This is a genomic window from Streptomyces sp. NPDC006691, from assembly GCF_042869955.1.
Lineage (GTDB): Bacteria > Actinomycetota > Actinomycetes > Streptomycetales > Streptomycetaceae > Streptomyces.
The window spans coordinates 113561-166089 of sequence record NZ_JBIAGW010000012.1 but is presented as its reverse complement, the minus strand read 5'-3'; the positions used below and the strand labels follow the sequence as shown (position 1 = coordinate 166089).

The following is a 52529-nucleotide window of genomic DNA, read 5'->3' as shown; positions in this document are numbered from 1 at the left end:
CGCGGCCGTCCTCCCGCTCGTCCTGAGTGCCTGCGGGGGCAGCGACAGCAAGAAGGACAGCTCCTCCCCGTCCTCCGAGGCCGCCGCGCCCCCCGCCGCGCAGTCGTCCGCCGGCGGCGACGCGGCCATGACGGACAAGCCGTTCGGCACCGCGTGCGCCTCCGTGCCGAAGGACGGTGCGGGTTCGTTCGACGGCATGGCGAAGGACCCGGTCGCCACCGCCGCCTCGCACAACCCGGCGCTGTCCACCCTGGTCGCGGCCGTCAAGAAGGCCGGTCTGGTCGACACCCTCAACAACGCCCAGAACATCACCGTGTTCGCCCCGACCAACGACGCCTTCGCGAAGATCCCGAAGGCCGACCTGGACAAGGTCCTCAACGACAAGGCCACCCTGACCAAGATCCTCACCTACCACGTGGTCGGCCAGAAGGTCACTCCCCAGCAGTTGGGGAACGGCTCGTTCGACACCCTGGAGAAGGGCAAGGTCACCACCGCCGGGTCGGGCACCGCGTACAAGGTGAACGACAGCGCCGACGTGGTCTGCGGCAATGTGCCGACCGCCAACGCGACCGTCTACATCATCGACACGGTCCTGATGCCCAAGTAGGCCCGAGGCCCAGGCGAGCAGAGTTCGGCCGGTCCTGTCCGTGCCCCCCAGGAACAGCGGGGAACTTTCATCCAAGACAGGACCGCCGAAGTCGGCGACCGTAGGGGCATGCACAGCTACGCAATGGGTCCGGCGGCTCCGGACCACGACGCCGGGACGGGCTGGGAGGTCGCCCGCCCTCTCGGCCCCCTGTCTCTCGGCGGCGTCCGGATGGCGGGGTTCCGCGACCGCGTCGCCGCAGGCATGGACAAGAGGGTGTTCGCGCAGCCTTCCGTGGTCGTCGTCATCGGGCTCGGGGACGAGCCGTTCCTGATCGAGGACGAGCGCGGGGCACAACCCCTGAGCGGTTTCGTCTCTCCGCTGTCGCCGGGCCGGGCACGTGTGCGCGGCGAGCGGGTCGAGTGCGTCGAAATGCGCCTGACGCCGCCCGCCGCGTACGCGCTGCTGGGCGTCGCCCCGGGCGAACTCGACCGGCCGGCCATCAGCCTCGAAGACGTGTGGGGACGGTCCGGGCAGCTCCTGCGGGAGCAGGTGTCGCAGTGCGCGGCCTGGCAACAGCGCCTGGTCCTGGTGGACGAGTTCCTGGGGCGGCGCGCCGCGGTGGCGCCTTCCCTCACGCCCGAGGTCGCGGCCGTGTGGGACCACATCGTGGCCAGCCGGGGCCGGGTCCGGGTCGACGAGCTCGCCGCGTTCTGCGGTTGGAGCCGCAAACGACTGTGGTCCAGGTTCCGCGCCCAGATCGGCCTGACGCCCAAGCGCGCGGCCATGCTGGTCCGTTTCGACCGGGCCGCCCGCGCGCTCCGCGCGGGCCAGAACGCCGCCGATGTCGCCCTGGCCTGCGGATATGTGGACCAGCCCCATCTCCACCGCGATGTCCTGGCGTTCGCCGGGTGTACGCCGAGCGCCCTGGTGGCACCGGGGTCGGCTCCCCTCTGACCCGACTCGTACGAGGGCCCGGTCCCGCCAGGCACGGCTTCGCGGGACGGCCCGGTTCCGCGAGGCCCGGCCCAGTTCGTGCGATGGCCAGGCCCCTTCATGACCACCTCACCGGACACGACCGAAGGAAGCATCTGTGACCACGACCACGACCACCGATGACCGAGCAGCTTCCGCCGACCGCGGGCTGATCGTCCGGATCGCCTTCGGCAGCATGGCGGCGCAGACCCTGCGCGCGGCCGTGCGGCTGCGGGTGATCGAGCTGATGGGCGACACCCCGTGTCGCTCCGACGTAGTCGCCGCGGCCGCCGGGGCGGATCCCCGCGCCATGGCCCGGCTGTTACGCGCACTGTCCGGCCTGGGCCTGCTGACGGAACTGGCGCCCGGCATCTTCTCCGTCACCCCGTTGGGAGCGCTTCTCGACCCCGCCGCTCCCGGCTCCCTCGCGTCCTTCGTCCGGGTGTTCACGGACCCGCTGGCCATACGGGCCTGGGAGCACCTGGACACCAGCGTCCGCACCGGTGACGTCGCGTTCGACGACGTCTTCGGCTCCGACTTCTTCACCCACCTCGCACAACACCCCGAATTCTCCGCGGCGTTCAACACCGCGATGAGTCAGGCGACCGGGGTGGCGGCCGCCGCCCTGCCGCACGCCTACGACTTCGGCCGGTTCGCCTCGGTCACGGACGTCGGCGGCGGGGACGCCACTCTCCTTGCCGCCGTTCTCGCGGCGCATCCGGCACTCGTGGGTGTCGTCCACGACTCGGCGGAGGGCCTGGCGCAGGCACCCGGCACACTGCGGCGGTTCGGACTCACGGAACGCTGCTCGCTGGTCGCAGGCGACTTCTTCCACAGCGTCCCCCGGGGCTCGGACCTCTACCTGGTGAAGAGCGTCCTGCACGACTGGGCGGACGAACAGGCGGTCACGATCCTCCGGCACTGCCGTGAGGCGCTGCCGCCGGGAGGGCGGGTCCTCATCGTGGAGCCCGTGCTCCCCGAAGTCGTCGACGCCGCCCCCGACCCCCGCGACGGTCATGAGGTCACCTATCTGAGCGACCTCAACATGCTGGTGAACATGGGCGGCCGAGAGCGCACCCGCGAGGACTTCGAGGAGCTCTGCCGTCGCGCCGGGCTGGCCCTCGCCTCGGTGGCCCCGCTCGAAGGAGCGGCGCCGTACTTCCTCATGGAGGTCGTCGCCGACTGAGCGCGAGCGCGGAGCGGTGTGCCGGGCTGGAGACGCCTTCGCCGCCCGGGCACTTGAGGCTCCACGGAGCCGGAGCCTCAAGTGCGGTCTTCTGTAAGGGAGTTCAGCTCGTCGACAGGGCTCCCTTGAGGAGGGGGAGCAGCCTGTCCCAATGGTGTCGCAGGGCGTTGGCGTCGAAGGAGCTGGTGTCGGACATGGTGAAGCCGTGGACGGTGCCGGGATAGACCTCGCAGGTGTGGTCGACGCCGGCGGCGTTCAGGGCCTGCTCCAGTTCATCGATCGCCATGTTCGGCACGTCGGCTTCGGCGAAGCCCAGGTGGAGTTGGGCGGCCAGCCGGGGGGCGAGCAGATGCGGGCTGTCCGGGGTGTCGTCGACGAGGGGCCCGGGATGGAATCCGGCGACGGCGGCGACCAGGTCGGGGTGGGCCGCCGCGGTACGGATCGCCAAAGCGGCCCCCATGCAGTAACCGATCGCGGCGACCGGGCCCGCGGCGACCTCGGGGCGGGCGGTGAGGAACGAGAGGTACGCCCCCGCGTCACGCAGCGCCCGCTCCGGGGTGTGCGCCTCGATCAGCGGCATGAGGTGGCGGAAGACGGCGTGCCGGTTGTCCGCTCCGATGTGCTCGGGAAGATCGGTCACCGGGGCCGGGCCGTGCCGGTAGAAGACGTTGGGGACGAGTACGTAGTAGCCCTGCTCGGCCAGCTCGCGGGCCAGCTCCTCCAGCACGGGCCGCACGCCGAAGGCGTCCATGTAGAGCAGCACGCCCGGATGCGGTTCGCCACCGTCCGGGAAGGCGGCGAAGGCGTCGGCCCGGCCGTCCTCGGTGTGGATCCGGAACGTGGTGGTAGATCTGGAACCTGGTGGTATCGGTATGGCGGATCTTCCTTCCTTGGGCTGACACCGGCGCGCGGTCGCTGTCGGTCTCTGCTGGGCCGTGGCCCGGCGAATCGTCGTTGTGCCGGGGGGCGATCACCCGGACGAAGCCCAACGATCGCGGGAGTGGGCCGCGCCGTCAAGCGCGACAGCGGATCCCTCGGCCTCAAGTCGCCCTGCTGACAGGCGCGTTGCGGCTTCGGGCGCATGGGACTGTCCCGGCCTAACGGCCCGTCAGGCGCTGCTCCAGGCCGTCCAGGATGAGGGCGAGCCCCGCCTCGAACGCCGACTCGTGGTCGATCGGGGGGATACCGGCGGGCCGCTGCGGCGGGCTGCCGAGAGCGAGTTCGGCCTGCTCCTCCAGGACGCTGCCGACCGTGTAGCGCCCGGCGGCCAGCATCGCCATCCGGGCGTCGTGCTCCGGCAGGCCGCAGGAGGTCAAGAAGGCCATTTTGTGGGCGATGCGGTCGAGGTCGGCCCCGCCGGGGCTGCTTCCGGCGTGCAGTCGCGCGCCGTCCCTACGGCTGAGCAGGGTTCGCCGGAAGCTCCGCGTGTTGTCCAGGAACCAGGAGCGCCAGTCCTGGGCGGGCGTCGGCAGGGGAGCCGTCGCATGGGGGACCATCGCCGCCTCCGCCATGGCGGCGAGGAGCTCCTTCTTGTTGCTGAAGTGCCAGTAGAGCGAGGGCTGTTCCACGCCCAGCCGCTTCGCCAATTGCCGCGTGCTGACCGCGTCGAGCCCCACCTCGTCGAGCAGGTCGAGTGCCTCGACCAGGACGGTCTCGCGGTTCATTTTCCTCACCTTGACAACCTATCGCCGATAGACGACTCTGCCAAGGAACCTATCGGTGATAGAGACGGAGCGCGGCATGACGCCCAAGTCCGGAACAACCTCTCTGAAGGTCCTCATCTGCGGAGGTGGAGTCGCGGGGGAGGCCCTGGCCCACTGGCTGGCACGCGGCGGCCACCGGGTGACCGTCGTCGAACGCTTCCCGGCGCTGCGGGCCACCGGCGCTCAGGTCGATCTCCGGGGCCAGGGGATCGAGGCGATCAGGCACATGGGGCTGCTCGACGCCGTCAAGAGCAAGCTCGTGGACGAGCGGGGGGTCGCCTTCGTGAACGCCCGGGGCAAGGTGCGGGCGACGATCATGGCCAACACCTCTGGGCGGGGCCGGCAGAGCCTGACGTCCGAGTACGAGATCATGCGCGGCGATCTGGTGCGCATCCTCCACGATGCGGCGAAGGACGGCGTGGATCACATCTTCGGGGTGGGCGTGGAGGGCTTCGAGCAGAGCGAGGAGAAGGTCACCGCGCGGTTCTCCGACGGATCGTCGGGCGAGTTCGACGTCCTGGTCGGCGCGGACGGGCAGGGCTCACGCGTCCGCCGCGCCATCCTGCCGCCGGGCGCGCCGGAACCGTACTGGCGGATGGGCATCCACATGGCGTACTGGTTCGTTCCACGCATCGCCTCCGACGGCGACATCCGTGACACCTACCTCGCCCCGGGCGGCCGGATGATCATGCGCAGGAGTCACCACCCGACCGAGACCCAGGCCTATTTCGTGCTGCGGGAGGATTCGGCGCAGGCCTCGGCCGTCCATCGCGAACCGGTGGACCGGCAGAAGGAGTTCTGGGCGGGCAGGTTCCACGACGCGGGATGGCAGACCGGACGGTTCCTCGACGGCATGAGGGCGACGGAGACGTTCTACTCCCAGGAGGTCGTCCAAGTGCGCACCGACACCTGGTCCCGGGGCCGGGTGGTGCTGGTCGGCGACGCGGCGCACTGCGCATCGCCGTACAGCGGCATGGGCATATCCGGGGGCCTGGTCGGCGCGTACGTTCTGGCCGGCGAGATCAACCGCCGTCCCGGGGACCTGCGCACCGCCTTCGCCCGCTACGAAGCCGGGCTGCGACCTTTCGTCGACGAGATCCAGGCCGGGGTGAAGCCACGCCTGCTGCGCCTGGGCATGCCCGACAGCCGATGGGCGATCGACGCCTTCCACTCCCTCGCGGCCCTGGCCTGCCGGCTGCACGTCCCCGACCTCGTAGCCCGTTCGGCGAAGGAGGACCGGGGCGGGGCGTGGCGGCTCCCGGAAAGCCCGGTGGGTGAGGCTGCCTGAAGAGAGCCCGGTGGGTGAGGCTGCCTGGGGAGAGCCCCGTGGGTGACGCTGTCCGGGGAGAGCCCCGTGGGCGACGCTGCCTGGAGGGCGCCACCACTGCGAGCTTCCGCGAGCCACTAGGCGAAGGGGCCCTCGACCGTGAATCGGCGCAGTTGGCGGGCGAAGGCCTCGGCCTCGCCGGGGGGCCACGAGGACAGGCCGGCCGTGATGTGGGCGGCGAGCCGGGTGCGCAGCTCCGCGATCGTGCGCCGGCCCTCTTCCGTGAGGACGAGCAGGTTCGCCCGCCGGTCGTGGGGGTCCGCCTCGCGCCGGATGAGGCCGGCGGCCTCCAGGCGTGAGGCACGCCGGGTGACACCGGAGCGGTCGATCCCGACATCGGGGGCGAGATCCGCGGCGCTGCGCGGCCCGGTGCGGGCCAGCGCGCTGAGCACCGGGTACGTCACCTCGTCGAGCCCGTCGCCCATGCCCTCGGTGAGCTTCTTGTGCAGCTGCGCGCGTGTGGTCCGCCGCAGCAGAATGCCCAGCGCCTCCGCGATCTCATGCCCCAGTTCGTTCTCCACCCCCACGACGATAGCGTGCGCTCCGCACGCGTTTCGAGGGGGAGTGACTGCCCGGCGGCCTGTCGTCGGCCGCGCGGCGCGATCCGGGCGTCGAGGCGGTGCGGGAAGACGCAGACCAGGGCCACCGACTGGCCGTGGCCGGTCGGCCGTCGGCCGGGGCCACCGGCGTCGACACGGCGTCCGAAAAGATGTCACCGCTGGTCAGAGCGCATGGTCAAGATGACGGCGGGGCTGTGGATTAACTGCCTCCGCCGCAGGAGATTGGACAGGGCTGACACACTCGGGGGCATGGATATCGTCCGCAGGAACAACGTCACTGTCACCGGGAACCCTCAGGGGCCCACGGTGATCCTGGCGCACGGCTTCGGCTGCGACCAGAACATGTGGCGTCTGACGGTGCCGGCGCTGGCCGAGGACTACCGGGTCGTGCTGTTCGACTACGTGGGTTCCGGCCGCTCCGACGCGTCCTCCTTCACGGAGCGGCGCTACGCCTCCCTGCACGGCTACGCCCAGGACGTGGTGGACGTGTGCGAGGCGCTCGACCTGCGCGACGCCGCGTTCGTGGGCCATTCGGTCAGCTCGATGATCGGAGTGCTCGCCGCCGACCTGGTTCCCGAGCGCATCGGCTCCCTGGTGATGGTCGCCCCCTCGCCCCGCTACATCGACGAGGACGGCTACCGGGGCGGGTTCAGTGCCGAGGACATCGACGAACTGCTGGAATCCCTCGCGGCCAATTACCTCGGCTGGTCGGCGGCGATGGCGCCGGTGATCATGGGGAACGCGGACCGGCCCGAACTCGGCGACGAACTGAAGAACAGCTTCTGCGCCACCGACCCCGAGATGGCACGCGTCTTCGCCCGCGCCACGTTCCTGTCGGACTCCCGGGACGAGCTGAAGGGCGTACGGGTCCCCACCCTCGTCCTGGAGTGCACCCAGGACGCCATCGCACCCCGGGAAGTCGGTGCCTATGTGCACCGGGCCGTCCCCGGCTCGACGCTGGTCACCCTCGAAGCGACCGGGCACTGCCCCCACCTGTCGGCCCCCGAAGCCACCAACGAGGCGATCCTCGACTTCCTCGCGGGGCGCCGATGACGGGCCGTACCGAGCAGCAGCCGGACCCCAACGATCCGCACCACTGCCACGACGGGCGGGCGTCGGACGCCGCGTTCGCCGCATTGCTGGAGGACAGTGCCGAGGACCTCTACGAGACCGCGCCCTGCGGCTATCTCTCCACGCTGATGGACGGCACCATCGCCAAGGTCAACGGGACGCTCCTGACCTGGCTGGGCCTGGAACGCGAAGCGGTGGTGGGCCGCATGCGCTTCTCCGACCTCCTTTCGGTGGGCGGCAGGCTCTACCACGAGACGCACTTCGCGCCGCTGCTGCGGATGCAGGGCGAGATCAACGGGATCGCCCTGGAGCTGAAGCAGGCCGAGGGCGGCCGGATGCCGGTCCTCGTCTCCTCGGTCGTCACGTACGGCAGCACCGGCGGCCCCCTGCTGATCCGGACCACGTTCTTCGACGCCCGCGACCGCAGGGCCTACGAGGAGGAACTCCTGCGCGGCCGGCGGGCCGCCGAGGAAGCACGCCGACAGGCGGAGGCGGACCGCGCCCGGCTCCAGGACGCACTCGCCGTCCTCCAGCAGTCGCTGCTCCCGCACACCCTGCCGTCCGTACCCGGCGTGGAGACCGCCGCCTACTACCACACGGCTTCCCCCGACCGGCTCGGCGGCGACTTCTACGACGTCTTCCCGCTCGACGGCAAACGCTTCGCGTTCTTCCTCGGCGATGTCTGCGGAAAGGGGCCCCAGGCCGCCGCCGTCACCTCACTGACCCGCTACACCCTGCGCGCGGCGGCCCTCCACGACCCCGATCCCGTCGCCGCCCTCACCACCCTCAACCACGTGCTCCACGAGCGTTACGCGGCCGGCGGCGACCCCCGCTACTGCACCGCCGTCTTCGGCACCTTCGAACCCGACCCCGCCACCGGCGAGATCGCCGTCCACCTCGCCTCGGGCGGACACCCTCCGGCCCTCGTCCTGCGCGCCGACGGCACGGCCGGCTTCCTGCCCACCCCCGGCGGCCTGCTCATCGGCATCCTGCCCTCGGCGCCCTTCACCGCCACCACCACCGTCCTGGCCCCCGGGGACACTCTCCTGCTCTACACCGACGGCCTCACCGAGGCCCGCACCGGCAAGGACCGCACCAGCCTGTTCGGGGACGAGGCCCTGCTGGACTTCGCCGTCGGGCAGGCCGGGGAATCGCCGCACGCCGTGATTCAGGCGCTCACCGGGCTGCTCGACAGCTTCGGCGAGGGCCTGGACGACGACACCGCCCTGCTCGCCCTCGGCGCACCGGGCGCAAGCGCCGACCCGAAGGTGAGAAACGCGGAACGAGCCCGCTGAGGATCACCACCCGGGACGCCGCGACCGGTCCCGTTCTGGAAATCTTCGGCGCGCTCGACTACGTCCACGCGCCCGAACCGCGCCAACTGATCGACGCCACGCCCCTGTTGCCCGGCCGGCGCCTGCTCCTCGATCTGGCCGGCCTGGACTTCTGCGACTCCAGCGGCATCAGCGCTCTGATCGCGGCACGCCACCATGCCCAGGCCGCGGGCGCCGACGTCGCCCTCGCCGCCGTACCGGCCAACACGCTGCGCGTGCTGCGCATCGTCGGCCTCGACCGGGTCTTCACCCTGTATCGCGACAGCGACAGCACGGTGTAACTCCGGAGCGACAGCACGTCGGAGCCCCGGAGCGACAGCACGTCGGGCCCCGGGCCGGACGACGTGATCCCGTCATGATCGCGGAGTGCTGCGGGCCCGCGGCCGGGCGCGGGGGACGGCACGCATCAGCGTGTGCAGGACGGCGTCGATGGTGTCGCGGGGCGGCTCGTCGGCGACATGGGTCAGGAGCCGGGCCAGCGCCCGCAGCAGGGGCGGCGACGCCATGACCCGAGGGTGCAGCACGGGCCGGTAGCCGTAGCGGCCCAGGACGAGGTCGCCGGCCAGGTTGCCCAGCCGGTAATGGCGGCCCCAACGCCGGTTGATCTCCGTCGGGTACTGCCGCAACGCGTGTTCCCGCCCGGGCCCGGCGGGCCGGGCCAGCGCCAGGGCGATGGTCTCGGCGGCGACCTCGGCTGCTTCCATGGCCTGCCCGATGCCCTCTCCGCTCCAGGGGCTGACCATCCCGGCACTGTCTCCGACCAGCAACAGCCCCCGGTGGTACTGCGGATGCCGGTTGAAGCCCATCGGGAGGGCGGCACTGCGCAGTGGCGCGTCGGCGTTCTCCTCCGTCACGCCCCAGGACTCGGGGAGCCGGGGCAGCCATTGGTCCAGGGTGGCACGAAGATCGACCGCACCGTGGTCGCGGTGCGGCAAGGCGCCGAGCCCCACGTTGATCCGGCCGTCACCGAGCGGGAACACCCAGCCGTAGCCGGGGAGATCGCGGCCGGTCCTGCTGCACAGGAGGTCGGCCCACAGCTCCAGATACGGGTCGTGGGAGCGGGCCTCGCTGCGGTAGTAGCGACGGGCGGCGGTCGCGATGGTGCGTCTGGGGTCGCGTTCGAGCCCCATCTGCAGGGCGGTCCTGGCCGAGGCGCCGTCAGCGGCGACCACGAGCGGCGCCCGGAAGCGGACGGGCTCCTTGTCGGGCCCGGCGACGGCGGTCACCCCGACGATCCGGCCCGCCCGGTCGGTCACCGGCGCGGTGACCCTGACCCCGGTGCGCAGCCGTGCTCCGGCCGCGACCGCATGGGCGGCGAGGAGGTCGTCGAAGTCCCGCCGGGTGCGGGTGAGCCCGAAGTCGGGGCCGCTGCCGAGGCGGGGCCAGTCGATCTCGACCTGGCGGCCCTCGCACACCCACCGCATGCCCCGATTGCGCATCCAGCCGGGGGCGTTGATGTCGATGCCCATCCGCACCAGTTGGTGCACCCCCCGGGGCGTCAGTCCGTCCCCGCACACCTTGTCGCGGGGGAAGCCGCTCTTTTCCAGGAGTACGACATCGACCCCCGCCCGGGCCAGATGGAGCGCCGCCGCCGAACCCGCGGGGCCCGCGCCCACCACCAGGACCTGGGCCTCCTCACCGCTCGACGCGCCCTCGCGCGAAGGCCCTTCGGCTCCGTCGGTCCCCGCACCCTCGTCTCGTGTGATCACCCGTCCACTATGGAGGATCATCGGCGACGGCAGGGTGAACTGCCGGGGACCGGTGCGAGCAAGGCACCCCGATCGCCCGGCCGTTACGCGGACGAGGCTCGACCGGTGCCGGGGCGCTGCTCGCTCTGCTCCTCCAGGCGCAGGGCCTTGACGTGGAGGCGCCGGCGCAGCTCGGGGTCCAGTGCGCGCGCCGCGGCGGCACGCAGCGCGTTCACATGGACGCGCATCTGCCTGGCGGATCGCTCGCGTACTTCGTCTGCCATGTTCATGAGGAGACCTCCGGGAGTTCGGGGGAGGGGCGGGGTGCCCCCCAGAGAAGCAGCGCGTAGGCCGCCGTGCACGTCGAACGGCCTCGCGCTACGGCGTTCGTGCGGCAAGGCCGACACCCACTCCGCCCGGCGCCGCCGTCCGTACGGCCCCGGCCGGGCGACCGCGCACGTGCTGACGTCGTCCGCGCGCTCCGACCGCGGGGCGACCCGGCCGGACCACGCCCGCGGTCCGCCGAATGCGGGGCCCCGGGTCAAGCGGCGTCGAGCTGTTCGGCGAGGGTCTGCTGGCGTACGCGGTTGCAGGCGCGGGTGATCAGTCGTGAGATGTGCATCTGGGAGAGCCCCAGCTCCGCGGCGATCTGGTTCTGGGTCATCTCCTTGAAGAAGCGCATGTAGAGGATCTGCGACTCGCGCTCCGGCAGCGCCCGCAGCGCGGGCTTGACCGCCTCGCGGTCGATGACGTGGTCGAAGCCGGGCTCCGTGGTGCCGAGACTGTCGGCCAGGGACGCCCCGGCCCCCTCACCCTGGGCGCCGCCGGACTCCGCTTCGAGGGAGAGGCTCCTGAACGACTCGATCGCTTCCATGCCGGCCCGGACCTCGTCCTCGTCGAGCCCGCACTGGGCGGCCAGTTCGGCGATGCTGGGTTCACCGGGCCGGCCGGCCTGGAGCTCGCTGCGGGCGGCGCGGACCTTGTTGCGGAACTCCTGGACCCGGCGCGGCACATGGACGGCCCACAGGGAGTCCCGGAAGTGCCGCTTGATCTCGCCGTTGATCGTCGGGATCGCATACGCCTCGAACGCGCCCCGCGCCGCCTCGTACCGGTCCACCGCCTTGATCAGACCCATCGCGGCGACCTGGTACAGATCCTCGATCTCGGCCCCGCGGTTGCGGTACTTGCCGGCCAGCCGGGCCGACATCGGGAGCCACTGCGCCACCAGTTCGTCGCGCAGGGCGTGGTATTCCGGGCCCTCGTCAAGGGAGTTGAGGCGGGCGAAGGCGGCTTCGGTGTCGGGGGCGTCGTCATGGTTCCGCGTGTGCGGAACGGCCGTGGTCATTCGTTGGGCTCCTGGACGTCAGGGGTGGCTGTGGGGACCGTCGCCGAACCCCACGCGTCCTGGCCGCATCCGGAGATGGCACGCCCAGGACATACGGGTCCCGCGGGCGTGCCTCCAGTCCGAAGCACACGGTCCGCCTGCCCCCGGCTCCCCACCCCAAACAGCCACCGTCGCCCCGGCTGCCGAATTGACCCGATCGGACGAACCGGCCCCGGTACCCCGCGCGGTGCCGCCCTCGCCGCATCACCCCAGACCGCACGCGAAGGGCCGTCCGCCGGAGATCCGGCGGACGGCCCCGAGGTGACGCCCCGTCCGATCAGTCCTGAGCGCGCAGGAGCCGCCCGGTACGGGCCGACGCTTCCGCGTGGCCGAAAAGACCCGGCAGGCCACCGGTGTGCACCAGGACGGTGGGCTCTCCCGGGCGGATGTGGCCGTCGCGCACGGCGGCGATGAGCCCGGCGGCGGCGCGGCCCGTGTAGACCGGGTCGAGGAGCACGCCTTCGGCGGCCGCGACCGCGGTCATGGCGTCGAGGACGGGCTGGTACAGGACCGCGTAGGCCTCGCCGACCTGGTCCGCGCGGATCCGCAGCGCCTCCACCGGCTGTGCCCCGCCGGTCAGTTCGCCGACCATCGCCGCGGCCGTACGACCCGGGTCCGGGAGTGCGCCGACATCGACACCCAGGACGCGTTCGGGGCCGAGGGCGGCGACGAGCCCCGCCATGGTGGCGCCGGATCCGAGCGCCGTGACGACATGGCGTACGTCGGGCCGCTGGGCCAGGATCTCGGCGCCCGCCTCCAGGTAACCCCGGGCGCCGAGCGCGCTGGAGCCGCCGAACGGCACGAGGTAGGGCCGGGCACCCCGCTCGCTCAGCGCGGCACATGTCCGCCGGGCCGCATCCGTCAACTCGGCCGGTCCTGACGCCTCTTCGGCCCAGGCGATGCGGGCGCCGAGGAGGGCGTCGAGCAGCAGGTTCCCCGCGATCGGCTTCCCCGCGGCCGGCTTCCCCGCACCCGAGGGCGAGTCCGCGGGTGCGGGCATCACCAGGACCGCGTCGAGGCCGGCGCGGGCGGCGGCGGCAGCGGTCAGCCGGGCGTGGTTGCTCTGCGGTCCGCCGCTCGTGACCAGCGTGTCGGCCCCGTGCCGCAGCGCGTCCGCCACCAGCCACTCCAGCTTGCGGACCTTGTTGCCGCCACCGCCGAGGCCGGTGAGATCGTCCCGCTTGATCCACAGGTCGCCCGCGCGCAGCCCGATCGCCTCGGCCAGCCGGGGCGCGGGTTCCATGGGCGTGGGCCACACCGCCAGCGTGAACTTCTCCGGCATCCGCGTCTCCCTCATGTCCACGACTGCTCACCGACCGGATGGCACCGGACCGACGACCGGGCACATGTGTTCAGCCACCCTTTCACACGAGTCCGAAGACGCCTCGGCCTCCGCGTAAGACCTGTCGGCCCTCGTGCGGCCGATGAGTCTCGCGTCCCGGCGCAGTCCCTACACCGAGGGCACGCTTGTACGTACCCGATGCTTGCGCGTAGCCGAGGACGACAGAGACGAAATGAGGCCGAGCCCCATGACGAAGAGTGTGCACACCGCGGCCGGTGAAGAGGCGAGTGAGAACGTGCGCGCCGAGCTGACGGTCGACGCGGCCGCCGCGACAGTGTTCGCCGTGCTGGCGGATCCGACGGCCCATGTGGCGATCGACGGAACGGGCTGGGTCAAGGAGGCGGCCGACCGGTTGCCGCTGACGGCAGTGGGCCAGCTGTTCGCGATGGACATGTACCACCCGAACCATCCTGACGGGAACTACCAGGTGGTCAACAAGGTCCAGGTGCTCGAACCGCCGCGTGCCATCGGGTGGTTGACCGGTTCCCGCAATGACAGCGGCGACCTGGAGTTCGGCGGCTGGACGTGGCGGTACGACCTGGTGCCGCTCGGCCCGTCCGAGACCGCGGTCACGCTGACTTACGACTGGTCGGCGGTGCCGGAGCGCATCCGGGAGTACATCCAGTTCCCTCCGTTCGGCCCCGAGCACCTCATCGACTCGCTGGACCATTTGGCCGGTCTCGTCTCCGGGAGGTGACGTCGCCGGCGCGCGCCGCTCGGCAGGCGATGCGGGACCCGCGGGCACGGGAACCCGTGGGTGCGGGGAATGGGCCTGACACCGTGGATTGAGGCCGCTTCGCGGGGGCAAACGTGGGCTGAGACGGTGGGTGTCCCGCGTACGAGCGGACCATACGGGAAGGGCGGGTCAGGATGGCCGAGTTGTCGTCGGCGGCACCGAAGCAGGAGCCGATGCACTCGGAGCACGGTGAGGCTCCGACACCACCGCTGCGACCAGCCGCCTACGAACCGGCCGACTACGCCGAATGCGTCGTCCGCAGCGCCGCCGAGGCGGAAGTGTCGCCCCTGCTCGTGATGACCGTGCTGCACAACGAGGCGTACAAGCCGCACCACCCGCTGTGGGAACGGCTGTGGCAGTGGTGGAAGCCGGGCGCGTCCTTCGGGGTGGCCAACATGCACAGCGCCACGTTCGAGGAGGTCCGGCGCAGGCACGGCCTCTCGGAGCGGTGGCAGGACCTCCGTGACGATCCCGCCTTCGCGATCCGGGCGGCGGCCCTGCATCTGCGGGACCTCGACCGAAGCCTTCCCGAGCGGCATGTGCGCCGTTACACGCGCGACGAACTCCTCGCGCTGGGCTACAACGCGGGCGAGCGCAACATGCGCGCCTTCGCCCGCGGCGTACCCGCCGGCCCCATGGCACGGTCGTACCTGCGTCGCTTCCGCGCCTACCGGAGCCGGGCCGAGGCCGCGCTGGAAAAGGCCCGTTGAGCCGGGCCGTTCAGCGGCCGTCGGCCTTCCGGGCCACTCCGTACGCCCAGAGGACGAGCGGGACCTGCACGGGGAGCCGAGCGATCGCCGCCGCGCGCAGTGCGGGCGAACGGTCACGCCAGTCGTAGGCCATCTTGACGTTGGCCGGGAGCACTCCCACGAAGAAGGCCGCGGCCGCGAGCGCGGCAGGCCTGCGGGTCCGGGGCATCGCGACGCCCGCGGCCAGCGCGAGTTCCACCGCCGCGCTGGCGTAGGTCCAGGCCCGCGGGGTGCCGGGCAGCGCGCGGGGCACCATCGAGTCGAAGAGGCCCGGGTTTGCCACGTGCGCGACGCTCGCTCCTGCGAGCAGTCCCGCGAGGAGCCGGTGCGAAGTCGGGGAGGGGGCCACGGAGGTCTCCTTGGCTGGAGTGGGGCTTGAGTGTTACCCGACAGTAGCCCACGGGTGAGGGGTTCTTCGGTGGAACGTGCCACCGCGTGCGCGGCTGCCGATGGTGCCGCGTGGCCCCTCGGTCTGCTCCGTCGAGAGCCTCCGCCATTCTGGCAGCGGGTCCGGAAATGCGCGCCCTGCCGAGCGAGTTCACAGCGTCCTCGGCCATACTTCGCCCGTGGAGCAGCGATCAGAACACCAGTACATGCCCCTGGGCGGCGCCGCGACGGATCCCGCGTACGTCCCCGGCCTCGTCCCGCCGCGTGCGGCCGCGCAGGAGGCGAAGCCCCTGTCCGGCGAACCCGTCGTCGACGGTGACGCCGAACCGGACGCGGACGAAGGCGGCCGGGCGGCGGTGACGACCGAAGCGGGCGCGGACGAAGGTGGCCGGGCGAAGGTGGCGACCGAAGCGGGCGCGGCCGACGGCGCGACGGAGACGGCCGAGGCCGAAGCGCGGAATTCCGAGTCCGCATCCGAGGGGAGCGCCGCATCTGACGCTCAGTCGGACGTGGCGGACGGGCCCTCCTGCGAGATCGCCGACCGGGTGGGCTCGATCGTCGCGGGCCGCGGGGGAGTGCGCCTGCGTCTGATGGACGAGGAGGCCGACTTCCGCTGGGACGAGATCAGCGCGGTCGAGTACCGGACACCGCGGTGGACCCGCCGGTTCGAGGTCGTCGTGTACACGCCGAACCATCGCCGCTTCTCGCACGACATCCAGGCCACCGACCGGGCCACCCTCACGCGGTGGACCGAGCAGCTCGACGCGGTGCTCGACGCGTACTTCGAGGACTGATCGGGGCGGCGCCACAGCGGCCGAGGCAGCCGGAAACCGATCGTGGACGCTGCCTCGGCCGCACGGCTCGCGGCGCGTCCGTTACGGTGGTGCCCATGTCCACGCCCCGAGTTTCCTAGCCAAGGACCCGCTTCCACGCCAGAAGTGTGTCCTTTTCGCTTTTCTCGGAGCGTTCTCTCATGATCACCGTTCGTGGTGTCGAGCTGCGCGCGGGCGCCCGCCTGCTGCTCTCCGACATCTCCTTCACCGTCTCTCCCGGCGACCGCATCGGCCTGGTCGGCCGCAACGGCGCCGGCAAGACCACCCTCATGACCGCCCTGGCCGGACAGCCCCGTCCGGCCGCGGGCACGATCACGCCGACCGGCCCCGTCGGCTTCCTGGCCCAGGACTCCCGCGCCGCGGACCCCGAGGCCACGGTCACGGGCCGCATCCTGTCCGCCCGCGGCCTCGACACCGCCCTGCGCGACTTGCGCGCGGCCGAGACGGCGATGGCCGACGCGGTCTCGCCCGCCGCCCTTGAGCGGGCCATGGACGCCTACGCACGCGCCGATACCGCCTTCCAGGCCGGCGGCGGATACGGCGCCGAGGCCGAGGCCGCCCGGGTCGCGGCCGGGCTCGGGCTGCCGGACCGGGTGATGGGCGAGCCCGTCGGCAGCCTCTCCGGTGGCCAGAAGCGTCGGGTGGAGCTGGCCCGCATCCTGTTCGCCGGACACCGGGGCACGCTGCTCCTGGACGAGCCGACCAACCACTTGGACGCGGACTCGGTCGGCTGGCTCCGCACGTTCCTGCGGGCGCACCGGGGCGGCCTGGTCGTGATCAGCCACGACACCTCGCTGCTCGCCTCCGTCGTCAACCGGGTGTTCCACCTGGACGCCACCAGAGCGGCGATCGACCTCTACAACACCGGGTGGACCGCCTACCTCGCCCAGCGGGACGCGGGCGAGCGGCGCCGGAAACGCGAGCGCGCCAACGGCGAGCGCAAGGCCGCCGGCCTGCACGCCCAGGCGGACAGGATGAAGGCCCGCTCCGCCACCGCCGTGACGGCCAGGAGCATGGCGCGGCGCGCCGACCGGATGCTCGCGGAGCTGGAACCCGCCCGTCGTACGGAGAAGGTCGCCAGGATCCGGCTGCCCGAACCGGCCCCGTGCGGGCGGATGCCGCTGGGTGCGGTCAGCCTGGACAAGTCCTACGGCGACCATCGGGTACTGGCCGGTGTCGACCTGGCCGTGGACCGCGGCAGCCGCTTGGTCGTCCTCGGCTTCAACGGCGCGGGGAAGACCACGCTGCTGCGTCTGCTCGCCGGGCGCGAGCGGCCCGATGCCGGCCGGGTGGTCCACGGACACGGGCTGCGCCTGGGCTACTTCGCCCAGGAACACGACACCCTCGACCTCCACCTCACGGTCAGGGAGAACCTCTCCGAGGCCGCCCCCTGCCTCACCGACGGCGAGGTGCGGCACGTGCTCGGGGCGTTCCTGTTCACCGGGGACGAGGCCGAGAAGCGGGCCGCGATCCTGTCGGGCGGGGAGAAGACCCGTCTGGCCCTGGCCTGCCTCGTCCACTCCGGGGCGAACGTGCTGCTCCTCGACGAGCCGACCAACAACCTCGACCCCGCCTCCCGCGGCGAGGTCCTGGGCGCGCTCGACGCCTACCCGGGCGCCATCGTGATGGTCACGCACGACGAGGGAGCCGTCGACGCGCTGCGCCCCGAGCGGGTCCTGCTGCTGCCGGACGGGGACGAGGACCTCTGGAGCGAGGACTACCGCGATCTGGTGTCCCTCGCCTGACGCGCCGTCAGTTGTGCCGTCGGTCGGCCCGGTCGTTGCTCCGGCCGGGCCAACCGGACCGCGAGGCCGGGGAGTTCGGTTCTGGCGGCGTCGTCGTGCCGAGGTATCGAGTTGCGCAGCGGCCGTCGGTTATCGTTCCGGCGACGCCGAACCCCCCCTTGTGCCGCACCGAAACTGGAGCAACGGACATGACCAGCAACTCCGAGTCGCCGATCCGCATCGAACGCAGCTACCCGGTACCGCCCGAGCGGGTGTGGGAGCTCTGGACGACGGCGTCCGGCATCGAGCGGTGGTGGGCACCGGACGGCTTCACCGTCCGCGTCGAGACCCTCGACCTTCGGCCCGGCGGCGACCTCGTCTACACGATGACCGCGACCGGACCGGAACAGGTCGACTTCATGCGCGCGGCGGGCATGCCGCTGGAGACGAGGTCGCGGAAGACGTTCACCGAGGTCACCCCGGCGGTACGGCTCTGCTACTCGTCGCTGGTGGACTTCGTGCCCGACGTCGGCCCCTACGAGTTCCCGACCGAGGTAGTCCTGCGCCCGAGGGCCGATGGTGTCGAGGTGACCATGACGATCCAGCCGCTGCATTCGGAGGAGTGGACCGGGCGCCTGGTCGCCGGCCGGGAGAACGAGATGGACAATCTGGCGAAGGCTCTGAAGGACGGCTGAACCGGGCCGACCGGGACGTGCCGTGATCGGGTCGCCGCATTCTGGGCAGGGTCGGTACAAGCGACTACTCACTGGGAGGTCACCGTGCGCCAGTCCCGTCGTTCGATGCGCGCAGCCAGGGCTTCGTCCGGCCCCCGTCGCCTCCGGAGGCTGTCCGCCTGGGCGACCGGTGCGGCGGCCGGGTTCCTCCTCGTCACCGGATGCTCGACGCAGGACGCGATCTGCGGGGGCGACGAGTACCCCGTGCTGAACGTGGGCTCCGCGGGCCGGGCCTGCGTGGACAAGAAGCAGGAGCCTCCCCAGGGCTACGTCCGTTTTCCCCAGGGCAAGGTGCCGGAACACGTGGATGACAAGTGGGACAAGTACTGGCGCACCCATACCGTCGACAGGAGCGGGACGATCACGGAGGTCTCACCCCAGTCGTGACCAGATCGACGCCGGGCATGGGCATCGGCACTGGCTTGGGCACCCGCTTGTGCTTCGGCATCGGTACTGGCTTCGGCACCCGCTCGGGCTTCGGCACCGACCCTGGCAGTGGCACCCGCCTGGGCGTCGGCACCGGTGTCGGCCGCCGCCAATCCCCGGTGCCGACATGGCGACCGTCGCGCTGAGTCGTAGGACCCGGCTCAGCGCCGCGCGCGGATGCCGTCGATGATGCGGGTCCAGTTGTCGCCCCCGTGGCCGTTCTCGATGGCGTGCCGGTAGTGGGCCCGCACGGCCAGCGGCAGCGCGAGGTCGAGGCCGAGTGAGGTGCTGGTCTCGACGATGTGGTCCGCGGTCGCGCCCATCATGGTGACGGTGCTGAGATCGCCCGGGTGCTCTCCCGCGTCGAGCGCGGCGCCGGGGACACTCTCGCCCGCCCGCACGATCGCGCCGATCTCGTCGGTGGACGCGAGCAGCTCCGGCAGCGCCTCCGCGGCCTTCATCCCCGCGCTGCCGAGCATGGCCGTCGCGTGCATCAGCGCGGACAACGCCGAGAGGAAAACGGTGAGTTGGGCTTGGTACATCATCTGGGCGAGCCCCGGATCCTCACCCAGATATCTCGGGGCCCCGAGCAGCGTCAGCTCCGCGCGGTGGGCCTCCAGCGCCTTGTCCTGCCCGCTGAAGTAGAGATGGGACGCCTCCGTGCCGACCAGCGGCGCGGGGACCATGACACCACCGGTGAGGAAGCCGGCGCCGTGGCCCGCGGCCCAGGCAGCCGCCTCGCGCGTGCGGTCGGGAGTGTCGGAACTCAGATTGACCAGCGTCCGGTCGGCCAGAGAGGCGGCGGCGCCGTCGAGGATGTCGTACATGGCCTGGTAGTCGGTGAGGCTGAGGATGACGAGGTCACTCGCTTCGACGGCCTCGGCGGGTGTGGCGGCCAAGGTCGCGCCTTCGGCGACGACATCGGCGGCCCGGGCGGCAGTGCGGTTCCAGACGGTGACCGGGTGACCGGCGCCCAGGAAGGTGCGGGTCATCGCCTGGCCCATCGGGCCGAGTCCGATCACCGTGACAGGGCGGTGCGCGTCGGCGGTGTGGTGGGTGGTGCGGTGCTGGCGTCCGTTCATGTCCTCATGATCGAAGAGTGCGGATAGTCTCGTAAGTACGCACTCTTTTCTGCGGTACTTACCTCTTAGTAAGGGGGACTTGGGATGGCGAGAGGTCCGAGGAGCGGGCCGTACATCTGTGGCATCGACGCCGCGCTGGATGTGGTGAGCGGCAAGTGGAAGGGGCTGATCCTGTGGGAGCTCAACACCCATGCCGTACGCCGCTTCGCCCAGCTCAGGCGCGGTCTGCCGGGTGTGAGCGAGAAGATGCTGGCACAGCACCTGCGGGAGATGGAGGCGGACGGCCTCGTGCACCGGAAGGTGTACGCCGAGGTGCCACCGAAGGTGGAGTACTCGCTCACCGAGCACGGTCACACCCTCAACCGGGCCCTCGCACCCCTCGGCGACTGGGGCACGGAGCGCATGCGCCGGGAACACTCCGAGAGGGTCGACATGACCGACACCCATGACTGACGGGCGCTCGGACCCACCACCCGGTCTGTCCGCGCCCTGGGGGCAAGAGATGGGAACGGGCCCAGGCGTTCAGAGGTTCGCCCGGTCGCCCGAGGGCTGCGTTGGTCAACTCCCCTGAGCAGGCTCCCGGTTCGCCTCAAGCTCCCGCTTCAGGTTCCGCAGGGTCGCGTTGATGTTGCGGTCCTGGAAAGCCGCGAAAGTACTGCCCGACGTGGCGACGCGGTCGAACACACCGGCCACGAAGTCGGGCCACGCCCTGCGGTCGTCGATCCACGTTTCCGTGACGCGCGTGCCGCTGTCGACCGGCTCGAAGCGGTATTCCCAGGTGGCGATGGGCCCGCGCAGACGTGGCTGCCTGATGCCGATCGCGTGGACGCGGAACGCGAACCGGCTGCCGGGATCGGCCGCGGTGACCGTGCACCGGGTCACCCAACGGAACAACCCGCGCTTGTTGCGGCCGACGAACGTCGTACCCAGCGCGGCGGAGCCGTCGCCGCCCTCCGTGGTCGTGCCCTGGTTCTCCGGGCTCCAGCGGCCCATGTCCGCGGGACGGCTCACCGCCTCGTACGCGTCCTCAGGTGTCACGCGGATGACGATGCTCCTGCTCACCGTGAATACCCGAGTCATGGCGGACCTCTCATCAGCACGCGCGAAGCTACTGTCCGGTAGGGATTGTGGCACGCCGCGTCCGGTCGGGTGAGGCCGGGGCTTCAGGGCCGGCCGGTGCTGCTCGGGCCTCCGGCCGAAGCGTCGGGACGGCGGGGCCGCAGGGCCACGAGGAGCGGCGCCGGCCGGCCCCCGCCGGTGCCACAGCCGCTGTTCGCGATGGGGCAGCCGCCGCACCCCGATGGGGGGCAGCCGCCGCCGATCTCCTCACGGGTCAGACGTCCCTTGCGGACCCAGTACTCCGCCATCGCTTCGACTTCGCTCCGGCTGAGCCCCATGGACCGGGCCACGGCGTCGAGGCCCGCCCCGGTGCGGGCCGCGCTCTCGATCCGGGCGAGCACCTCGCGCAGCAGGCTCATGCGATCAGGCTCCCCACCTGGAAGACGAGCACGGCCAGGGCCCAGGCGACCGCGAGCTGGAGGAAGAAGCTCACAGCGGTCAACTTGGCGCCGATTTCGGTGCGTTGAGCGGCGATGGTGGTCATGCAGGGGGTGTAGGCCAGCAGGAAGACCATGAAGGCGAGCACGGCCGGGAGGGTGTGTCCGCCGGAGGCGTGTTCGAAGGTGGCCCGCAACTCCGTTCCCAGTGTGCCTGGTTGGGCCCCACCGCCCGCTTCCGGGGTCTGGTAGGTCTGCGCCATGGTGGAGATGACCGCCTCTTTGGCCACGAAGCCCGTGACCAGGGTCGCGGACGCGTGCCACTCGCCGAAGCCGGCCCAGGTGAAGACCGGCGTGATGAAGCGGGCCAGCGCACCGAAGAGGCTCTGAGCCACGGAGACGCCCCCGAAGCCGCCCCTGCCGCCACCCGCGGGCACCGAGGAGAGCAGCCATACGGCCGTGACGGTGACCACGACGACGCCACCGGCGGTCCGCAGGAACCCCGCGAGCTTCTGCCATGTTTGGAGGACGACTCCCCGCAGGGCCGGCATCCGGTAGGGCGGCAGCTCCAGGATCAGCGGCTCCCGCACGCTGTCGCGGAACAGTACGTGGCGCAGGGCCAGTCCCATGACGACGACGAGCACGATGGAAAGCACGTACATCAGGAACACCACGGTGCCCGCGTCGCTGCCGAAGAAGACACCGGCCAGCAGGACGTAGACCGTCAGCCGGGCACTGCACGTGACGAAGGGGATCACCATGCCGAGCAGCAGCCGATGCTGACGGTCGCTCAGAACGCGACTCGCCGAGAGGGCGGGCACATTGCAGCCGAAGCCCACGATCAGCGGGAGGAAGGCCTGGCCCGGGAGCCCGAGCACCCGCATGAGCCGGTCGGCCACGAACGCGGCACGTGCGAAGTAGCCGGAGTCCTCCAGGAGTGCGAGCAGGACGTACATGATCGCCATCAGCGGTACGAACGACAGGAGTTGACCGACGCCGCCGACCAAGCCGTCGACGACCAGGCCGGGCAGCCAGCCGCCCTGATCCGGGTCGCCCACCAGGCCGACGGCCAGCGAGGTCACCGGGCCGGAGAAGAAGTCCTGGAGACCGTCCTGGAGCGGCTTGGCGAAGGTCGTGGTCGCCTGGAATATCGCCCACATCACGCCGAGGAAGAGGGGGAGCCCCGCCCAACGCGAGGTCAGGACCCGATCGACACGGTCGGTCCAGGTGGCGCGGCTCTCCGCCGGACAGCGCACGGCGGCGGTATGCACGCGATGCGCCCACAGATAGCGCCCTTCGGCGAGCAGGAGCTCCGCGTCCTCGTGGGGAGACGCGCCGGGTGAGGGCTGCGAGGGCGGGGACTCCGGATGCGGGAACCCCTGGCGGGTCGAGAGCCTCTGGTCCGGACTCTCCGGACTCTCCGGGCTCTGGGCCCGCGCGTCCGGTGATCCGTGGTCGGCGGCCAGGGCGCGGGCCCTGGCCACCGTCGCTTCGCGCAGCGCGCCCCCGACACGCGGCGCCTCGTCCCCGCTCAGCAGGGAGACCGCCGTCCAGCGAGCAGGGTGGCGTGCCGCGAGCTCCGGCTCCTCCGAGCTGATGTGACCGGCCAGGCCGCGTACGGCGTCCTCCACCGCCGCTCCGAGATCCGCGGCGGGACAGGGACGGGGCTCGGCAAGAGCGTGCCGTACAGCGGTGGCCAGAGCGTCCAGGCCCTTGCGCTGGCGCGGCAGGACCGGCACCACGGGTGCGTCGACCGCTTCGGCCAGCGCCTGCGGATCGACCTCGATGCCCCGGGCCGCCGCCGTGTCCGTCATGGTGAGCGCCACGATCAGAGGGACGCCGGTGTCCTTGACTTGGGCCAGCAGATACAGATTGCGGGCCAGGTTGGCGGCGTCGAGCGTGATCACGGCCAGTTGAGGACGGCCTTGTGCCGCCCGGTCCACGAGCAGATCGCGGGTCAGCGCCTCGTCGGGCGACCGCGGCACCAGGCTGTAGGTGCCCGGCAGATCGACGAGGGCGACGGGAGGGGCGCCCTCACCGCCGGCACGCCAGCTGCCCCATGCGACTTCGACCGTCTTGCCCGGCCAGTTCCCCACCCGCTGCCGGGCGCCGGTGAGCGCGTTGAACAGAGTCGACTTGCCCGTGTTCGGATTACCGACCAGTGCGACCCGAGCCGTGCCCGGCTCGGATGACATCGCCGAAGTGCCGTCCGCGCAGCAGGAGTTGGGCACCTTCTTGGCACTGTCAAGCACGGATGGCCTCCACCTGCAGACCGGCTGCCGTGGCGCTGTCGAGAGCGGTACGGGCGTCGCCGTGCGCGACCAGCAGCCCGCCGGTGGCGCCACGCCCCACCACACGCAGGGTCGCGCCCGGCACGAAGCCGAGTTCGAGCAGTCGGAGGCGGCACCGTGGATCCGTCTCCACGCGAAGCAGCGCCAACGACGGTCCGACGGGACTCTCCAGCAGGGTCATCTCCGGTGTCCTTCTCTCGTACGGCAGTCCAGAGGCGGACTCGATAGCGAGCTTAGGTTCGCCTAAGTTGCCCTTGTGCCTCTATCGGGCTTCTTGGTGGTTACTTGACCATATGAAGGCTTAAGTCCCTTTCGTTCGGGACCAATGCGTGCCGGTCCGGCGACGGACGCCTCTGAACCGTGCGGCAGGATGGGTGGGCGAACGGCCAGAACCAGCACACCGAGTGACCGCACACCACACCGTCGTACGGGGGAGCAGCGCATGCATACGCGGGCAACGGCACCGGCACCGCACGAAGCGAATCGGCTCGACGGGCCGGCGGTTCGGCTCGGCGCACTCGTTCCGCTGACCCGGCCAGGCTGGGTCGAAGCGGGTCAACACCTGCTCGCGGGGCTGGAGTTGGGGGTGCGGGAGGTCAATGAGGGCGGCGGGATCGGTGGCCGGCCCGTTGAGCTGGTGGTCCGCGACACCGCAGCCGACCCCCGCAGGGCCGAGACGGCCGTGGAGGAGCTGGCGGCCATGGGCGTGGCAGCGCTGGTGGGGGAGTACCACAGCGTCGTCGCCCGTGCCGCCGCTGCCCGGGCCGACGCCCTGGGCGTGCCGTTCCTGTGCTCTTCGGCGGTTCTTGACGCGCTCACCGAGCAGCCCACGCGCTGGGTGGCGCGCCTCGCCCCGGCACAGTCCCACGGCTGGCGGACCTACGCGGACTTCCTCCTCACCGCCGGTCACCGGCGCATAGCCGTGGCGGCGGAGCCGACCGTCTACTGGCGGTCCGGGACCCGCGTTCTGCGCGACCACCTCGCCCCACGCGGCGCCACCGTCGTCGACCTGGACATGCGCGAGCTCGGCCCCACGGAGCTGTGCGACGAACTCGTCGCCCAACAGGCCACCGCCGTACTCCTGTTGGTCGGCCACCCGGAACCCGCCGTGCCGATCGTCGAGGCCGTGCGCCAGGACCCGCGCCTCAAGGAGATCTTGATCGGCGCTCCGGCCGGGCAGCCGGAGTTCGCCGAATGGGCCGCGCTGCTCGGCGAGGACGGCGCAGGAGTTCCGTTCCTGCGCTATCTGCCCGAGCGGCTCGACCCCCTCGGCCTTCGCGTTGGGGCAGCCCTGCGCGAGGCCCTGAGCGAAGCGCCCTCGTTCGTCGCCTTCGAGGGGTACGACGCGATCGCCGTCCTCGTCGACGTGCTGCGCTCCCACGGCACCGACCGGGCGCGCATCGCCGAAGCCTGGTCGCACGTCGCGGTCGAGGGCACCCGGGGGGCGATCCGCTTCTCCCGCACGCCGGGGATCGGCGTGTGGCAGTGGGTCTGGCCGCCCGTTCAGGTCGTCGACCGCGACCCGTCACGGCCCGACCGCTTCCGGGTCCTCCACACCGCCTGAACTTCCCCGCGTCCGACAGGCAGGAGTACCTGCTGCTGCGACTCGCCGACCAGCGGAACCGCGGAGCTGCCTCAAGTCGAGCTGATCGCCGCCGCTTCCAGCTTCCGCTGTCGGACGACCGCGGACGGGGCGTCGGCGGGGGAGGTGAGCGGACCCAGCGTGCGGGTCAGGGCGAGGAGTCGGGTGACGGCGGCACCGGCGTTGCGCACGACGAGGGTCTTGCCCTGGCCGATCGCGCAACGGTGCCCGTGGAGAAGGGCGTTGAGGCCGGTGCAGTCGCAGAACGGCACCCTGCCCAGGTCCACGTCGACACCGGCGGGGGAGCGGCGGAGCGCGTTGGTGAGCGCGTGCTGGAGCTGAGGGGCGGTGTCGAGGTCGATCTCACCGGCGACCACCACGGTCACCCGGCCCCCGCGCGCGTACGACGTGATGTGGAGTTCGGACGGAGGCTCGCCCACGGCTCGCCGTGAAGGTGCCGCGCCCGCGCCCGGGTGCGATGGCTGTATCTGGCTCGACATGACAACCGCTCCCCAGGGTCTCGCCGGCTCGTCCGTCTTCCGCTCTCAGGTTCCGCTTCGCCGCTGTACCCGTCAAGGGATACACGAAACCAAGTTCATCTATGGGGAGGCGGGAGGCCCGCGCGGCGGCGCCGCACGACACCCTCATGCCGGCACGCCGCACGCCACCCTCACGGCAGGCGCCGCACGGCGCCGCGCGGCACTCAGGGAAGCGTCTTCAAGCCGTCCAGGTTGAGGTCGAGGAGACGTTCGGCCCGGCGGCGGTGCTCGGGACCCGCCGAGGTCAGGGCGATGCCTTCGAGGGCGGCGGCGACGTCGGCGGCGCTGATGTCGGCGCGGATCGAGCCCGCCGCCACGCACGCGTCCATCAGTGCGGCGATGGCGTCGTGGATCATGTCACGGCTGTGGCCGTACGGGTTGCTTCCCGTCGCGGCGATGCCGCGCAGGGCGTCGATCATGCCGTACTTGGCGCTCACGTAGTCCAGGAACAGACGGGTCCAGTCGCGCAGTGCCTCGATGGGCGGCCGGGACGCGAGCAACTCGGGTACCGAGTCGCAGAGTTGGGCCACCTCGTTGCGGTAGACCGCCTCGATCAGGGCCTCCCGCGTGGGGAAGTTGCGATAGAGGGTGGCGCTGCCCACCCCCGCGTCCTTGGCGATGCGCTCCATGTGGGCGTCCAGGCCCTCGGCGGAGAAGGCGCGCATCGCCGCGGAGAGGATCCTGTCCCTGTTGCGTCGGGCATCGGCCCGCAATGGGCGCTCGGCGCTGCCGGTCATATGTGCTCACCCTTCCCCTCTGCTTGCTAAACGGAGGCTACCCCACTTAGTCTCGAACAAGTGGTGGCGCCCCCACTTGTTCCGCAGGTCCTGGGCTGACCTGCGTATATCCCTCTCGGGAAGGCTATTGATCGTGTCTGCTGTTGAGGACAATCCAGGTGTCGAAGGCAAAGTCGTGGCGATCACAGGCGCCAGCAGTGGCATAGGCGAGGCGACGGCGGTCCATCTCGCCGGGAAGGGGGCCCGGCTCGTGCTCGGAGCCCGACGCGAGGATCGGCTGAAGGGGGTGGTGGACCGGATCGCGGCCCGGGGCGGGGAGGCCGTGGGAGTCGTCATGGATGTGACGAAGCGCGAGGATCTCCGACGGTTGACCGACACGGCGGTCGAGCGGTTCGGCCGGCTCGACGTGCTGGTCTCCAACGCCGGCACGATGGCGGTGTCCCCGTTCGACGAGCTGCGCCAGGACGACTGGGATGCCATGGTGGCCACACACATCACGGGCCTGCTGAACGGCATCGGCGCAGCACTCCCCGTCTTCCGGCGCCAGCGGTCCGGCCACTTCGTCAACATCGCATCCACCGCCGCCTACGTCGTCAAGTCCCCCCAGGCCGTCTACGCGGCGACCAAGACGGCGGTGAAGGTGCTGACCGAGGGGCTGCGCCAGGAATCCGGACCCGACCTGCGCGTCACGCTCGTCTCCCCGGGATTCACCCACACGGAAGGCGTGGGGAAGGGGGCAAGCCCCGAAGTGGCGGCCGCGTTCATCCGGCAACGGGACGCGATGGCCATCCCGCCCTCCGCCATCGCGTCCGCGATCGGTTACGCGATCGAGCAGCCCGCCGGTGTCGACGTCAGCGAGATCGTCGTCCGGCCGACTGCCCAGGCCTGAGATCCGCACCGAGGGAAGGCCCACGCCACGGGGCGCACGCCAAGAGGCGCGTGGTGGTTGGCCTGAAGGTGGTCTGCCCGGCCGATCGTGCCGGGCAGACCACTCGGGCCCGATTCAGGGCCCCGGCCATTTCGTCCATGGGCCCCGGTATCGCTGGACCCTGGGGGAGTCAGCGCTTGAGCGTGAAGGTGAAGTCGCCGGAGATCCTGCTGCCCAGCCGGACCGCCGAGATGAGCCTTCCCTCCTCCGCCAAACGCGCTACCTCCGCCCAGGACAGGCCGCATCCCTCAGCGACAAGTCGTTCCGGACGCACGGGAATGCGGGCCGCGAAACGGACCGAGACGTCGATCACCTCGCGGTCCAGGTGATCCGATCCACCGGTGTCGAGACGCCAGGCGCCGGTCCAGTCCAGAGCGACGCGGTTGCGCCGCTGCACCCCGGGATTCCGGAGCAGCACGGCGGTGAGACCAGGGTCGTTGGCGTGCAGCAGGTCCAGCAGCTCGGGTCGTACGGAGCGCACGTTCACCCGTTCCAGGAGCGTGAGCTTCGCGGTGTCCCCGCAGCCCGTACAGAGCACGAGGAGCCATGCGTCGATCACCTTGTGGTTGGCGTTGACACGAAATCTTTCGCTTGCCCGGAATCGGTCGGACGCGCACGCGTGACAACGCCGGCGAACGAGTGGCAGACAGGTGGGTGCGACCACCCAGTTGTTGAGCAGCACAGAAGTACACCGGTTTCAGTGAGAAGTCCGCAGCAAAAATGAGCACGTCGCGGGAGCGCGACGCGCGACAGGTCAGCGGTGGGGAGGTCTCACACGGTGTACAACGGGACGTCCTTGCCTGGGGGACTCGGTTGGGCAGCAAGGTAGTGGGCTGTGGGGGTGCCGTTCCACTGGTTTTCGCGGACGGCTCGGCTAGGCCCGCCCGGCAGCCTTCGGCTACGCGTGGCGCAGCGGCAGGATCTGGGGTGGCGGGTGCAACTCCCGCCTCGGCGGAGCCCGTTCACGCGGGTTCTTGTGCGGCCAGCCGGGCGAGGTAGTCGCCGAATCCGCCGCGAGCGCGTGGGTGGAGCCGGCCCGAGGTGGTCACGGCACAGTCGGGGGTGCGCAGGATGCGGTGGCCCGTCCGCTGGAGTGAGCGCACCAGGGCATGGTCCTCGCCCACCCCTACGGGAGGGAAGCCCCCGGCCTCGATGTACGCGCGAGCGGTCAGGCCCAGGTTGGCGCCGTGTACGTGGGGGTGGTGCCAAGGGTCTCCTCCCGGAGGGCGGGAGGCCTCGTACAGGTGCTGGTGGAGTACGGCCAGCCGGCGCGAGTCCAGGGCCGGGCGGTCCAGGACGACCGTACCGACGACGGCCTCCCAGCCCTGTGCCGCGCGGGACAGCTGGAAGTCGAGCCAGTGCTCGGGTACCACGCTGTCGGCGTCGGTGGAGGCGATCCACACGTCGTCGCGGCCCAGAACGGCCAGGGCCCTACGTGCCGCCGCCGCGCGCGCGGCCCCCGCACTGCGGGCGTCGACGTCGACGGTCAGGGCGCCCGCCTGCCGGGCCACCTCGGAGGTGGCGTCGGTGCAGCTGTCGGCGGCGACCACGATGACGACCCGGCTCCCTGCGACCCCCGGATGCCCGGCGGCGGTACGGACGGCCGCGAGGCATGCCGGAAGCAGCCGCTCCTCGTTGTGTGCCGGGATGATGACCGCGACCGATGCCGGTCCCCGGGCGGGTCTGTGACGGGGCGTCATACGAGCCCCTCGTCGGCGGCGGGGGACGCGGGAGGGGAACCGTCGGGGTTCTCGCGGCCGAAGGTCTGGAGCACGAAATCGTCCTCGCGATGGTCGGCCAGGAGCACGAGACCGGGTACGGAGGCGAGGACACCGGCCAACTCGTCCCCGGTCCACAGGTGTTCCGGGACGGGGTGGTTCCAGTGCACGGTGACCAGGGTCCCGCCGGGTTCGAGTGCGGACGTGGTGCGCCGCAGGACGTCGTCGAGGGTGTCCCGGTCGAAGTAGTAGAGCACTTCTGACAGCACGATGAGGTCGAAGGACCCGGGCGGCCACTCCTGGGGCAGGGTGAGTTGACGTACCGTCACCTGAGGCAGGTGCGAGGTGCGGGCGACGGCCGTCGCGACGGCCGACTCGACCCGGTCGCAGGCCAGTAGCTCGTCACAGCGTTCGGCCAGGCGAAGAGTCAACTCCCCTACGGAGCAGGCGGGTTCGAGGGCACGCCGATAGCGCCGGCGTGGCAGGGAGGCCACCGTGAGGTCGTACTTGCGCCGCTCGTACCACCGTTCGGCGAGGTGCCACGGGTCGGCGGACTCGCGGTACATGCCCTCGAAGTACGACGACGGGGTACTCATTGAAAGACCACCTCCTGCTCCCTCACATGGTGGGCGATCTCCTCCGGCGGGAGGATCGCGGCGTCCTCGGGGTCCGGCCCCAGAGGCCTGATCTGGCTGACGTACCGCGCGATCGCGGCACGTTTCCGGGACTGGACGTCCCCGGGCAACGTGATGCGCGAGGCCGAATGCCAGGGCACCTCGGGCGCATCCGGCCGCGCCCAGTGCCACATCCAGACGGGGTAGAGCCAGCAGGGGATCGCCGTCTTCCGGGCTGCCACGAGCGCCGCCCGGCCCGCGGCCTCGTGGTCGCCGTGCAGATCGCCCGTCCAGGGCGCCACTACGAGGTCCGCGCCGGTGACCAGCGGGAGCAGACGCGCGACAACGCGGTCCTCATACGCCCCGACCTGAGTGTCGGGGATGCCCCAACGGGCCACCCGGGCAGGGGAGATGCCCAGTTCCGTCAGTGCCGCCCGTGTCTCTTCGGCCCGTATCCGTACGAGTTCCTCACGGGTGACGGTCCTGCTGTGGGGATGGGATGCCTCGCCGTCCGTCAGGATCACCACCGTCACATCGACGGCCGATCCGGCGAGCAGGGCGAGCGAACCACCGAAGCCGAGCACCTCGTCGTCCGGGTGGGCGGCCACGACGACGACCCGGCCCGAGCGGGGCAGGGTCGCCTCGGGCAGCCGGTCCCAGCCGGACCACGCCCGCCACACACTCTCGTCGGTACCGGGCGCCTGGATGGCGTTGTCGAAGTGTTCCGCCGCGGGGGAAGCGCTCATGGCCGCGGCTCCGGACGCGCGAGGAGCGCGCCGAGCTCGGCCAGATTGCGCTCGGCGTGGTGCTGACGGATGTACACGGACAGGTCGGCCGCGTTGCGTGCGTGCCGGGGGTCGTGGCAGAGGGGGCCCGCACCCGTCGCCCGGCCCACATGGGTCAGAACGTGGGCGCAGACCGACTCGACGAACGCGCGCACGCGGAGGCTGCGCACGCGCGCCGTGCCCGCCACGTCCGCGGGATCCTGGTCGATCTCCGTGCCCGCCTGCTCCAACACGGCCCAGGCCGCGTGGAGTTGAACGTCGACCATTCCCAGATGCGCGTCGGTGTGCGGGTCGGCACGGCGTTGGGCGGCCTCCCGCAAGGTACGGGCGACGGCCACCGCGCCGCCGTACCAGCAGGCCGCCACGCCGATGCCGCCGTGCTGGAAGCCGGGCCGAGCGAGGTAACCGCCGACGGGTCCCACGGGAACGGCCGGCACTCCGGTCAGGCGGACATCGGGTGTGTCGCTGCCGGCCATCCCGAGCGCCTGCCACGTGCCGGGGACGGGGCGGTACCCCGCAGCGCCGGTCTCCACGGCGAACAGCCGCTTTCCCTCGGCGGTCTCGGCGGTGACCAGGGCATGGGTGCAACTGTGGGCGCCCGAGCAGTACTGCTTGAGCCCGCTGATCTCCCATCCGGCCCGGGTCCTCGTGGCCCTGAGCCCTTCGCCGGGCGGCTCGGCCGCCCACACGCCCCATCGCTGGCCCGGGGCCGGTGGCGGGGCACCGAGTTCGGCGAGGATGGCGGTCGCGTCCACGTGGCCCTCGACGAGGCGAGCGGCGCACAGGTCCCGCTCCGCCACATCCCGCAGGGCCGCGAACCGCCGCACGGTCCGGCCGGCGCCCGGCAGGGGGAATTCGGTCTTTCCCGCGCCGATCTCCTCGACCGTCAGGGCGAAGACACGTGCGGCTTCGTGGCGGGCCGAGTCGAGGCGTGGTCCATCGGCGCCGTCCTCGCACGGCTCCGCGGGGGAACTGGGCGCGGCTGAGGGCGACAGGCCACCAGGCATCGGCGCGTACCTCCTGAGTAGCGGTTCTTTCCTACTGTGCGGCAAACCGACGGGCCCCGCACGAGACGGCCCGACCATGCGACGGGCCCCGCACGACGGCCCGCCCCTGCGGCGGGCGCCGCGCCGGGTCGGACGGCCGATCGTTCGGGCTAGGCGGCCAGATCCGTCTCGTCCTGGTCGGCGGCGACGGGAGGGCTGTCATGCGCCGTAGTGAGAAGGGTGTCCGCCACCACGATGGCGTCCTCCACACAGGCCGTCGAGGTCAGCACGCACAGGGTGTAGGCGACGTCCTCCAGTTCCCTGGCCGCGCTCGGGCCGCCGTGGCAGGAGTGGGCGATACGTGCCTCCGCATAGCGAGCAAGGAGGATGCGCAGGGTCTTCGGGTGAGGTTCGAGCATCGCAGCAGGGCCTCTCGTCTTGGCTTGTGACCATCGCGTTCCCCCGCGTCCCGCCCGCATGCGCACACATTCCGGTCAGAGTTGCAGAAACTCCTTTGCGGGACGGACGGGGAAGGGACGTGGGGCCGGGGCTGCGGGTGGTTGGCGCGTGGCGTCGGCTCGTGGCGGCGGGGGAGTTCCACCGGGACAAGCACCTCGGCGACCCGGCCTACCGGGAACAGCTGGGCGCCTACTACGGGTCCGGTTCACCCCTCGGCGGCCCCTTCGGCGGCCGCGCGATCTGACGCCGCCCCGCCCCTTCGTTCGCCGCCCCCGGCTCTCCGGCCGGGGGCGGCGCGCGTAGCGCTCGTCAGGCCGAAGTGCGCGCCTGCTCGGCCAGCCTGCGGAGCTGCTTCTTGTCGGGCTTCCCGGCATCCGTCAGCGGCAGCGCGTCGACGAAGGTGATGTCCGCCGGTTCGTACATCGCGCCGCGCTCCTCGCGCACCAGATCGCGCAGTCGCCGTGCGTCGATGCCGCTGCCCGGCACAGGAACCACGGTGGCGTGCACCCGCTCCATGCGGTCGGCGTCGCGGACCCCGAAGACGGCGCTCTGCCGCACGTGCGGGTGGGAGTTGAGCAGGTCCTCCAGCTCGGTGGTGTACACGTGGCCGCCGACCACCACGATCATGTCCTTGATCCGGTCGACGACGGTCAAGTAGCCCTCACCGTCGAGGAATCCGATGTCACCGGTGTGCAGCCACCCGTCCCGCAGCACCTCGGCGGTCAGCTCCGGCTGCTTCCAGTACTCCTTCATGAGCATGGCGGATCGTACGCAGATCTCGCCGTGCTCACCCGTCGGGAGGTCGCGGCCGGACTCGTCACGGATGGCCACCTCGACCTGGGGCAGCACCTTGCCCGCCGAACGCAGCCGGTCCGGACGCCGCGGGTCGTGGTCCTCCGGCATCAGGAGACTGATGCCGCCGGCCTCGTTCTGGCCGTAGAACTGGACCAGGACGGGACCGAAGCGCCGTATGGCGTCGGCTATGCGCGTGGGGGAGGACTGGCAGCCCCCGTACGAGATGCTGCGCAGCGAGGAGGTGTCGCGCTTGGCCGAGTCGGGGTGGTCCATCAGCTGGTACAGGAGCGGCGGCAGCAGGAAGAGGTGACTGATGCGGTGGTGCTCGATGGCGTCGAGCACGGCACCGGGTTCGAATTCCTCAAGGAGCACGACGCTGCCGCCGCCCCGGAGCACGGAGTCGGTGATCATTCCGGCGGCGTGCGCGAGAGTGGTGCACACCAGGAGCCGGGGCGCCTCCTCCTCGGAATCGACGATCGACCCGCGGAAGGCCTGCACCTGTTCGTGGGTGGTGCAGATGCCCTTGGGGTGGCCGGTGGTGCCGCCGGTGTGCCGAATGGTGCACACGTCATCCGGCCGGGCGTCGCCCGCCAACGGCTCGGCGGACTGTTCCCTCGCCAACTCCAGCAGATCCGTGCCCACTTCAGCGGGCCCCAGCACGAGGACGTCCGGCACGGGGGCCGCTCCGGTGATCTCGACGGCCCGCTCCAGGTAACGGGGATCGACGATCAGGGCACGCGTTTCGACATCGCGGACGATGGCGGCCTGGGACTCCGCCGAGAGCTTGTTGTAGAGGTGGTTGACCCGGCAGCCGAGCAGGTGTGCCGCGTAGCGCACGGCGATCGTCTCCGGCAGGTTGCCGCACAGCAGAGTGACGGTCTGCCCGCGGCCGATCCCGTGGACACGCAGCGCCCGGGCCAGGCGGTACACAAGGGCGCGGAACTCGCCTGCGCTGACCCGCCGTTCGTGGTGTACGAGCATCTCGCGTTCCGGGTCCCCTTGCAGCGAGTCCAGATTCTCCGCCACGTAAGTACGGAAGGTGTGGGGGGCTGTTGACATGGTGGGCTGTTTCCTCCTGTGAGCCGTACGGCGGTTGGGGGCCGCACGACGGTCACGCATTCGCGATGTCGCCTTGCTATATGGTTGCTACAGGCAACCAAAGCTAGCGTAACGTCTGTAGATCAACATCTCCAACTGGGGCCGCGTGGCCGGATTTGAGGGGTGCCAGACCTGTCGCCCGTGTATCGAAATTCGTATACGCCCCGGCAACGGCTCTGCTGTTCCGATGACGGCATGAACCGCAACGCGCCCCGTTCGGCACTGTCACCCCGCACGCTCAAAATCCTGCTCGTCGGCCTGGCCGTCCTCGGTGTGGTGGGCCTCGCTCGCTTCCTGTGGCGGCCGCTCATGATGTCCGCTCCCGCCTGTATGGCCGGACGCCGGCACGGCTGCTTCGACACGTTCAACGGTGTCGTGCTCATGGCGTTGGTCGCGCTGCCACTGGCGGCTCTGGCGGTGTGGGCGCTGGCGAGCCGTAGGCGTGCGGCCGGTGTCGCATCGCCGTGGCAGAAGTCGCTGGCCGAGGTGGGCATGGTGCACGGGACGGTGCCGTTCCTTTGGCTGACCCTGATGCCGGGAGCCGAGGCCGGCCTGGTTCCCGGCCGCTTGAGCTGGATACCGCTGCGGGACCTGGTCACCATGGGGCCGCTCGGGATCATCGGCAATCTGTTGGTCTTCGCGGCGCTGGGCTTCTTCGGTCCGATGCGGTTCGCGGCGCTGGCGTCCGTGCCACGGGTCCTGGCCCTCGGGGCGGCCTGCTCGACCCTTGTCGAGACGGCGCAGTACGTCTTCCGGCTCGACCGGGTTTCGTCCGTGGACGACGTACTGGTCAACGCGGCCGGTGCCGCGCTGGCCGCGCTGGCGTCCCGCCGCTGGTGGCGCGGTGCCGAGGAAGCACCGTCCGACCCGGGCCGTCGCACCCTTGCACCGACGGGGTGAGCCGCGTGCCCGAGGCGTGCGGGCCGCCGCATACGTCGGCGATATGTCGCACTGCTTAGGCTTCGCCCATGCGCGTACTGATCGTGGAGGACGAGCCCCACCTGGCGGAAGCCGTCCGTGACGGTCTACGGCTCGAAGCCATAGCGGCCGACATCGCCGGTGACGGCCACACCGCCCTGGAACTGCTCGGCATCAACTCCTACGACCTCGCGGTCCTCGACCGCGACATTCCCGGTCCCTCGGGCGACGAGATCGCCCGCCGCATCGTCGCCTCCGGCAGCGGCATCCCGATCCTCATGCTCACGGCCGCCGACCGGATCGACGACAAGGCCTCCGGGTTCGGGCTCGGCGTCGACGACTACCTCACCAAGCCCTTCGAGATGCGGGAGCTCGTCCTGCGGCTGAGGGCGCTCGACCGCAGACGCGCGTACGCCCGGCCCCCGGTCCGGGAGATCGCCGGGCTGCGGGTCGATCCCTTCCGCAGGGAGGTCTTCCGCGACGGACGCCATGTCGCGCTCACCCGAAAGCAGTTCGCCGTACTCGAAGTCCTGGTCGCCGCCGAGGGCGGAGTCGTCAGCGCCGAGGAGCTCCTCGAACGGGCCTGGGACGAAAATGCCGACCCCCTCACCAACGCGGTGCGCATCACCGTCTCCGCCCTCCGCAAACGGCTCGGCGCACCGTGGATCATCGCCACTGTGCCGGGTGTCGGCTACCGCATCGACAGTCCTACGGAGACCAAGGGCGGTGACGGGCACACCGTCGAAGGCGGCACGGGCACCGACGCCCGCACCAGCGCCCCCGGTACGGGCACCTTCACGGCCGACGGGGACGCCGGCGAAGGCGGCCGTGCGCGTGCCTAGGCGCCCGGGGCTCAGTGCCCGGCTGAAGCTCACCCTGAGCTATGCCGGGTTCCTCCTCATCGCCGGAGCGCTGCTCCTCGGCGTGGTGTGGGTGTTCCTGCTGCGGTACGTCCCCGACAACTCGCGCGGCCTCCTCGGGATCGCGCCCAACCGTTATCTCCTGGTGCGGATGTTCGCTCCCGCCGCGGCCGTGGCCATGGCCTGTCTGCTCGTCTTCGGGCTGCTGGGAGGCTGGATGCTCGCCGGCCGGATGCTCGCGCCGCTCACCCGCATCAGGGATGCGGCACGGTTGGCCGAAACAGGGTCCCTGTCCCACCGGATCCGCATGAAGGGGCGCCAGGACGAATTCCGTGAGCTCTCCGACGCCTTCGACGCCATGCTGGAACAGGTCGAGTCCCACGTGGCCGAACAGCAGCGCTTCGCCGCCAACGCCTCGCACGAACTGCGCACCCCGCTCGCGATCTCACGGGCACTCCTCGATGTCGCACGCGACGACCCCACCCGGGACCGGGGCGAGATCATTGAGCGGCTGCACACCGCCAACACCCGGGCGATCGATCTCACCGAAGCCCTGCTCCTGCTCGGCCGAGGCGATCGCGGAGACTTCACCCGCGAGATCGTGGACCTGTCCCTCGTCGCCGAAGAGGCCGCCGAAACGCTGCTTCCCCTCGCGGAGCGGCGCCGGATCACCCTCGACGTCACCGGTGTTGCGGCCCGGACCAGTGGCTCCGCCGAACTCCTGCTCCGGATGGCGGCCAACCTCGTCCAGAACGCCATCGTCCACAATCATCCCGCCGACGGAAGCGTGACGGTCCACACCGGGGCGTACGGCGACGGAAGCGTGCTGCGGGTCGAGAACACGGGGTGCCCCCTCCCGCCGGAACTCCTGCCGACCCTCACCGAACCCTTCCGGCGCGGAGCGGAACGGATACGCACCGGTGAGCACGCGGGCGTCGGTCTCGGCCTGGCCATCGTGCACAGCATCGTCCGCGCCCACGACGGAACCCTCGAACTCGTCCCGCGCCCGGCCGGCGGCCTCGTCGCCACGGTCCGTCTGCCCCGTACGCGGTAGACACGGCCCCGGGCGGCGCGGTCGTTCCCCTCCTCACATCCGCTCGGCTCCGCTCGGCTCTGCTCGGTGCGACGAATGCTCTGCCCGGCTTCGGGCGTCTTCTGCCGGCGCCGGGCACGGTGTATTCGATCTCCGGTCGGTCAAATTCGCCGAAGTCTCATCAACCTGTCATCGGGTGCACCCGTCACACCTGCCGGATTCTTCCTCTTATGGCACGCGACCTGCGGTGATAAAAGAAAAATCAAATGTGTGTGCATGGCCGGGCCGATGAAGGGCACTCGGAGTTCTGGAGGTTGATAATCATGGTTCCCCTGCTTCTCGTTCTTCTGCTCGCGCTGATTCTTTTCGGTGCCGGCTTCGCGCTCAAGATCCTCTGGTGGGTCGCGATCGTGGTGCTCGTGCTCTGGCTCATCGGCTTCGTCGCCCGCCCGAAGGGTGGTAGCGGCCGCTGGTATCGCTGGTAGGGCAACTACCGCATGACCGTGGGGCCCGTGCCATGTCGGCACGGGCCCCACGGTCATGCCCGCACCCCATCACGGTCGGTCTGCGTACCCGCACGTGCGAATCCCGCTTTTCCGGGTAGGCGTCCGTGTGCCGGGGTGGTTGTCGGCGCCGCAGTCGGGAACCGGTTGCCTCCACAGGCACGGCAGCCGCTCCGGTCCTTCGTCCGGCGTGCGTCCCTTCTCATCGCCGTGTTCTCGGCGTGCGGTTCCCGGCGTTCGTGGCGCCCGGTTCTCCATCGGATTTCGGCGCGAGAACCTTTTCTGAAGCTCCGCCGCTCCGGAGATCACGGCGCCCGTTCGGTCAAGTTGCCCGTGCGGTCCGGTCGGGGCGGTGTTGGAATGAACGTCCCGGCCCCGCGGGCATCAGCGCGGCTTCGGCCAAGGGGCACCACGAGCGAGGAGCGAGCCGTATGGGCATGGGCCACAGCTTTCACCGCCCCGAGGAACTGACGGGCCTGGTGGCCTACGACCCGGAGGGCGAAAGGATCGGCGGCGTCGAGCAGGTCTACGTCGACGACTGCGCGGGGCGCCCCGAGTGGGTCACGGTGAAGACCGGCCTGTTCGGCACCAAGGAGTCCCTCGCGCCGCTCGCCGGAGCTCGCCGCGAGGGCAACGCCCTGCACATCGCGCACGCGAAGACCACGGTGAAGGATGCGCCCCGGCACGACGTACACCAGCACTTGACGGCCGATGAGGAACGCGAGCTGTACCGCCACTACGGCGTGGACGGTCACGGAACGAACGCCCCCACTCCCGGCGCGGAGTCCCTTTCCGCCGGCCCGCCCGGGGCATCACGGACGGGGACGCCGGCCGGGGGAGTGGCCCGCGAGCCGGTGCGGGCACGGTTGCGAAAGGTGGGCCGGGTGTGAAGTGGACAGAGGTGGACAGTCGATGCGAACGGGCCCCGCGTACCGAGGCGGGGCCGTGGGCCGTTCGCGGGCCGTGGCAGCGGAGCGGCGCGGATGTGCGGATGAAGAAGGAGCGTGTCTGATGGCAGCCAACGACGACCGTGGGGACGACGTCTACCAGCCGGACGGCGGGGACGAAGTCGTGGAGGACACCGGCATCCTGGATCCCGAGGACACATTGAACGACCGGGGAGCCGATCCGTACGACGAGGGCTGGTCCCCGCCCGAGCGGCCGCTGGCCGTGAACCATGCCGGCACCACCGCACAGGAGCAGCACGAGGGCGAGAGCCTCGATCAGCGGCTCGCCGAGGAAGTGCCGGACCCCGAACTCGACTTGGGGGACGACGAGGAGGACCTGGAACTCGCCGACGCCGAGGTGGGCGATCAACGGGCGGGACGGCTCGTCGCCCCCGACGAGGGAGCCCACGAGGACGCCGAGAAAGACATGCTCGCCTCGGACATGGGCATCGACGGAGCGGGCGCTTCGGCCGAGGAGGCCGCGGTGCACCTGATCGACGATGCCGAGGGCACATGGCCCGAGGACGAGCGCTCCTGAGGCTCGCTCCTGAGGCTCGGGGCACAGGGGTGGCTCCTCAGCGCTTGAGGTCGGAGCGGACCAGTGCCGAGGCGAGCCGTGGCAGCTCGTCCGGCGGAACGAGCTGGGCCAGCCCCTTGGCGGTGGACGGCAGGCCCAGCTCGGAAGCGGCTTCCAGGGCCCGGTCGTCGAAGAACGGACGGAGTTCGGGCCACAGCCCCTGGGCCTCATGGCAGAAGATGCCCGCCCCGACCGGGCCGATCCGAGGCACCTCTTGGAGGAGTTCGCGGATCCGTTCCGGGCTGCCGTCCGCCTCTTTCCGCAGCCGTCGCAGGTCGCCGTGCCAGCGTCGGAGGATCAGTTCGGCTCCTTGGACCAGGGCGGTGGCGGTGCTCTCGTCGTAGCGACGGTAATGGGCCCGGCCGAGGGCGTCCACGATCGTCTGCCAGTCCACGGCAGCCATGGCCCGGGCGGTGCGCAGGCGCGCCCGGAACAGTTCGCTTGCGGCCGCGGCGGCGATGTCGGCCTTGATCCGCGTCGAGCACAGCACGGCCAGCACAAGGAGCTGGTAGAGCGGCGACGGCTTGTCGCGCAAGGTGATCCCGGCTTCGTCGGCGTAGCCGCGGCCGTGTTCGCGCAGCAGCTCGGCCAGGGTGGCCTCGATGTTCATGTGCGCCTCGCTCCTCAGGTGGGCTGGTGGGCTGGTGGGGTGGTGGGCTGGCGGGCAACGGGGGCCGGTGGGCCGCCTGCCGTAAGTACGTAGGCCATCCCTTGCCCGGCACGCGTCACGCCACGCTGTAGGTCACACCAAGCTCTGCCTCACGCCACGCCCTCCCTCACGCCACGCTCTGCCGAACCATCGGCCGGCCGCACGGCCCCGCCCGGGATCCGCCGCGCACCGCACCGACGGAGTCATGCTCGCCGCTGCCCTGTCCGCGTGGGACGTCGAGCCAGTCACAGACGCGAGCGGGGGCGGTGCTGTGGGGTGTCCAGCCGATGGACGTACATCCCATGGCTCATGCCCCCCGCGAGGGCGCATCCTCGGACATCAGCTGGTTCAACAGGCTTATGTGTGTGCGGGGTTGTGATGCCTGGCGGGGTGGCGGGTGGTCGTGGATGGTACGTGCTCAGCGGGCGCTGCCGAGGTCGCGGTCGGCCTCGCTGCCCTGGAGCATGAGGGTGGTTTCCTCGATGCGGCGGAAGCGGCCGTCGGAGGTGAGGTCGGCGAAGACATAGATCTCCATGGCGACGGTGGTGCCGTCGGTCTTGGTGATGTGGCAGGTGTGGCGGTCGGCGTACTTGGCGCCGTCGTACAGCTCCTCGTGCACGTCGACGTGGCCGTGGGCGACGATGCCGCGCAGGTGCTCGATGTGGTCGAGGAACGCGGCGCGGTCGGCCCACTCGCCGTCCGTGCGCTGGCGGTAGTCGGGGGCGAAGTGCTGGTCGGCGGCCTCGGCCAGCGTAATGTCGCGGTTGAAGAGCAGGTCGTTGAGGGCGGCCTCGATGCCGGTGCGGGTCATGGGAGTTCCTTCCGGGGAAAGGGCGAGAGCGAGTAATGCGTGCGTTGCGCACGCTTCGCCCCAACCGTAGCACCGAATGCGTGCGGCGCGCACGCGTTGAGGTCAACGTCTTCAGCCGCTGGGTGATTTGGGCGCCCGTAGTCGACGTCGGCCGACCCGCAGTCGCGGGCGTGGCGGGCGTCTGGGTTCGGCCCTGCGCTCCGCGTGCGACCCATCGCCCGACGACGGGCCTGCCCCGTGAATATGGCTCATGCGAATATGAGTTCATGACTCAACGAAAGCCTGCGGGGATGAGCTTTGAGTCCTGGGTCGATCGGCAGATCCGGGAGGCGGAGGAGCGGGGCGAATTCACGCGTCTCGCCGGCATCGGAGAGCCACTGCCCGATGAACGGGCGCCGTACGACGAGATGTGGTGGATGAAGCGGAAGATGACCCAAGAGGGTCTCTCTGTCGTCGCCTCGGGCTCGCTCGGCCTGCGAAAAGAGGCTGAGGACGCACTGGTGGAGGCGGCCGCCGCGCCCTCCGAGCGCAGGGTGCGGGCCATCCTGGAACCGGTCAACGAGAAGATCGCGGCCAATCTGCGGATGCCACCGCCGGGGCCGCCGTTGGGCCGCGGAGAGATCGACGTCGAGGCGTTCCTGCGGGAGTGGCGTGAGGCCCGCGGCCAGGAGGGCCAGGGTGCGCGCTCTGTCGGAGGCGAGCCGGGCGGGGCGCCGGTCCGGAGGGGATCCTGGATGCGGCGCCTGCGCAAGGGCTCTCACGAGTCCGCGGCGGCTTCCGGCGCCGACGGGTCAGCGAAGCCCTGACTCTTCCGGTGCCCGCGTTGGCAACTGGCGTGCCAACAGGGTCGCGGGGCGGGGGAGTTGGAGCTCGGGTGCCGATGGTCGACGGGCCGGTGCGGTGGCCGAACACGACAGAGGGTGAGGGCCCCGCGCTTGAAGCGGGGCCGTCGTTTGCCTCTCCGTGCGCCCCCTCATGTGCTCTCTTCGAGAGCCTTCGTGGGCGTCACGCGGGCCCTTCGCCTGCGGTCAGGAAGCCGCGCATGTACCCGGCCACGGTGTCGAGATGGCTTTCGAGCAGGAAGTGCCCGCCGCCGGGAACGAGGTGAACTTCCGCGTCCGGCAAGTCCCTTGAGAAGGCGCGGGCGCCGTCGGGGCCGAAGATCTCGTCGCCCGCTCCCCAGACCGCGAGGAGCGGCACCTGGCGTTCGCGGAAGTAGGCGTGCAGCCGCGGATAGAGGGGCGGATTGCTGGCGTAGTCGAGGAACAGGGCGAGTTGTACGAGGTCGTTGCCCGGTCGGCTGACCTCGCGGTGGTCGGTGGTCCACGTGTCGGGGTCGACCAGCTCGGGCCGGGCCACTCCGTTCAGGTACTGCCAGCGAATGGCGTCGAGCGAGAGCGCACCGCGCACGGCGGGTTCGGTCTCGGGGCCGGGATTCGCCCAGTACTCCCGCACGGGCTTCCAGAAATCCGCTATGAAGCCCTCCTCGTACGCGTTGCCGTTCTGGGTGACCACCGCGGTGACCGCCTCCGGATTGCGCAGCGCGAGCCGCCACCCGATGGGCGCCCCGTAGTCCTGGACGTAGATGGCGTAGCGGGTGACGTCGAGCTGGGCCAGCAGGGCCTCGGTGACGTCGGTGAGCGCGTCGAAGGTGTAGGTGAACGCGTCGACGGACGGGGCGTCGGAGTTGCCGAACCCGAGATGGTCCGGCGCGATGACGTGGAACCGGTCGGCCAGCGCGGGAATGAGATGGCGGAACATGCGCGAGCTGGTGGGGAACCCGTGCAGGAGCACGAGGGTGGGTGCCTCGCGGGGGCCCGCCTCGCGGTAGAAGACGCGGTGTGACCCCACGGTCGCGTACTGGTGCCGGATCTCAACCATGGCTAACCCCTTCACATACCTATGACGGTTACTTCGCATGTCCAGTAGACGCCTGGAGGAGTAACCTGTCAATCGACTTGATGGAGTTAGCTGGAATCAGCGGGAAAGGTGGCGGCCGTGCTGGACGAGCAAGCCCTCATGGAGGCGCTGAACAGCACTCCTGTCGTGGACGGCCAACCTCTTGACCTGTGGCACGCGGACCACGAGGTGGACAGCTGGGCGCGGAAGCACGGTGGCGGGGGCGGCGACGAGGAGCGCCGATGGCTGCGCACCGCACGGGACGCGCTCCAGGCGGTGGAGTCCGGCGAGGCGGCGGAGTCCCGGCTGCGGCGGGTCCTGGCGGGCGTTCGCCGGACCCCCGAGCCCAGCGCGGCGGGCGTCGCCTGGCATCTGGAGGTGGCACCGGAGCGGCGGCTCGCGGTGGAACTCGTCCTGGCGTGGGCGGACGTGAAGGAGCGTATGCCCGGTCGTCTGCGGCCCTGCGAGAATCCCGAATGCCGCCTCTTCCTCCTGGACCGCAGTCGAGCGAACACGGCACGGTGGTGCTCCATGAAGACGTGCGGAAACCGGCTCAAGGCCCGCCGCCACCAGGCCCGCGCACGCGAAACCCCGGGCTTGGACTAGAGCGCAGGACCCGCCCCGCGAGGGGGCACGCCCGGCCGAAGGGTGCTCTCCTGCTGCCGGTCGGCAGCTCTCGGCTCGGAGGTGGACGGCTTCGGGGTGTGCCCCGGGGTGGGGGCCGCCAGGTCGCGCAGGAGCGGGGCATCGTGGCTGGGGCTGCCGGGCTGCCGGGCTGCCGGGCTGCCGGGCTCGGCGGTGCAGACGCCGATGCGCCGGCCGGGGGCGCCTTCGATGTGGAGGGACTGGACGGTGAGGGTGACCGGTTCCGAGCTGAGGGTGGCGGAAGCTCCTCTGAGCGGGCTTGCGTCGGCTGACCTCGTGGCGGTCCCACCGTCCGGCGAACTCGGGGCTCTTGAGGAGGAGTTCGCCGATGAGGTCAATGAGGTCGGGAGCGTCGGGGGCGGTACCGGCAGTGGCGGGCAGCCCGGCCAAGCAGGACGTGATCTGCCGGTCCCAGTCCGTGAAGAGGTCACGGGCAGCGGGATGCTGGAACGGGTGGCGGGCGAGGTTGCGGTGCGCGGCCGGCCGGGGGTGCGGCGCGTGCCGGTGCCGAGGGTCAGGCCGACCTGGCCGGGCTCTCCGGGTGCGGCGGGCAAGCGGATAGCGGCCCAGCTCGGCGCCCTCGCTGTCCGCGCCCTCGGATGCCGTGCCTTCCCGTCACACACCGTCCGCACCGTGCCACGGCCGCGTCCGCACCGTGCCACGGCCGCGTCTGCACCGTGCCACGGCCGCGAGAGGGGCCCTAGCACCGGCCCCGAAGAGCCCGCCCTGTCGGACCGGCTCGACAGTCGGCTCAGTACGAGTTGTGGGACTGCCAGAACGACCAGGCTCCGCACGGGCTGCCGTAACGCTGGTTCATGTAGTTGAGGCCCCACTTGATCTGGGTCGCCGGATTGCTCTGCCAGTCGGAACCCACGCTGCTCATCTTGGAGCCGGGCAGCGCCTGTACCAGACCGTAGGCACTGCCGTTGGTGGCGCGGTAGTTCCAGCTCGACTCGTTGTTCACGATGTTGCTGAAGCACTGGAACTGGTCGGCCGGGACGATCTGCCGGGCGATCGCCTGGACATCGGATATCGAGTAGGAACTCTGGACCTGGAAGGTGGTCCGGTCCGACGAGCGGCTGGCGGCCTCGGTCTTGAGATCGCGGGCCTTGGCCTCCTTGTCGGCCTTCTCCTTGGCCGCGTCCGCCTTGCTCTTGTCGGCCGCGTCCTTCTTGGCCTTGGCGTCCTGCGCGGCGCGCATGCGCGCGGCCTCCTCGGCGGACTTCTTCGCCGCAGCGTTCGCCTGCGCGGACTGGGCGTCCGCCTGCTGGGTCAGGGACGCCGTCTGCACCTGAGCCTGCTGCCCGGCCGGGAGGTCGGCCAGCAGCGTCGAATCGGCCGCGGACGCCTGGAGACCGTCACTCGCGGCGGAGGGGCTGCCCGCGCCGGCGCCGACCACGGCGCCGATGGTGGTGACAGCCGTGGCGGACGCCACCGCGAACCCCCGGACTCGGCTCGTGCGCGGGGACTGAACGCGCGAGTGGCCGGGGCCGGTGCGCTCGGCGGAACGGGCTTGCTCGTTGGCGGGCATCGGGTCCTCTTGCGAACTGTGGGCACGCGGTGCCGGACGGACGAAGCACCGGCCAGGTGCGGGCGGCCGGGAGGCTCCAGGGAGGAGTGCGCAATCGTTCCAGGGCACGCCAACGCTTCGCTAACGCCTTCGTGGCTGGAACGTTGGCCCGAGCCTACCTCGCACGCCCGATCAAGTCGGCCCGAGGGCAGCACAGTTGGACGTGCTGCCCTGCTAGAGGAAGCTGCTCCCCCTGTCCCAGCCCTCAGCGGGCGTCGCCGAGCACGATGTCCTTGGTCTCGGCCACCGCGGCCCGCCGCCCCGGGGCCCTCTGGAAGGACCAGTACAGATTCGTGTGTGCGATGACCTGGGCCGGAACCGGAGCACCCCATGCCGTCCTGTCGCCCGCCGTGTGCGCGTCCCCGACCAGGGTCACGTCGTACCCCCTGGTGAAAGCGCCGTGGAGCGTCGAGCGGATGCACGCGTCGGTCTCCGCGCCGGCGATGACGAGCCGCCCCACGCCGAGCCCGGACAGGACCTTCTCCAGCGTGGTGTCCTCGAAGGCGTCGCCGTACGTCTTCTCGACGAGGGGCTCACCGTCTCCCGGAGCGAGCTCCGGCACGATCCGCCAGTCCTCACTGCCGTGGGTGAGTTCGTCGTCGGAGTGCTGGACCCAGACGACCGGCACGCCCTCCGCCCGGGCCCGCTCGACCAGGCCGGCGATGTTCGCGACCACCGTGTCACGGCCGTGGGCCCCGGCTACGACGCCGTTCTGCACGTCGACGACGAGGACGGCGGTGTTGGGCCGGTTCTCCAGTGCGGTCATTCCTGCTTCCCCCTGCTCGTGGCGGGCGCCTGCGCACCCGCCGTGTCCTTCTTGACTGCGTACCTCATCGCGTACGTCATCGTGTACTTCGCTACGTGGCACGGTAGTCGCACCGACTGACATCGGGGCGGCGGGGCGGGACGGCCGGCGGCCGTGTTTCCGGCTCGTGGAGTGGTGCCGGGCGTGGGGTCCGGCGGAGCCGGCACCGTGGCGGGGGAGTGGCGGACGGGGTGTCGGAGGCGCATGCGACACTCGCTCCATGCTGGGTGTGACCGATCTTCCGACCTATCTCGCCGGCCTGGTACTGATCATCCTTCTGCCGGGCCCCAATTCGCTGTACGTGCTGTCCGTCGCTGCCCGCCGAGGGGTGCGCACCGGGTACGCGGCCGCCGCCGGGATCTTCACCGGGGACACGGTCCTCATGACGTTGTCCGCGCTCGGCGCGGCCTCGCTGTTGCAGACGACACCGCTGCTGTTCGCCGTGGTCAAGTACGCGGGCGCGGGCTATCTGGCCTGGATGGCGTTCGGCATGCTTCGCCAGGCGGTCGGCATGTGGCGGTCCCGGCACGAGCAGGCGCGGGAGCAGAGTGCCGCGGCCACGGAGTCGGCGGGGGAGCGCCCCTATCGGCGCGCGCTGATGCTGAGCCTGTTCAACCCGAAGGCGATCTTGTTCATGCTCTCGTTCTTCGTGCAGTTCGTACAGCCCGGCTACGCCTACCCCGCCCTGTCCTTCCTGCTGCTCGGCACGCTGCTCCAGCTCGGCAGCTTCCTGTACCTGTCGACGCTGATATTCAGCGGCACCCGCCTCGCCGCCGCCTTCCGCCGCCGCAAGCGGCTCTCAGCGGGCGCGGCATCGGCGGCCGGCGCGCTCTTCCTGGGCTTCGCAGTGAAGCTGTCCCTCAGCGGCGTCTGAGAGTGCGCGGCGATTGATGGTGCGCGGCGTCTGATGGTGCGCGGCGACTGGTTGCGTGCGGCACCGCGCCGCGTGTACGGCGGGGTCCCCTGTGCGGGGCCGCGGCATCCTGGCGCAGCGCTGGGCGGCCGAGCCTGTCGGCATCGCTCCAGCCATGGCCCGTGCTGCAGTTGGGGGCGCACAAGGCGCGCAAGGCGCACGATCGGCGCACTCAGGTAGAAGATCAATTCGACCGCGCCCCTGCGGGTGAAGGGCCCCTCGGCAAGATCGTCGCGTTGTTAGCGTCCTGGCTGTGACTGATCTGATGGCGTCCGGCCCCGAGCCGGACTCTCTCGTGCTGCCTTCGCACCGCGAGATGAGCGAATCGTTTCACCCCGTACTGCTGGACCCGGCCCGTCCCGTGGATGCCGCGGCTCTGGCCGCGCTGCGGGAGTCGGACCGGCTGCGGGAGGTCCATGACCGGATCGAGAGCCAGGTGGCGGAGCTGCTGTGCTGCCTGGCTCCGCACGAGGCCTTCGACCAGCGGGCTCTGGACCGCGCGGTCGACGAGATGCTGGACGGACGTCCGGAGGTGTACGGCAGATGGGTCTGGTACCCGTGGTCGGGGCGGCTCGTCCATGTGCTGCCCGAGGCGGAGTTCCGTCTTGTCCGCACGGACCGCAATCGCGACAAGATCACCCGCGAGCAGCAGGAGGGCCTGTTGCGGCGCCGCGTGGGTGTCATCGGGCTCTCCGTCGGCAGCAGCGCCGCGCTGACCTGCGCCATGGAGGGCGTCGGAGGCGCCTTCCGCCTGGCGGACTTCGACCGGATCAGCCTGTCGAACCTGAACCGGCTGCGGGCCGGAGTGCATGAACTGGGCTTGGAGAAAAGCGTGCTGTGCGCCCGGCGCATGTACGAACTCGACCCCTACCTGGACATCGAGATCCACCGCGGCGGGGTCACCGAGGACACCATCGACGCCTTCTTCGGCGAGGAGGACGACGGTCTGGACATCCTGGTCGAGGAGTGCGACACCCCCTGGGTGAAGGTCGCGGCGCGCGAACAGGCCCGGCGGCGCCGCGTTCCCGTCCTCATGGACACCAACGACCGCGGCCTGCTCGACATCGAACGCTTCGACCTCGAACCCGACCGGCCGCTCTTCCACGGCCGCGTCGGCGATGTGACTTCCGCCGGCCTCCGTGACCTGGCTCCGGAGGCCGCCGTTCGTCTGCTGCTCGACATCGTCGACGGACAGCGACTGAGCGCCGCCATGATCGAGGCGCTCACCCGTATCGGTCAAACCCTCACCAGCTGGCCCCAGTTGGCCAGCGGAGTCGTGCTGGGCGCCGCACTCGTCACCGAGACGGCCCGCCGGATCCTGCTCGGCGAACCGCTGCCATCGGGCCGCCACTACGTCGACCTCGACGCACTGATCCCGACCCCGGCGACCGTGCCCGCACCCCACGGAGCCTCCCGGTGAACCGGGTCCCCGACCTCCGAGGCGACCACCTGCGGCTGCGGGAACTGCATGCCGACGACCACGAGGCCTTCGCCCGTATCCTCACGCACCGCGTGTTCACCCGGTACCTCGGCATCGACCGCATGGACGCGCGTCAGGCCCACGACACCTTCGCCCAGAGCCTCGCCCAGCCCCACACCCACCCGCGACGCAAGTACACCCTCGCGGTCTGCGCCCTGGACGACGACAGCCTCGTGGGCACGATGGGGCTGCTCATGGAGGACTACGGCAGCAACGCGATGCTCACCAGCCTGGTCCTGCTGCCGGGCAGCCCGGTCCAGGGCCACGGTCATGAGGCCGGGCGGCTGTTGATGGCGTACGCCTTCGGACAGCTGGGCCTGCACCGCATCTGGGCCGGTCACCGCAGCGACCACTCCCGCATGCCGCAGGTGATGCACGCGGCCGGCCTACGCCCCGAGGCCACACTCCGTCAGCTCTTCAGGACCAGCGGCTGCTGGCACGACGTCACCACGTACGCCGCCGTGGCCCCCGAGTGGAAGACCCAGGCCAGCGCCAACGAACTCGCCATCTTCGACGGGGCGGCCCGTTGCGAGGAGGGGAGTCTCGAAGAGGGGCGTGTCGAAAGGGGGCTTGACGAGGAAGGCCGTACCGAGGCGGGTCGTGTCGAAGAGATGCGCGTCACCGCTTCCACGCCCGTCCCGGACCAGTCCGTGAGCACCCCTCCCGTGAGCGTCGGATAGGTCCGCACACCCGCCCCCGCGCGACGGGGAATCGGCGGACCGTGCGGCTCCGGCCGGAGCTCACGGTCCGCACAGCCGGTCCAGCGCGGACCGGCTCGCATCATCCGCGGCGCGGTGGATCACCAAGCGTTGGCCCGGATCCTGAAGTGGGACGAGCACCTCGAAATCCACCGCGATCACACCGACCCCGGGATGCCGCAGCACCTTGTGCCCGCGCCCGCTGCCGTCGATGGCCCCTGTGGCCCACAGGGTCGCGAACTCCGCGTCGTGAGCGACGAATTCGGCGATCAGATCACTCAACACCCGATCCTCCGGATGCGCGGCCCACGCGGCGCGCAGATGGGCGACCCCCTCCCGTACGACGCGTTCGCGGTCGACGTAGAACTCCCGTACTTCCGGATGCATCAAGCACAGCCACATCGCATTGCGCCGGGTCGGCGGGAGGGTGGTGAAATCGACCAGGAGCCTTGCCATTTGGTCGTTCCAGGCCAGGATGTCGAAGCGGTGGTTCATCAGCATGGCCGGCAGCGGCGACAGATCGGTGACCAGCCGGGACAGCGAGGGTGCGGCAGTCGTCGTGGGCCCGTCGGTGTCGCGGTGGCGCTGCTGGGTGAGGTTGAAGAGATAGGCGCGTTCGTCCGGTGCGAGACGCAGCGCCCGCGCCAGTGAGTCCACCACGGTCGCCGAGGGGCGCAGCCCACGGCCCTGTTCCAGTCGCACGACGTAGTCGATGCTGACGCCGGCCAGCTCGGCGACCTCTTCACGGCGCAGCCCCGGCGTGCGACGGGCCCGCTGGCGCGCGGGCAGGCCGAAGTCGGCGGGGTCCAGGCGTTCGCGCCTCGTTCGAAGGAAGGCGGCCAGCTCCTGCGTCGGGTCAACGGTGCGGGTCATCATGTCCGGTCCAACAACCAGGGTGGGACTGGCGTTCCCAGGAACTTCCCTCCCTTACCCGGTGCGTGGGGTGAACGCAGACTCTCTTTCGGCAAGAGACCGCAAACACCATGAACCATCACAGGAGAACACGATGTCGCTCACCCTCGACACCTATCGGCTGCTCGGCCGCTCCGGACTGCGGGTCTCCCCGCTGGCGTTGGGCGCGGCGACGTTCGGCACCGAATGGGGCTGGGGCGCCGAGCGGGACGAGGCGCGCAAGCTGTTCGACCGCTATGTGGAGCGCGGCGGCAACTTCATCGACACGGCTGTCACGTATACGAACGGCAGCTCCGAGCGCCTGCTGGGCGAATTCGCCCACGCCCACCGCGAGAGCCTCGTCCTCGCGACGAAATACTCGACGCAGCGCCGGCCGGACGACCCGAACTCCGGGGGAAGCCACCGCAAGAACCTTTTCGCGTCCGTGGAGACCAGCCTGCGACAGCTGAACACGGACTACATCGATCTGCTCTACCTTCACGTCTGGGACTTCACCACGCCGGTCGAGGAGATCCTGCGTGGCATGGACGACCTGGTCCGGCAGGGCAAGATCCTGTACGTGGCGATCTCCAACGCTCCGGCCTGGCAGGCGTCGCGCATGCAGGCCATCGCCGATCTGCGCGGCTGGTCACCCCTGGTCGCGCTCCAGATCGAGTACAGCCTGATCCAGCGGGCCGGGGAGCGTGACCTGATCCCCATGGCCCGGGAGATGGGCCTCGGGGTGGTCCCGTTCTCGCCGATGGGTGGCGGGGTGCTCACTGGCAAGTACAGTCGCGACGATCTGACGGCAACGGCAACGGCAACGGCAACGGCAACGGCAACGGCAACGGCAACGGCCACCGGATCCGGCGAGAGCACCCGCAAGAGGCTCAACCAGACCATGGGCAGTGTCACCGAACGCAACCTCGCCATCGCCGACACGGTGCGGGAGGTCGCCACGGAGCTGGGCCGTACGCCGGCTCAGGTCGCCCTGGCCTGGACCCTGCACAGCCCCGGCGTGACGGCCCCGATCATCGGCGCTCGCACCCTCGCGCAGCTGGACGACAACCTGGGCGCCCTGGAGGTCGACTTCACCGCGTCCCAACGCGCCCGCCTCGACGATACGGACTCGGCCGACCTCGGCTATCCGCACGCCTTCCTCGCGAGCGAGTTCGCCCGCACTCTGACCCAGGGCGCCCTGAGGATCGAAGCCCGCGGCTGACGCGGCCGAACTGCCCCTGACTGTAGGCCTGTTGGAAAGAAGTCCGGTCTGGAAAGGGATCCGATGATGCGGCCGGCTTTCACGGCCGTCCCCCAGGGGTAGATTGCGCGCCATGACCGAACTGGGGGCCCCGAACTGGTTGCCTGGCCCGCTCAGGACCGACCGGCTCGTGCTTCGCGAGCCGGAGGCCCGGGACCGTGCGGCGTTCATCGAGCTGTTCAGCTCGCCCGAGGTGGGCACGTACGTAGGCGGGCCGCGGCCGCGTGATGAGTTGGAGAACGAGCTGCCGGGGACGCCCACGAGGCGCCCCGGCCTTTTCGTGATCGAGCGCGGCGGAGCGATGATCGGCATCATTGAACTCAACCGCCGCGAAGAGCAGCGGCGGACGTATGTCCGTGCCGGGGAGGCCGAACTCGGCTATCTGCTGCTGCCGGAGGCGTGGGGGCACGGGTACGCCGCCGAGGCGTGCACGGCCGCGCTTGGCTGGTTCGCCGAAGCGAGTCCTGGCGAGCCGGTGCTGCTCTGCACCCAGATCGCCAATGACCGCTCGATGCGCCTCGCGGCGAAGCTGGGGTTCACCGAGGTGAGACGGTACGAGGCCTGGGGCGCCGCACAGTGGATGGGCGTGTGGCCCCCACCCTGCGGCGCTCCGCCGGCCGGCGGTCCGCTTGGGTCTACGCCGGGCCGAGCTATCGATGATCAGTCCCCGCGGCGTTGTCGAGGTCCTGCTTGACCGGCTCTACGGCTGCCCGCAGGGGCCAGTCGGGCGGAGTGAATTCCTGGGAGAGGTCGAGCAGGAAGGGCACTCCGGGCTTCTCCGGTGTCCACCCTTGCGCGTGCGCCATGCGGATGGCGCCGGCCACATCCGCGGGCAGCACGGGCCTGGCGGAGATCGCGAACCAATTGCTCGGATGTGGCTGGTCGGTGGTGACAACCATAATGGCGCCGGTCGCCTCGGCCCGTTCGACAGCGTAGGCCAGCGGACGCCAGACCAGTCCTTGGGCATAGGTCGCTCGGCCCCGGACTCGCCATCGGTAGGCGACACCGTCGACGGTGATGCGGCGTGAGCCCTTCTTGACCAGAGCCATGGCGTTTCCTCATCTGCCGGACGGATCAACGGTGCTCGGCGATCCCGTTGAAAGGGATTCGTTCTGTCTGGCGACCGACCCGGTGGGCGGCGTCGGCCCACGCCAGTCCGCCGATCTGCTGTACGGCACCGTGATCGTCGTAGGCGTCCAGGCGTCGACCACGGTCGATTTGGCGCAGGACGCGATCCTGCCCAGCCGCGAGCCGGCCCGTCAACCGGGTTTGCCGCCCCTGGGACCCGGGTGACGGGGGACGGGTGGCTGTGCGCCGGCCGTGCCCGGGTCGAACGGTGTCCGCCCCAAGCTGTCACACTATTCACCGTCTTCGTGGCAGGGGCGGGCGAGGATGGGCGGGGGCGGGGGCGGGGGCGGGGGCGGGGGCGACGGGCATCAGGCGGTTGATGTCCGAACGCGGAACAAGCCTCGGTCAACGCTTCGAAAGGTGGTCGCGCAGCACCTTCTCCAAGGTGATGGGCTCGCGGCCGATCAGCTCGGCCAGGGTCGGATCGATCGTCGCGAACTCGCCGGCCCTGGCAGCCGCGAAGATACCGAGCAACTGGTCCGCGGTCTCCACCGGGACGCCCTGGGTCACGAGCTGGGCGCGGAACTGATCGCCGGGGCTGGTGGTCCTCGTGACGTGCCGGCCCGTGATCTCGGTCGTGATGGCGGCTATGTCGTCGAAGGTGAGGGCCTGACCCGCCGTGAGCGGTGGGGTCGGGCCGTCGAAGCGGCCTTCGTCGGCCAGGATGGCGGCGGTCGCGTCGGCGAGGTCGGCGTGCGCGGTCCAGGCGACCGGCCCGTCCGCGGGGAGGGCGAGCTCACCGGATTCCGCCGCGTTCCCGAGGAAATGCGCGGCGCTGGTGGCGTAGAAGCCGTTGCGCAGCGCGGTGAACGGCACGCCGCAAGCGCGCAGTTCGTCCTCCGTTGCGGCGTGATCGCGGCACGCGTGGAAATGCGATGCCGCACTGGACCCCATCTGGCTGGTGTACAGGATGCGGCGGGCGCCCGAGGCGACGGCCGCTTCGATCGCGGTGCGGTGCTGCTTCACGCACTCGTCGCCCATTTTGTCGACCGAGACGATGAGCACCTGAGAGGCGCCCTCGAAGGCATGGGCCAGGCCGGCGGGGTCGGTGAAGCTGCCTTGCCGGACACGGACGCCCTGGTCGGC

At 70.9% G+C, this 52529-nt stretch carries 61 protein-coding genes and 1 pseudogene (2 of these 62 running past the window's edge); 31 read left to right on the top strand and 31 right to left on the bottom strand.

Annotated features, from left to right (window positions below; translation table 11 throughout):
• The 3 genes from ACFYNP_RS25275 to ACFYNP_RS25265 form a co-directional block, all read left to right on the top strand.
• Positions 1-607 carry the 3' portion of a fasciclin domain-containing protein gene (locus ACFYNP_RS25275; protein WP_388788406.1) on the top strand. The gene continues 44 nt to the left of window position 1, outside the view, so the window shows 607 of its 651 coding nt (coding positions 45-651); the start codon falls outside the window, past its left edge; it ends in the stop codon at positions 605-607.
• A 108-nt stretch (positions 608-715) separates the two neighbouring features.
• Positions 716-1543 (top strand): helix-turn-helix transcriptional regulator, encoded by an 828-nt coding sequence (locus tag ACFYNP_RS25270; protein WP_388788403.1) that lies wholly within the window; start codon positions 716-718, stop codon positions 1541-1543.
• Between the two features lie 214 nt (positions 1544-1757).
• Entirely contained in the window at positions 1758-2747 is a 990-nt protein-coding gene (locus ACFYNP_RS25265; RefSeq protein WP_388409724.1) for a methyltransferase, read from the top strand.
• A gap of 103 nt (positions 2748-2850) precedes the next feature.
• Here the strand turns inward: ACFYNP_RS25265 and ACFYNP_RS25260 are convergent, their stop codons facing one another.
• Both ACFYNP_RS25260 and ACFYNP_RS25255 read right to left on the bottom strand, forming a co-directional pair.
• On the bottom strand, positions 2851-3615 hold the full coding sequence (locus tag ACFYNP_RS25260; protein WP_388409722.1) for a dienelactone hydrolase family protein: 765 nt from the start codon (positions 3613-3615) through the stop codon (positions 2851-2853).
• 229 nt (positions 3616-3844) lie between these two features.
• On the bottom strand, positions 3845-4411 hold the full coding sequence (locus ACFYNP_RS25255) for a TetR/AcrR family transcriptional regulator C-terminal domain-containing protein (protein WP_388408940.1): 567 nt from the start codon (positions 4409-4411) through the stop codon (positions 3845-3847).
• A gap of 55 nt (positions 4412-4466) precedes the next feature.
• Between ACFYNP_RS25255 and ACFYNP_RS25250 the strand changes: the two genes are divergently transcribed.
• Complete coding sequence (locus ACFYNP_RS25250; protein WP_388788400.1) at positions 4467-5738, top strand: FAD-dependent monooxygenase; 1272 nt, start codon at positions 4467-4469, stop codon at positions 5736-5738.
• Between the two features lie 116 nt (positions 5739-5854).
• On the opposite strand, the gene ACFYNP_RS25245 is transcribed toward ACFYNP_RS25250, so the two are convergent.
• On the bottom strand, positions 5855-6298 hold the full coding sequence (locus ACFYNP_RS25245; protein ID WP_388408935.1) for a MarR family winged helix-turn-helix transcriptional regulator: 444 nt from the start codon (positions 6296-6298) through the stop codon (positions 5855-5857).
• Between the two features lie 288 nt (positions 6299-6586).
• On the opposite strand from ACFYNP_RS25245, the gene ACFYNP_RS25240 reads away from it, so the two are divergent.
• The 3 genes from ACFYNP_RS25240 to ACFYNP_RS25230 are packed head-to-tail and all read left to right on the top strand — an operon-like array spanning position 6587 to position 9023.
• Complete coding sequence (locus tag ACFYNP_RS25240; RefSeq protein ID WP_388788398.1) at positions 6587-7390, top strand: alpha/beta fold hydrolase; 804 nt, start codon at positions 6587-6589, stop codon at positions 7388-7390.
• Positions 7387-8703: a PP2C family protein-serine/threonine phosphatase gene (locus tag ACFYNP_RS25235; protein ID WP_388788396.1), complete on the top strand. Its 1317-nt coding sequence runs from the start codon at positions 7387-7389 to the stop codon at positions 8701-8703. Before ACFYNP_RS25240 ends, ACFYNP_RS25235 begins: the two co-directional genes overlap by 4 nt.
• Positions 8700-9023: an STAS domain-containing protein gene (locus tag ACFYNP_RS25230; RefSeq protein ID WP_388788579.1), complete on the top strand. Its 324-nt coding sequence runs from the start codon at positions 8700-8702 to the stop codon at positions 9021-9023. Before ACFYNP_RS25235 ends, ACFYNP_RS25230 begins: the two co-directional genes overlap by 4 nt.
• Positions 9024-9095: 72 nt before the next feature.
• Here ACFYNP_RS25230 and ACFYNP_RS25225 read toward each other — a convergent pair whose 3' ends face one another.
• From ACFYNP_RS25225 to ACFYNP_RS25210, 4 genes are all read right to left on the bottom strand, one after another.
• Complete coding sequence (locus ACFYNP_RS25225) at positions 9096-10364, bottom strand: geranylgeranyl reductase family protein (RefSeq protein ID WP_388788576.1); 1269 nt, start codon at positions 10362-10364, stop codon at positions 9096-9098.
• Between the two features lie 170 nt (positions 10365-10534).
• Complete coding sequence (locus ACFYNP_RS25220; RefSeq protein WP_388788393.1) at positions 10535-10714, bottom strand: DUF6381 family protein; 180 nt, start codon at positions 10712-10714, stop codon at positions 10535-10537.
• Positions 10715-10971: 257 nt separating this feature from the next.
• Complete coding sequence (locus ACFYNP_RS25215; RefSeq protein WP_388408926.1) at positions 10972-11775, bottom strand: SigB/SigF/SigG family RNA polymerase sigma factor; 804 nt, start codon at positions 11773-11775, stop codon at positions 10972-10974.
• 316 nt (positions 11776-12091) lie between these two features.
• Positions 12092-13096 (bottom strand): pyridoxal-phosphate dependent enzyme, encoded by a 1005-nt coding sequence (locus tag ACFYNP_RS25210; protein ID WP_388788391.1) that lies wholly within the window; start codon positions 13094-13096, stop codon positions 12092-12094.
• A 247-nt stretch (positions 13097-13343) separates the two neighbouring features.
• On the opposite strand from ACFYNP_RS25210, the gene ACFYNP_RS25205 reads away from it, so the two are divergent.
• The gene (locus ACFYNP_RS25205) at positions 13344-13853 is read left to right on the top strand and encodes a polyketide cyclase (protein WP_388788388.1); all 510 of its coding nucleotides are present in this window, start codon (positions 13344-13346) and stop codon (positions 13851-13853) included.
• 173 nt (positions 13854-14026) lie between these two features.
• Positions 14027-14602: a lytic transglycosylase domain-containing protein gene (locus ACFYNP_RS25200; protein ID WP_388788386.1), complete on the top strand. Its 576-nt coding sequence runs from the start codon at positions 14027-14029 to the stop codon at positions 14600-14602.
• 10 nt (positions 14603-14612) lie between these two features.
• Here ACFYNP_RS25200 and ACFYNP_RS25195 read toward each other — a convergent pair whose 3' ends face one another.
• Positions 14613-14990, bottom strand: a complete 378-nt coding sequence (locus ACFYNP_RS25195) for a hypothetical protein (protein WP_388788383.1) — start codon at positions 14988-14990, stop codon at positions 14613-14615.
• 217 nt (positions 14991-15207) lie between these two features.
• On the opposite strand from ACFYNP_RS25195, the gene ACFYNP_RS25190 reads away from it, so the two are divergent.
• From ACFYNP_RS25190 to ACFYNP_RS25175, 4 genes are all read left to right on the top strand, one after another.
• Complete coding sequence (locus ACFYNP_RS25190; protein WP_388788381.1) at positions 15208-15822, top strand: hypothetical protein; 615 nt, start codon at positions 15208-15210, stop codon at positions 15820-15822.
• A gap of 179 nt (positions 15823-16001) precedes the next feature.
• Positions 16002-17606, top strand: coding sequence for an ABC-F family ATP-binding cassette domain-containing protein (locus tag ACFYNP_RS25185; RefSeq protein ID WP_388788378.1), 1605 nt, complete (start codon positions 16002-16004; stop codon positions 17604-17606).
• 188 nt (positions 17607-17794) lie between these two features.
• Complete coding sequence (locus ACFYNP_RS25180; RefSeq protein ID WP_388788375.1) at positions 17795-18280, top strand: SRPBCC domain-containing protein; 486 nt, start codon at positions 17795-17797, stop codon at positions 18278-18280.
• Between the two features lie 105 nt (positions 18281-18385).
• A complete protein-coding gene (locus ACFYNP_RS25175) occupies positions 18386-18706 on the top strand; it encodes an SCO0607 family lipoprotein (protein WP_388788373.1) in 321 nt (106 codons plus the stop codon).
• Positions 18707-18906: 200 nt separating this feature from the next.
• On the opposite strand, the gene ACFYNP_RS25170 is transcribed toward ACFYNP_RS25175, so the two are convergent.
• A complete protein-coding gene (locus tag ACFYNP_RS25170) occupies positions 18907-19827 on the bottom strand; it encodes an NAD(P)-dependent oxidoreductase (RefSeq protein WP_388788370.1) in 921 nt (306 codons plus the stop codon).
• Between the two features lie 84 nt (positions 19828-19911).
• Between ACFYNP_RS25170 and ACFYNP_RS25165 the strand changes: the two genes are divergently transcribed.
• Positions 19912-20280: a winged helix-turn-helix transcriptional regulator gene (locus tag ACFYNP_RS25165; RefSeq protein WP_388788367.1), complete on the top strand. Its 369-nt coding sequence runs from the start codon at positions 19912-19914 to the stop codon at positions 20278-20280.
• Positions 20281-20385: 105 nt separating this feature from the next.
• Here ACFYNP_RS25165 and ACFYNP_RS25160 read toward each other — a convergent pair whose 3' ends face one another.
• From ACFYNP_RS25160 to ACFYNP_RS25145, 4 genes are all read right to left on the bottom strand, one after another.
• Positions 20386-20907, bottom strand: coding sequence for an SRPBCC family protein (locus ACFYNP_RS25160; protein WP_388788364.1), 522 nt, complete (start codon positions 20905-20907; stop codon positions 20386-20388).
• 83 nt (positions 20908-20990) lie between these two features.
• Entirely contained in the window at positions 20991-21305 is a 315-nt protein-coding gene (locus tag ACFYNP_RS25155) for a FeoC-like transcriptional regulator (RefSeq protein WP_388788362.1), read from the bottom strand.
• Complete coding sequence (gene feoB / locus ACFYNP_RS25150; protein WP_388788359.1) at positions 21302-23575, bottom strand: ferrous iron transport protein B; 2274 nt, start codon at positions 23573-23575, stop codon at positions 21302-21304. Before feoB ends, ACFYNP_RS25155 begins: the two co-directional genes overlap by 4 nt.
• A complete protein-coding gene (locus ACFYNP_RS25145) occupies positions 23568-23795 on the bottom strand; it encodes a ferrous iron transport protein A (protein ID WP_388788356.1) in 228 nt (75 codons plus the stop codon). The genes feoB and ACFYNP_RS25145 overlap by 8 nt, the downstream gene beginning before the upstream one ends.
• Positions 23796-24056: 261 nt before the next feature.
• Between ACFYNP_RS25145 and ACFYNP_RS25140 the strand changes: the two genes are divergently transcribed.
• Positions 24057-25178 (top strand): ABC transporter substrate-binding protein, encoded by a 1122-nt coding sequence (locus ACFYNP_RS25140; protein ID WP_388788353.1) that lies wholly within the window; start codon positions 24057-24059, stop codon positions 25176-25178.
• Positions 25179-25249: 71 nt separating this feature from the next.
• On the opposite strand, the gene ACFYNP_RS25135 is transcribed toward ACFYNP_RS25140, so the two are convergent.
• Both ACFYNP_RS25135 and ACFYNP_RS25130 read right to left on the bottom strand, forming a co-directional pair.
• Positions 25250-25696 carry an STAS domain-containing protein gene (locus ACFYNP_RS25135; RefSeq protein WP_388788350.1) on the bottom strand — a complete coding sequence of 149 codons (447 nt, stop codon included), beginning with the start codon at positions 25694-25696 and terminating at the stop codon, positions 25250-25252.
• 203 nt (positions 25697-25899) lie between these two features.
• Complete coding sequence (locus tag ACFYNP_RS25130; protein WP_388408881.1) at positions 25900-26472, bottom strand: TetR/AcrR family transcriptional regulator; 573 nt, start codon at positions 26470-26472, stop codon at positions 25900-25902.
• A gap of 175 nt (positions 26473-26647) precedes the next feature.
• On the opposite strand from ACFYNP_RS25130, the gene ACFYNP_RS25125 reads away from it, so the two are divergent.
• Positions 26648-27361, top strand: coding sequence for an SDR family oxidoreductase (locus ACFYNP_RS25125; protein ID WP_388788347.1), 714 nt, complete (start codon positions 26648-26650; stop codon positions 27359-27361).
• Between the two features lie 169 nt (positions 27362-27530).
• Here the strand turns inward: ACFYNP_RS25125 and ACFYNP_RS25120 are convergent, their stop codons facing one another.
• The 6 genes from ACFYNP_RS25120 to ACFYNP_RS25095 form a co-directional block, all read right to left on the bottom strand.
• On the bottom strand, positions 27531-28079 hold the full coding sequence (locus tag ACFYNP_RS25120) for a DUF1062 domain-containing protein (protein WP_388788573.1): 549 nt from the start codon (positions 28077-28079) through the stop codon (positions 27531-27533).
• A 283-nt stretch (positions 28080-28362) separates the two neighbouring features.
• A complete protein-coding gene (locus ACFYNP_RS25115; protein WP_388788345.1) occupies positions 28363-29100 on the bottom strand; it encodes a glycosyltransferase in 738 nt (245 codons plus the stop codon).
• Positions 29097-29714 (bottom strand): class I SAM-dependent DNA methyltransferase, encoded by a 618-nt coding sequence (locus tag ACFYNP_RS25110; RefSeq protein ID WP_388408874.1) that lies wholly within the window; start codon positions 29712-29714, stop codon positions 29097-29099. The genes ACFYNP_RS25115 and ACFYNP_RS25110 overlap by 4 nt, the downstream gene beginning before the upstream one ends.
• Positions 29711-30478, bottom strand: a complete 768-nt coding sequence (locus tag ACFYNP_RS25105; protein WP_388788341.1) for a PIG-L deacetylase family protein — start codon at positions 30476-30478, stop codon at positions 29711-29713. Before ACFYNP_RS25105 ends, ACFYNP_RS25110 begins: the two co-directional genes overlap by 4 nt.
• Positions 30475-31524, bottom strand: a complete 1050-nt coding sequence (locus ACFYNP_RS25100; RefSeq protein WP_388788339.1) for an acyl-CoA dehydrogenase — start codon at positions 31522-31524, stop codon at positions 30475-30477. Before ACFYNP_RS25100 ends, ACFYNP_RS25105 begins: the two co-directional genes overlap by 4 nt.
• 149 nt (positions 31525-31673) lie before the next feature.
• Positions 31674-31922 (bottom strand): DUF5133 domain-containing protein, encoded by a 249-nt coding sequence (locus tag ACFYNP_RS25095; protein ID WP_388408865.1) that lies wholly within the window; start codon positions 31920-31922, stop codon positions 31674-31676.
• Positions 31923-32083: 161 nt separating this feature from the next.
• On the opposite strand from ACFYNP_RS25095, the gene ACFYNP_RS25090 reads away from it, so the two are divergent.
• A complete protein-coding gene (locus tag ACFYNP_RS25090; protein WP_388408864.1) occupies positions 32084-32206 on the top strand; it encodes a hypothetical protein in 123 nt (40 codons plus the stop codon).
• Between the two features lie 65 nt (positions 32207-32271).
• Here the strand turns inward: ACFYNP_RS25090 and ACFYNP_RS25085 are convergent, their stop codons facing one another.
• Complete coding sequence (locus ACFYNP_RS25085) at positions 32272-33816, bottom strand: AMP-binding protein (protein WP_388788337.1); 1545 nt, start codon at positions 33814-33816, stop codon at positions 32272-32274.
• Positions 33817-34050: 234 nt separating this feature from the next.
• Between ACFYNP_RS25085 and ACFYNP_RS25080 the strand changes: the two genes are divergently transcribed.
• The 6 genes from ACFYNP_RS25080 (at position 34051) to ACFYNP_RS25055 (ending at position 38654) form a co-directional block, all read left to right on the top strand.
• The gene (locus ACFYNP_RS25080; RefSeq protein ID WP_388408859.1) at positions 34051-34755 is read left to right on the top strand and encodes a VanZ family protein; all 705 of its coding nucleotides are present in this window, start codon (positions 34051-34053) and stop codon (positions 34753-34755) included.
• 68 nt (positions 34756-34823) lie between these two features.
• A complete protein-coding gene (locus tag ACFYNP_RS25075) occupies positions 34824-35615 on the top strand; it encodes a response regulator transcription factor (protein WP_388408856.1) in 792 nt (263 codons plus the stop codon).
• Positions 35608-36687, top strand: a complete 1080-nt coding sequence (locus tag ACFYNP_RS25070; protein WP_388788335.1) for a sensor histidine kinase — start codon at positions 35608-35610, stop codon at positions 36685-36687. Before ACFYNP_RS25075 ends, ACFYNP_RS25070 begins: the two co-directional genes overlap by 8 nt.
• Before the next feature lie 302 nt (positions 36688-36989).
• Entirely contained in the window at positions 36990-37151 is a 162-nt protein-coding gene (locus tag ACFYNP_RS25065) for a hypothetical protein (protein ID WP_037650588.1), read from the top strand.
• Positions 37152-37606: 455 nt separating this feature from the next.
• Positions 37607-38059, top strand: a complete 453-nt coding sequence (locus ACFYNP_RS25060) for a PRC-barrel domain-containing protein (protein ID WP_388788333.1) — start codon at positions 37607-37609, stop codon at positions 38057-38059.
• Between the two features lie 121 nt (positions 38060-38180).
• Positions 38181-38654, top strand: coding sequence for a DUF5709 domain-containing protein (locus ACFYNP_RS25055; protein ID WP_388788330.1), 474 nt, complete (start codon positions 38181-38183; stop codon positions 38652-38654).
• 37 nt (positions 38655-38691) lie between these two features.
• On the opposite strand, the gene ACFYNP_RS25050 is transcribed toward ACFYNP_RS25055, so the two are convergent.
• Positions 38692-39303, bottom strand: a complete 612-nt coding sequence (locus tag ACFYNP_RS25050) for an endonuclease (RefSeq protein ID WP_388788327.1) — start codon at positions 39301-39303, stop codon at positions 38692-38694.
• Between the two features lie 457 nt (positions 39304-39760).
• Entirely contained in the window at positions 39761-40153 is a 393-nt protein-coding gene (locus ACFYNP_RS25045; protein WP_388788324.1) for a nuclear transport factor 2 family protein, read from the bottom strand.
• 290 nt (positions 40154-40443) lie between these two features.
• On the opposite strand from ACFYNP_RS25045, the gene ACFYNP_RS25040 reads away from it, so the two are divergent.
• Positions 40444-40959 carry a DUF1992 domain-containing protein gene (locus tag ACFYNP_RS25040; protein ID WP_388788322.1) on the top strand — a complete coding sequence of 172 codons (516 nt, stop codon included), beginning with the start codon at positions 40444-40446 and terminating at the stop codon, positions 40957-40959.
• A 199-nt stretch (positions 40960-41158) separates the two neighbouring features.
• Here ACFYNP_RS25040 and ACFYNP_RS25035 read toward each other — a convergent pair whose 3' ends face one another.
• Positions 41159-42034 carry an alpha/beta fold hydrolase gene (locus tag ACFYNP_RS25035; protein WP_388788319.1) on the bottom strand — a complete coding sequence of 292 codons (876 nt, stop codon included), beginning with the start codon at positions 42032-42034 and terminating at the stop codon, positions 41159-41161.
• Between the two features lie 117 nt (positions 42035-42151).
• Here ACFYNP_RS25035 and ACFYNP_RS25030 point away from each other — a divergent pair, with 117 nt between their 5' ends.
• Entirely contained in the window at positions 42152-42658 is a 507-nt protein-coding gene (locus tag ACFYNP_RS25030) for a CGNR zinc finger domain-containing protein (protein WP_388788317.1), read from the top strand.
• A gap of 318 nt (positions 42659-42976) precedes the next feature.
• On the opposite strand, the pseudogene ACFYNP_RS25025 reads toward ACFYNP_RS25030, so the two are convergent.
• The 3 genes and pseudogenes from ACFYNP_RS25025 to ACFYNP_RS25015 all read right to left on the bottom strand — a co-directional run.
• A pseudogene (locus tag ACFYNP_RS25025) lies at positions 42977-43267 on the bottom strand (hypothetical protein); the annotation flags it as partial.
• Between the two features lie 181 nt (positions 43268-43448).
• On the bottom strand, positions 43449-44228 hold the full coding sequence (locus tag ACFYNP_RS25020; protein ID WP_388408830.1) for a lytic transglycosylase domain-containing protein: 780 nt from the start codon (positions 44226-44228) through the stop codon (positions 43449-43451).
• 244 nt (positions 44229-44472) lie between these two features.
• Complete coding sequence (locus ACFYNP_RS25015) at positions 44473-45033, bottom strand: cysteine hydrolase family protein (RefSeq protein WP_388788314.1); 561 nt, start codon at positions 45031-45033, stop codon at positions 44473-44475.
• Positions 45034-45292: 259 nt separating this feature from the next.
• Between ACFYNP_RS25015 and leuE the strand changes: the two genes are divergently transcribed.
• The 3 genes from leuE to ACFYNP_RS25000 all read left to right on the top strand — a co-directional run bounded on the left by leuE (position 45293) and on the right by ACFYNP_RS25000 (position 48145).
• Positions 45293-45946 carry a leucine efflux protein LeuE gene (leuE, locus tag ACFYNP_RS25010; protein WP_388408826.1) on the top strand — a complete coding sequence of 218 codons (654 nt, stop codon included), beginning with the start codon at positions 45293-45295 and terminating at the stop codon, positions 45944-45946.
• 292 nt (positions 45947-46238) lie between these two features.
• Positions 46239-47405, top strand: coding sequence for a ThiF family adenylyltransferase (locus ACFYNP_RS25005; RefSeq protein WP_388788311.1), 1167 nt, complete (start codon positions 46239-46241; stop codon positions 47403-47405).
• Positions 47402-48145: a GNAT family N-acetyltransferase gene (locus ACFYNP_RS25000; protein WP_388788308.1), complete on the top strand. Its 744-nt coding sequence runs from the start codon at positions 47402-47404 to the stop codon at positions 48143-48145. The genes ACFYNP_RS25005 and ACFYNP_RS25000 overlap by 4 nt, the downstream gene beginning before the upstream one ends.
• Before the next feature lie 60 nt (positions 48146-48205).
• On the opposite strand, the gene ACFYNP_RS24995 is transcribed toward ACFYNP_RS25000, so the two are convergent.
• Positions 48206-49039, bottom strand: a complete 834-nt coding sequence (locus tag ACFYNP_RS24995) for a helix-turn-helix transcriptional regulator (RefSeq protein WP_388788305.1) — start codon at positions 49037-49039, stop codon at positions 48206-48208.
• 130 nt (positions 49040-49169) lie between these two features.
• Here ACFYNP_RS24995 and ACFYNP_RS24990 point away from each other — a divergent pair, with 130 nt between their 5' ends.
• Both ACFYNP_RS24990 and ACFYNP_RS24985 read left to right on the top strand, forming a co-directional pair.
• Complete coding sequence (locus tag ACFYNP_RS24990; RefSeq protein WP_388788302.1) at positions 49170-50276, top strand: aldo/keto reductase; 1107 nt, start codon at positions 49170-49172, stop codon at positions 50274-50276.
• Between the two features lie 112 nt (positions 50277-50388).
• Positions 50389-51009, top strand: a complete 621-nt coding sequence (locus ACFYNP_RS24985) for a GNAT family N-acetyltransferase (RefSeq protein ID WP_388788300.1) — start codon at positions 50389-50391, stop codon at positions 51007-51009.
• On the opposite strand, the gene ACFYNP_RS24980 is transcribed toward ACFYNP_RS24985, so the two are convergent.
• On the bottom strand, positions 50966-51364 hold the full coding sequence (locus ACFYNP_RS24980) for a hypothetical protein (protein WP_388408808.1): 399 nt from the start codon (positions 51362-51364) through the stop codon (positions 50966-50968). The two genes, ACFYNP_RS24985 and ACFYNP_RS24980, sit on opposite strands and share 44 nt — an antisense overlap.
• On the opposite strand from ACFYNP_RS24980, the gene ACFYNP_RS24975 reads away from it, so the two are divergent.
• Positions 51363-51608 (top strand): hypothetical protein, encoded by a 246-nt coding sequence (locus ACFYNP_RS24975; RefSeq protein WP_388788297.1) that lies wholly within the window; start codon positions 51363-51365, stop codon positions 51606-51608. The two genes, ACFYNP_RS24980 and ACFYNP_RS24975, sit on opposite strands and share 2 nt — an antisense overlap.
• A gap of 180 nt (positions 51609-51788) precedes the next feature.
• Here ACFYNP_RS24975 and ACFYNP_RS24970 read toward each other — a convergent pair whose 3' ends face one another.
• On the bottom strand, positions 51789-52529 hold the 3' portion of the coding sequence (locus tag ACFYNP_RS24970) for an SDR family oxidoreductase (RefSeq protein WP_388788294.1). The gene runs 123 nt beyond the window's last position; only the last 741 of its 864 coding nucleotides appear in the window; its start codon lies beyond the right edge, outside the window; its stop codon occupies positions 51789-51791.

Excerpts from the sequence above, each read along its gene's own strand:
- ACFYNP_RS25040 (WP_388788322.1), top strand. The coding sequence starts at position 40,444 with ATGAGCTTTGAGTCCTGGGTCGATCGGCAGATCCGGGAGGCGGAGGAG.
- ACFYNP_RS25035 (WP_388788319.1), bottom strand. The coding sequence starts at position 42,034 with ATGGTTGAGATCCGGCACCAGTACGCGACCGTGGGGTCACACCGCGTC.
- ACFYNP_RS25050 (WP_388788327.1), bottom strand. The coding sequence starts at position 39,303 with ATGAACATCGAGGCCACCCTGGCCGAGCTGCTGCGCGAACACGGCCGC.
- ACFYNP_RS25180 (WP_388788375.1), top strand. The coding sequence starts at position 17,795 with ATGACCAGCAACTCCGAGTCGCCGATCCGCATCGAACGCAGCTACCCG.
- ACFYNP_RS25115 (WP_388788345.1), bottom strand. The coding sequence starts at position 29,100 with ATGACGCCCCGTCACAGACCCGCCCGGGGACCGGCATCGGTCGCGGTC.
- ACFYNP_RS25155 (WP_388788362.1), bottom strand. The coding sequence starts at position 21,305 with ATGAGCCTGCTGCGCGAGGTGCTCGCCCGGATCGAGAGCGCGGCCCGC.
- ACFYNP_RS25085 (WP_388788337.1), bottom strand. The coding sequence starts at position 33,816 with ATGTCAACAGCCCCCCACACCTTCCGTACTTACGTGGCGGAGAATCTG.
- ACFYNP_RS25215 (WP_388408926.1), bottom strand. The coding sequence starts at position 11,775 with ATGACCACGGCCGTTCCGCACACGCGGAACCATGACGACGCCCCCGAC.
- ACFYNP_RS25165 (WP_388788367.1), top strand. The coding sequence starts at position 19,912 with ATGGCGAGAGGTCCGAGGAGCGGGCCGTACATCTGTGGCATCGACGCC.
- ACFYNP_RS25130 (WP_388408881.1), bottom strand. The coding sequence starts at position 26,472 with ATGACCGGCAGCGCCGAGCGCCCATTGCGGGCCGATGCCCGACGCAAC.
- ACFYNP_RS25060 (WP_388788333.1), top strand. The coding sequence starts at position 37,607 with ATGGGCCACAGCTTTCACCGCCCCGAGGAACTGACGGGCCTGGTGGCC.
- ACFYNP_RS25270 (WP_388788403.1), top strand. The coding sequence starts at position 716 with ATGCACAGCTACGCAATGGGTCCGGCGGCTCCGGACCACGACGCCGGG.
- ACFYNP_RS25170 (WP_388788370.1), bottom strand. The coding sequence starts at position 19,827 with ATGAACGGACGCCAGCACCGCACCACCCACCACACCGCCGACGCGCAC.
- ACFYNP_RS25175 (WP_388788373.1), top strand. The coding sequence starts at position 18,386 with ATGCGCGCAGCCAGGGCTTCGTCCGGCCCCCGTCGCCTCCGGAGGCTG.
- ACFYNP_RS24995 (WP_388788305.1), bottom strand. The coding sequence starts at position 49,039 with ATGATGACCCGCACCGTTGACCCGACGCAGGAGCTGGCCGCCTTCCTT.
- ACFYNP_RS25105 (WP_388788341.1), bottom strand. The coding sequence starts at position 30,478 with ATGAGCGCTTCCCCCGCGGCGGAACACTTCGACAACGCCATCCAGGCG.
- ACFYNP_RS25055 (WP_388788330.1), top strand. The coding sequence starts at position 38,181 with ATGGCAGCCAACGACGACCGTGGGGACGACGTCTACCAGCCGGACGGC.
- ACFYNP_RS24985 (WP_388788300.1), top strand. The coding sequence starts at position 50,389 with ATGACCGAACTGGGGGCCCCGAACTGGTTGCCTGGCCCGCTCAGGACC.
- ACFYNP_RS25265 (WP_388409724.1), top strand. The coding sequence starts at position 1,758 with ATGGCGGCGCAGACCCTGCGCGCGGCCGTGCGGCTGCGGGTGATCGAG.
- ACFYNP_RS24980 (WP_388408808.1), bottom strand. The coding sequence starts at position 51,364 with ATGGCTCTGGTCAAGAAGGGCTCACGCCGCATCACCGTCGACGGTGTC.
- ACFYNP_RS25145 (WP_388788356.1), bottom strand. The coding sequence starts at position 23,795 with ATGACCCTGCTGGAGAGTCCCGTCGGACCGTCGTTGGCGCTGCTTCGC.
- ACFYNP_RS25100 (WP_388788339.1), bottom strand. The coding sequence starts at position 31,524 with ATGCCTGGTGGCCTGTCGCCCTCAGCCGCGCCCAGTTCCCCCGCGGAG.
- ACFYNP_RS25095 (WP_388408865.1), bottom strand. The coding sequence starts at position 31,922 with ATGCTCGAACCTCACCCGAAGACCCTGCGCATCCTCCTTGCTCGCTAT.
- ACFYNP_RS25210 (WP_388788391.1), bottom strand. The coding sequence starts at position 13,096 with ATGCCGGAGAAGTTCACGCTGGCGGTGTGGCCCACGCCCATGGAACCC.
- ACFYNP_RS25200 (WP_388788386.1), top strand. The coding sequence starts at position 14,027 with ATGGCCGAGTTGTCGTCGGCGGCACCGAAGCAGGAGCCGATGCACTCG.
- ACFYNP_RS24990 (WP_388788302.1), top strand. The coding sequence starts at position 49,170 with ATGTCGCTCACCCTCGACACCTATCGGCTGCTCGGCCGCTCCGGACTG.
- ACFYNP_RS25075 (WP_388408856.1), top strand. The coding sequence starts at position 34,824 with ATGCGCGTACTGATCGTGGAGGACGAGCCCCACCTGGCGGAAGCCGTC.
- ACFYNP_RS25110 (WP_388408874.1), bottom strand. The coding sequence starts at position 29,714 with ATGAGTACCCCGTCGTCGTACTTCGAGGGCATGTACCGCGAGTCCGCC.
- ACFYNP_RS25205 (WP_388788388.1), top strand. The coding sequence starts at position 13,344 with ATGACGAAGAGTGTGCACACCGCGGCCGGTGAAGAGGCGAGTGAGAAC.
- ACFYNP_RS25255 (WP_388408940.1), bottom strand. The coding sequence starts at position 4,411 with ATGAACCGCGAGACCGTCCTGGTCGAGGCACTCGACCTGCTCGACGAG.
- ACFYNP_RS25185 (WP_388788378.1), top strand. The coding sequence starts at position 16,002 with ATGATCACCGTTCGTGGTGTCGAGCTGCGCGCGGGCGCCCGCCTGCTG.
- ACFYNP_RS25235 (WP_388788396.1), top strand. The coding sequence starts at position 7,387 with ATGACGGGCCGTACCGAGCAGCAGCCGGACCCCAACGATCCGCACCAC.
- ACFYNP_RS25140 (WP_388788353.1), top strand. The coding sequence starts at position 24,057 with ATGCATACGCGGGCAACGGCACCGGCACCGCACGAAGCGAATCGGCTC.
- ACFYNP_RS25020 (WP_388408830.1), bottom strand. The coding sequence starts at position 44,228 with ATGCCCGCCAACGAGCAAGCCCGTTCCGCCGAGCGCACCGGCCCCGGC.
- ACFYNP_RS25160 (WP_388788364.1), bottom strand. The coding sequence starts at position 20,907 with ATGACTCGGGTATTCACGGTGAGCAGGAGCATCGTCATCCGCGTGACA.
- ACFYNP_RS25240 (WP_388788398.1), top strand. The coding sequence starts at position 6,587 with ATGGATATCGTCCGCAGGAACAACGTCACTGTCACCGGGAACCCTCAG.
- ACFYNP_RS25220 (WP_388788393.1), bottom strand. The coding sequence starts at position 10,714 with ATGGCAGACGAAGTACGCGAGCGATCCGCCAGGCAGATGCGCGTCCAT.
- ACFYNP_RS25135 (WP_388788350.1), bottom strand. The coding sequence starts at position 25,696 with ATGTCGAGCCAGATACAGCCATCGCACCCGGGCGCGGGCGCGGCACCT.
- ACFYNP_RS25015 (WP_388788314.1), bottom strand. The coding sequence starts at position 45,033 with ATGACCGCACTGGAGAACCGGCCCAACACCGCCGTCCTCGTCGTCGAC.
- ACFYNP_RS25080 (WP_388408859.1), top strand. The coding sequence starts at position 34,051 with ATGAACCGCAACGCGCCCCGTTCGGCACTGTCACCCCGCACGCTCAAA.
- ACFYNP_RS25065 (WP_037650588.1), top strand. The coding sequence starts at position 36,990 with ATGGTTCCCCTGCTTCTCGTTCTTCTGCTCGCGCTGATTCTTTTCGGT.
- ACFYNP_RS25045 (WP_388788324.1), bottom strand. The coding sequence starts at position 40,153 with ATGACCCGCACCGGCATCGAGGCCGCCCTCAACGACCTGCTCTTCAAC.
- ACFYNP_RS24975 (WP_388788297.1), top strand. The coding sequence starts at position 51,363 with ATGGCGTTTCCTCATCTGCCGGACGGATCAACGGTGCTCGGCGATCCC.
- leuE (WP_388408826.1), top strand. The coding sequence starts at position 45,293 with ATGCTGGGTGTGACCGATCTTCCGACCTATCTCGCCGGCCTGGTACTG.